This window comes from Agrobacterium sp. LR_9, from assembly GCF_041954855.1.
GTDB classification, from domain to species: Bacteria; Pseudomonadota; Alphaproteobacteria; order Rhizobiales; family Rhizobiaceae; genus Agrobacterium; species Agrobacterium leguminum.
The window spans coordinates 56,650-111,853 of the sequence record NZ_JAVAYA010000009.1; the positions used below are offsets into that span (position 1 = coordinate 56,650).

Sequence of the window (55,204 nt, forward strand, 5' to 3'; positions counted from 1 at the left end):
ATGAAGCCCAGCGGTCCTTCCGTCGCAATATGCACGAAGGAAGGCTGGCTTTTTTCGATCTCCGCCGCCACACGGCGATAACCGGCAACCGAAAGGCGGATTTCCGGATAGGTGGGGCAGGGAATGCTGTAAAAACTCTGCGGCGTGACCATGCGCACATCGACGCCGAGCCGCGCGAGTTCGGTATTGGTGTTTTCTATGGAGCGAACCACGCCGTTGACCTGCGGGTGCCAGGCATCTGTGACAATCGTGATTCTCGTCATGAAACACTGATCCTGCTCATCTGCGCGCGGGCGAATCCCCATTGCCCGGCTTCTGCCCGTATATGCGGCGTGCGTGTTACAGGATCATGTCAGGGTGTGTGACAGCGAGGAAGCGTGGTTTGCGCGCGGAAGTTTGCGCGCTTCCCCGGTGCGACGGAGCCTTATCCCACCAGCGGCAGCAGCTCGGGGCTGATCAGCGCGCCGTGGTGGCCGATGACGGTTGCCGCCGCCCTTGCCGCGAAGGTGGCCGCTTCCTCCGGCGAACTGCCGGTCACATAACGGGCGAGGAAAGCGCCGTTGAAGCTGTCGCCGGCGCTTGTCGTGTCCACCACGTCTACGGCCTTCACCGCCGGGGCGTGAGTGCGGCTGCCGCCGAAATCGAGCGTCGCGCCCTTGGCGCCGTCCTTCACGACGATGTTTTCGACGCCAAGCGAACGGTAGCGGTCGATGGTCGCTTCCACGGAGACATCGCCGAAATGGCTCGCCTCGTCATCGAAGCTTGGCATGACAAGCGTTGCGGCGCGTGCGCCGTTGGAGATGGTCTCGAGCATCGTATCCTTATCCGCCCACAGGCGCGGGCGGATGTTGGGGTCGAAGACCACCAGCTTGCCCGCCGCCCTGGCGCGGCGCAGTTCGGCGAGGAACGTATCGACATCATGGGCGGAGGCGAGAATGGCGAGCGTGATGCCGGAGAAATAGACGACATCGGCGCTTTCCACCGTCCTGCGCAGGTGGTCCGCATCGGCGGCCAGCTGCCTTGCGGCGGCGGCGTTGCGCCAGTAGCTGAAGGTGCGCTCGCCATCCTTCAGATTGATGAGGTAGAGGCCGGGCGTGCCGCCCTTGATGCGGCGGATTTTTTCCGTGCCGATGCCGGCGTCCGCGATGAAGGTGAGCATGTCTTCAGAAAGAGGATCGTCGCCAAGCGCGGTGAAATAATCGACCGACCAGTCGCCCGGCAGGCAGGCCCGGGCATACCATGCGGTATTGAATGTATCGCCGGCAAAACCCTTGCGCAGCAGCCCGTTGCCGGCCTGCGACAGTTCCACCATGCATTCGCCAATCGACAGAAACCGTCCGCCCACGCCGTCATCCTCCCTTTTTTCCAGCCATGCGGCTTACGACGAGTGCGCGCCTCTGACAAGGGCGGTTGTAGCCGTTTGTGCATGTGCGAAGTTCCGGTTTACGCGGAGGCAACGGCTTTATATTCTCTGGCAAGACGCCCACAGGAGATCGCCGATGACGCTGCCCTATGCCCCGGTCCACAAACCTCAAGCACAATCGGACTGGTGGAAGGGAGCGGTGATCTATCAGGTCTATCCGCGCTCGTTTCAGGATACGACCGGCGACGGTTTCGGCGATCTTGCCGGGGTGACGAAACGCCTGCCCTATATCGCCTCGCTCGGTGTCGACGGCATCTGGCTTTCGCCCTTCTTCACCTCGCCCATGGCCGATATGGGGTATGACGTTTCCGATTATTGCAATGTCGATCCGATGTTCGGCACGCTTGCCGATTTCGACGCACTGATGGCCGAGGCGCACCGTTTGGGATTGAAGGTCATCATCGACCAGGTCATCTCGCACACGTCGGACCAGCATCCCTGGTTCGTGGACAGCCGGGCGAGCCGCACCAACAGCAAGGCTGACTGGTATGTCTGGGCCAATCCCAAGCCGGATGGCACGGCACCCACCAACTGGCTTTCCGTGTTCGGCGGACCGGCATGGGAATGGGACGGCGTGCGCAAGCAATATTACATGCACAGCTTCCTCGCCTCGCAGCCGGATCTCAATTTCCATAATCCGGATGTGCAGGATGCGCTTCTGGAAACCGTGCGGTTCTGGCTGGATCGCGGTGTGGACGGTTTCCGGCTCGATACCGTGAACCACTATTTCCACGACAAGCTTTTGCGCGACAACCCGCCGCTTTTCGACGAGGAAAGTTTCGGTCTCGATGCTTCCGACGTCAATCCCTATGGCATGCAGGACCATCTCTACGACAAGACGCGGCCGGAAAACGTGGCTTTCCTGAAGCGTTTTCGCGCGCTGCTCGACGAGTATGAGGGGCGCGCCACGGTGGGTGAAGTGGGAGACGGGGCGCGGTCGCTGAAGACGGTGGCGGCTTATACGTCCGGCAATGACAAGCTCAACATGTGCTACACTTTCGACCTGCTGGGGCCGGATTTCAGCGCGAAGCATCTGCGCGCCTCGGTCGAGACCTTCGGCAAGGTGGTGACGGATGGCTGGGTGTGCTGGGCCTTTTCCAACCACGATGTGGTTCGCCACCTCAGCCGTTTTTCCGAAAGTGTAGAGGAGCAGGTGCGGGTGGCGAAGCTTGCCATCTGCGTTCTCGCCAGCCTGCGCGGTTCCATATGTCTCTATCAGGGCGAGGAGCTGGGTCTGATCGAGGCGGAACTCGCCTTCGAGGATCTGCGCGATCCCTACGGCATCCGCTTCTGGCCCGCCTTCAAGGGGCGGGACGGATGCCGCACGCCGATGGTGTGGGAGACAGGCAAGCCGAATGCCGGTTTTTCCAGCGCTGAAAAGCCCTGGCTGCCGGTGCCCTATGTTCATGCCATGCAGGCTGTGGATGCGCAGGAGCGCAAGCCGGACTCGGTTCTGAACCATTACCGCGCCGTCTTGTCATTCCGAAAAGGTCACGGCGCGCTGCGCGATGGCGATATGCATTTCATCAAGACCAATCTCGATGTGCTGGCCTTCACGCGCCAGAAGGGGGATGAAAAATTGCTCTTCGTTTTCAACCTCACCCGTGAGGCGGTGGAATTCCCGATACCGAAGGCCATGCGGGTCACCGATATACTGCCGATGCCGGGTTTCGCACCGTTATTCGATGCGGGTATCGTGAAGCTCGAGGGGCTGGATGTGTTTTGCGGGGTCGTTGCATGAGCGGGCAATTTGCCATCGAGACGGCCGGCGAAGCATCGCTCGATGAGTGGTCGCTTCTGCGGCACCGTTTGTGGCCGGATGCTTCACCCGCCGAACACCGGGCGGAGTTGCAGGACGTCTCCGACAACGAGGTTGGATTTATCGCCTATGATCCGGCGGGCATGGCCATCGGTTTTGCCGAAGCCAGCCTGCGGCACGATTATGTCAACGGATGCGACGCCTCGCCCGTGGCCTTTCTGGAAGGCGTTTATGTGGAGGAGGCCTTTCGCAAGCAGGGCGTTGCGGCGGCATTGATTGCCGAAGTAACCCGTTGGGCGACCAGCAAGGGTGTGAGCGAACTTGCTTCCGATGCCGATATTTCCAATGTCGATTCACACCGCATGCATGCGGCGCTGGGATTTGAGGAAACGCAGCGGGTGGTTTATTTTCGCAAGTCTCTGCCCTTGGGTTCATGACCTCCCGGCGCTGTTCGGCCAGCGGATGATGTCAGTCTTCGCGGGCGCCTTTCCCCGATCAAATGCGGCGCCATGATCGCGTCTTGGATGGTTAATAGTAATATTTAAGTATTTAGTGATTTATGACGGTTTAAATTCGAATTAATTCAATATTAAAACATGAATGTATTCGTATTAATGAAAATTTTCAAGTAAATTTTTCATATTTACTTCGATTTTGGCGAGCCTTGGGCAAGTTTCCAGTATTAATTATTGAAACCTACAGATTTTTCGGTCTCCACCCATAAAGTGAGCAGGGATTGTCATGTCCGTTTCAATCAAGAATTTCAATCAGCCCAATACCGCGAATTCCACATCGTCAAGCGCCAAAGCTAAGGCTGCCCTTCCATCCATCCGAGAGGTCTTCCTTTCCGGACAATCGGCAGCCCGGGCATCCACACCGAAATCAGCCCCCAAAACCTCGTCAGCCGATTATATCGCATCGCCCGCCTTCATGTGGAATCTGAGGGCCAAGCTTTCCCTGGCGGGGGACGATCCGGCGCAATATCTGCGCGCTCGGTCGATGATGAGCGCTCTCGAGCGTGGGGCCTTGCAGGTTTCGAACCCCACTCAGGGCAAAACGATCAATGCGTGGGACCCGAACCAGAAAAACGCCAAGCCGACGACAGCCACTGACATTGCCAAGACCAACTGGGTGGATTTCCTCAACACGCAGCTGAAGCGCAGCGAAGACGGCGAGCTTTCCAAGGATGGAAGCGGAAGCTATGTCGACAAGGCGACAGGAAAACACGCCTATTTTGGCAGGGTCGCGGGCAAATATTATTACGTCACCTGGCCTTCGGAGACGAAAGCATGAGGCCGCTTTCGCGGCCTCGAAATGCGGATTGAGCGTTTTCCGCTGCCCCGGTCGGCAAGCCACCGTCAGATCAGCGCAAACCGGTCCACATCCACCATACCCATATCGGAAATCTTCAGATGCGGGATGACGGGCAGGGGCAGGAAGGCGACCTGCAGGAAGGGTTCTTCCAGCGTCGTGCCGAGTGCATAGGCTGCTTTTCTGAGCGTGTGCAGCGTATCGCGAACGGTCTCATAGGGTTCGAGGCTCATCAGCCCGGCGACGGGCAAAGCGATCTCACCCGTCACCCTGCCGTCTTCCACCACCACGAAGCCGCCCTTGATTTCGCCGAGCCGGTTGGCGGCCAGCGCCATGTCGTCTTCGCTCACGCCGACGACACAGATATTGTGGCTGTCATGGCCGACGGTTGAGGCGATGGCGCCTTTTTTCAGGCCGAAGCCCTGAACGAAACCGTTGGCATGGTTGCCGTTCTTGCCGTGGCGTTCGATGACGGCGACCTTGATGATGTCGTTTTCAAGATCGACGGTGGTCTGGTTGCCATCCGTCGGCAGCCTGTAGCGGCGGTGCTCGGTAATGATCTTGCCGGGAAGCACACCCATGACAGGGCTTTCGCCCTCCGTGACCGGCACGCCGAAATGCGAGGCGAGCACGGGTCTTGCCTTGATGCTGTCGAGGCCGACGGGTGCGACCGGTTTGCGCGTGGCAAAAAGGGCGTCATCGACGAGCCGGCCGCCGGAAAGCACCATGCTCGCCTTGCAGTTCTGCAGGCTGTCGATGACCACAAGATCGGCCCGCCAGCCCGGTGCGACAAGGCCGCGATCCCGCAGACCGAAGGCTTTTGCGGCGGAAATGGAGGCGGCGCGGTAGATGGCGAGCGGTTCCACGCCGCTGGCGATTGCGGTGCGGATCATATAGTCGAGATGACCCTGTTCGGCGATGTCGAGCGGGTTGCGATCATCCGTGCAGAGGGCCAGATAGGGCGACAGGCGTTCGGTGATGATCGGCATCAGGGCGTGCAGGTCCTTCGAGACCGAGCCTTCGCGCACCAGAATATGCATGCCCTTGCGGATTTTCTCCAGCGCCTCAGTCGCGCTCGTGCATTCATGTTCGGTGCGGATGCCGGCGGCGAGATAGCCGTTCAGCGCCGTGCCGGAAAGAAGCGGTGCATGGCCGTCGATATGCTGGCCCCGAAAGGCCTCTAGCTTCGCCATGCACACCGGATCCTTGTGGATGACGCCCGGAAAATTCATGAATTCGGCAAGGCCGATGACCTTCGGGTGCCCCCGGAACGGCAGCAGTTTTTCGATGGGCAGATCGGCGCCGGCGGTTTCCAGATGGGTGGCGGGCACGCAGGAGGAGAGCTGCACGCGGATGTCCATGATGGTTTCCATGGCGCTGTCGAGGAAGAACTGAAGCCCTTCCACGCCCAGAACATTGGCGATCTCGTGCGGGTCGCAAATGGCCGTGGTAACGCCATAGGGCAAAACGCAGCGGTCGAATTCGTGCGGTGTCACCAGCGACGATTCGATATGGAGATGCGTATCGATGAAACCCGGAACGACGATCTTTCCGGAAATGTCGATTTCCTGTCGCCCCTTGTAGTTATCGCAGGTGCCGACGATGGTGTCGCCACAGATGGCGATATCCGAAGCGACGAGTTCTCCGGTGACGAGGTCGAAGAAGCGTCCGCCCTTTAGAACCATGTCCGCCGGTTCACGGCCCGTACCCTGATCGATGCGCGTTTCAAGTCTGGAATTCATGCGGGTTTCTTCGGCTCCTGATTTACGTCGTATGCGAGAATTTTCACTATTTACATTCTGTGGTTGTTTCTTGGTCTATTCCGATTGATTCTTTGAGTTTTAAATATATCCAGAGTAAAAAATTTTCATATTTGTGTTATCTAATCTTCCGAGGTGCAAGTTTAGGCAGGGTTGGGAAGACTGGACTTCACCTTTATAGTTTAGCCGGTTGCGCGCCGACATTTTTACGAATTACGGTTTCAGGTTATCATTCCCGGGAAGGAAAATAAAAGCATCTGATGCTCAAACGAATTTCCACCCAGCAACTGACGATTGGCATGTTTATCGAAGCGGTCGAAGGAACGCTTTCGAACCAGGGATTTTTAAAACGACACCGCTTTCTTTTGCGGCACGAGGAATTAATGCGTCAATTGAAATCAAGCGGCGCCGAAAGCATCGTCATCAACACCGCCAGGGGATATGATACCGAAGGCAGCGCGCGTTCTGCGGCTCCTTCGCCGCAACCGGGCAATTGCCCGGAAACCGTCGCCGCCGTTACCCATGCCGTGCGCTCGGCCGCCGATACGATTGCCGAGACATTTGCTTCCGCAGAAGCCGGCGGCGTTGTTTCGCTGAAAGGTATGGCTGCGGCGGCGGGCAAGATTTCCGATGCCGTGCAGTCGAACCCGGCGATTTTCATCGGCGTCACCCGCCTGAAATCGAAAGACGAAACGACCTTCGTGCACTCGGTCTCCGTCAGCGGACTGATGATCCTCTTCGGTAATTATCTCGGACTCGACAGGGGAACGGTCAATCTGCTCGGCATCAGCGGGTTGCTGCATGATATCGGCAAGGTGGAAATCCCTTCATCGATCCTCAACAAGGCGGAAGGGTTGAGCGCCAGCGAGCGGGAAATCATCAATCTCCATCCCGCATTCGGCCGGGATATATTGTCGCGCAACGCGCAGATGCCGGAGATGGTGCTCGATGTCTGCTTCAATCATCATGAGCGGATGGATGGCGGCGGTTATCCGAGCGGCCGTGCGGGCAGCCAGATCAGCCTCTATGCGCGTATCGCGGCGATTTGCGACGTCTATGACGCCATCACCTCGGTCAGGCCCTACAAGAAGCCGTGGACGGCGAATGAGGCGCTGACCTGGATGCTGCGGCGGGAAGGGCACTTCGACACGCAGCTGCTGAAGAAATTCGCGCTGTGCATTTCCGCCTCGCTGCCGAGGGGTTAGTTGCCCAAGATGATCGCCATGTTCAGGCTGTCGATGTAACGCCCGTCGATCAGAACGGCATCACGGCCCCGGCCTTCATGCACAAAACCGATCTTTTCATAAAGCGCGATTGCTCTCGCATTGTCGGCATGCACGCTCAGTTCCACACGGTGGAGCCCGCATTGACGGGCGGCATCGAGCGTCTGCCGCATCAGCCGTCCACCCAGCCCCTTGTCGCGATAGGCCGGCAGGATGCCCATGCCGAGGGTGCCGCAATGGACGCGGGTGTCTCTGCTCTGGCGGCGGATATCGCACCAGCCGACAACGGTGTTATCGGCAATCGCCACGAATTGCGGATGGTCGTTTTCGATCATGTCGAGAACGAAGGCGCGGACCGAATCGAGCGGCGGCGCCTTCAGGAAGCTCAGATATTTCCGCTCACGCGACACCGCATCGAGAGCACGGTGAAAGCTCTCAACGTGTTCCGCCCGGATGGGTTCGATGCTGATGGCGTCGGCAGCAGCCATCATGCCGCCTTCGTCTTCGCCTTGCGGGTCAGATGCACCACGACGTTTTCGATCATGCGCATGCCGGCGTCCTGGCCGAGCGTCATGATCGATTCCGGGTGGAACTGAACGGCGGCCACCGGTTCTTTGGCGTGTTCGATGCCCATGATCGTGCCGTCCTCGCTTTCCGCGGTGATGATGAAATCACGCGGAAGGGTGGAGGGGTCGGCGAAGATCGAGTGGTAACGGCCGACGGTTACTTCCTTGCCGAGGCCGGAGAAGACGAGACCCGGTTCCAGCACGCGGATGCGTGAGGGCTTGCCGTGCATCGGCACCGCAAGCTGGCGAAGCTCGCCGCCATACGCTTCCGCCAGCGCCTGAAGGCCGAGGCAAACGCCGAAGATCGGCAATTCGCGGGCGCGGGCGGCCTTGATCGTCGCCTTGCAGTCGAAATCCGTCGGGCTGCCCGGTCCGGGAGAGAGCACGACGAGATCGGGCTGGAAGCGATCGAACACCTCTGCCGCAACCGGCGTTCTGACGGTGGAGACGGTCGCGCCCGTCTGGCGGAAATAATTCGCCAGCGTGTGCACGAAGCTGTCTTCGTGGTCGACGAGCAGGATCTTCACACCGGTGCCCACCTTGGCGGCGTCGCGCTTGGTGGAAGCGGCGTTGGTGGCTTTCGCATCGCGAATGGCGGCGATCATGGCGGATGCCTTCAGCTCGGTTTCGGCTTCTTCTTCCTGCGGATTGGAATCGTTGAGCAGCGTTGCACCCGCACGCACCTCGGCAATGCCGTCCTTGATGCGGATGGTGCGCAGCGTCAGGCCGGTATTCATGTCGCCATTGAAGCCGACCATGCCGATGGCGCCGCCATACCAGGCGCGCGGGCTCTTTTCATGGCCCTCGATGAAGCGCATGGCCCAGAGTTTCGGCGCACCGGTGACGGTGACGGCCCAGGCGTGGCTGAGGAAGCCGTCAAAGGCGTCCATGTCATCGCGCAGGCGGCCTTCGATGTGGTCCACCGTGTGGATGAGGCGCGAATACATCTCGATCTGGCGGCGGCCGATGACCTTTACCGAACCCGGTACGCAGACGCGGCTCTTGTCGTTACGGTCCACATCCGAGCACATGGTGAGTTCGGATTCGTCCTTCTTCGAATTGAGCAGTTTCAGGATCTGCTCGCTATCGGCAATCGGATCGTCGCCGCGCTTGATGGTGCCGGAAATCGGGCAGGTCTCGATGCGGCGGCCGGAGACACGCACGAACATTTCCGGCGAGGCGCCGACCAGATATTCCTGATGGCCGAGATTGATGAAGAAGGAATAGGGCGAGGGATTGATCGCCTTCAGGCGGCGCGAAATCGCCGATGGATTGCTTTCGCAACGCTCCATGAATTTCTGGCCGGGAACGACCTCGAACAGATCGCCACGGCGGAAGCTTTCCTTGGCCTTCACCACCAGTTCGGAATATTCACCGGGACGGTGATCGCCCTTGGGCGGGATCGTATCGGTGGTCTTGAAGGGATCGGGCGTAATGTCGGAGGACTTGCCGTCCGTCGTCACGCCGCCCTTTTCGAAATCGTAACGGTCGATCCAGGCCTTGGCGGAGTAGTGGTCGACGACGAGGATTTCGTCCGGCAGAAACAGCACCATGTCGCGCTGGTCTTCCGGGCGCGCCAGCGACAGCTTGATCGCGTCGAACTGGAAGGCGAGATCGTAACCGAAGGCGCCGAAGAGGCCGATGGCCGAATCCGCATTCGAATAAAAGAGGTCGACGATGGCGCGCAACGCCGTGAAGACGGTCGGGATTTTCGAACGCTCTTCTTCGGTAAAGACGCGGTCCGGCTCGTTGACGGTGAGATCGAGACGGCGCGTGGTGGAAGCGCCAAGCGTGAGATCGGGCGTTGCCTTCAGCTTTTCGGTGATGAAGGAAAGCAGCACTTCGCCACGGCCATTATAGGCCTCGATCCACATCTTGCGGCCGAAACAGGAAATGCCGAGCGGCGGGTCAACGATGGCCGTATCCCAGCGGGTGTAACGGCCCGGATATTCGTAGTTGGACGAAAAAACCGCGCCGCGATGGGAATCGAGCTTTTCGATATAATTATCGATGGCGCTGGCGTAATCGGCGGGCCGACGCTTTCGGCTGACCTTGATGCCGCCTTTCGTCTCGTAGGTTTCCGCTCCGTCATCCTGAATGATCGTTACCATTTCTCTCATACTTCCCGTTGTTCAGGCCCGATGACAGGCGGCACAATAACAAAAAAGCCGCCTGAAAATTCGGGCGGCTTGGACTTTGTCTGAAGACATGACTGGTCAAGGCCGCGAAAAGCTGCCCCACCACCAGTTAGCAATGTTCTTAGACACGATGTTCATGGGAAAATTGTTAGCGCGCACGATCCGCCTTGGCAAGCGGATTTCGGTGAGGGAATGAACCTTACGGGCCGTGGCGGCGTTGCACTCCTGCCGAAACGGTCAGGAGTGCCCCGAAAAATGCTTCATCGCCTGTGTCTTCTGGTAACCACCCTCGCATTGATTTCCGCCTCTGAACCGCCGGCGCAGGTGCCGGTGCCGCAACCGAAACCGGGTGAGGGGCAATCCGCCACCCCTGCGGAAAAGCCATCGGACGAGCCGCCGCAAAGCCCGGTGGAAGCGCCGAAACCAGCCCCGAAACCGCAGGTCCCGGAAGAGGGGAAACCGGATGACGGCAAGACGCCGGCAGACAAGGGGTCCGATGACAGCAGGAAAGGCGTCGAAGGCAAGGCGGGGGAGGGCAAAGAGGATGGTGAACAACGCAAGCCGGATGTTGACGCTGCAAAACCGGAAGAGAAGCCGCCGGAGCCGGTGAGGCCGGAAGACCCGGCCGCGCTTCAGGCATGCCTTGGCGCGTTGAAGGATATCGGCGCGGAATTCAAACAGCTCGAACCGATCCGCGATGCGGAGCAGGGCTGCGGCATCGAAGCGCCTGTCGAGCTTTCCGTGGTTCTGCCCGGCATCAAGCTGGAACCTTCGGGGACCATGCGCTGCGAAACCGCGCTCGCGCTTTCCCGCTGGACAAAGGAAATGATGCTGCCGGCTGCGGCTCTGGCTATGCCGGAGAAAAAGGTGACGGCCATCGCCAATGCCTCGACCTATATCTGCCGCAACCGCAACAGCGCGGAAAACGGCAAGATTTCCGAACATGCCAAGGGCAATGCCGTCGATATTTCCACGATCGCCTTCGATAAGGGCGAGCCGCTGGTGATGAAGCCGCGCGGTGAGGACGGAACGCCGGAAGGCGCTTTCCAGCGCACGATTACCGCCGCAGCCTGCCTGTTCTTCCGCACGGTTCTTTCCCCCGGCAGCGACGCCACCCATCAGGACCACCTGCATCTCGACGTGCTGGAGCGAAAAGGCGGTTATCTCTATTGCCGCTGATAAAAAAGGGGCGACCCGAAGGCCGCCCCGACTGGAGATGATGTTTCTGCCCGGTTTTAGAATTTCTGGGTCAGAGAGATTTTGAAGGTGCGACCCGGCTCTGAGTAATATTCGTTGGCCTGCGAGCCGGCGGTGCGTGCCGTGGCGTAATCGTAATAGGTCTTATCGAAGACGTTGTAGATGCCCGCGTTGAGGCGAAGGCCCTTGATCTGATCCGGTTCGTACCACGCCGTCAGATCGACGAGGCCGTAACCCGGCGCGGCGAAATAGGTTCTCTGACCGTTGGCGACCACATCCCTGCCACGTCCGCCATTGGCGGCGATCCAGTCGATGCCGACGCCCCATGTTTCGGTGTCGTAGGCGGCGCTGATGACGCCTTTCAGCGGCGAGACCGACTGCAGGAAGCTGCCGTCGTCCAGGTTCTTGCCGTTGGCGTAAGCCAGACCGGCACGCAGGCTGAAGCCGTTGTCGAAGCGTGCATGCGCCGACAGTTCCGCACCGTAGATGCGGGCACGGTCGAGGTTGACGCCGCGCGTGATGCCGCCCTGGCGATAGTTGTTCAGGTTATAACCGAGCGCCGCCGCCTGCGCCGGCGTCAGGCTGACCGTATCGATGAAGTTCCTGTAGCGGTTATAAAACAGGTTGATACGTCCGCCGAGATCCTCGTCACCGAGATTGGCGCCGATTTCGATGCCGTTGCTGGTTTCCGATTCGAGGGCGGGATTGCCGAGGCGGAGATAGGTGCCCGGACCGCCGAACACGCTATACAGCTCGCCGGCATTCGGCGGCCGGAAGCCCATGGCCCACTGGGCGTAGAGTTCCACCTTGTCGGCAACGTCGTAACCGGCGCGCAGCTTCGGTGAAACGGCCACGTCGTCGAATTCGCCCGGAAGGGCGGGGCGGTTGGTGTTGCGGGCATATTCCGCCGTCATTTCCGGCGTATGCTGCACCCAGTCGAAACGCAGGCCCGGGGTCAGCGAGAAGCCGGTCTGACCGAAACCGATCTCGTCATCGACGTAAAAGCCCACGCGGCTGGTTTCCACCTTCGGCGTGTCCGCCTGGTTGGTGTGAAGGTTTGCGCAGGCCGAGAAGGCGCCCGTATAGGGCAGCCGGCAATTATCGCGGCCGGAGGAATATTGTTCGGACGTTGCGCGCGAAAGGTCGAAGCCGAAGGTGACGTTGTGGTCAAACTGGCCGGTTTCCAACTTCTTCTGCACGGCGCCGACGAGGCCGAAGCTGTTTTCCTCATAATCGTTCAGACGGCTGATGTTGCCAACAACTGTCGTCGAGCGGAAGCCGTTGTAACCGGTCTCGCGGGACTGCTTCTGCCAGTAAAGCGATGCCCAGGCGCTGTCGAGCGGACCATCCGTGCTGGGCGAGTCATAGGAATAGTCAAGCGAGATGCGGTCGCGCGCAGTGGCGTTTCTGGTGAAATAAGCGCCCGGCAGGTAGTTGTCGCGCGGACCGAGCACGGCCGCCTGGTTGATCTTGGAATCGGTGTCCCGGTCGCGACGGAAGCTTTCGGCGGTGAGGCCGATGCGATGCCCGTCTTCCAGCTCCTGGCGCAGCTTGAACAGCAGGTTGTGCTGATCGTAGTCCGAAGGATCGGCCTTGGTGCGGGTCGGACCGTAGGTGTCGACGCTGCCGTTGGTCTTGCGCTCCTTGCCCTTTTTATAACCGCCTTGGAACATGATCGAGGTGTTCTCGATCTTCTTGGCCACGGCGACGGAGGGTTCATAGCTGGTGTCGGCGCTGTCGAAGGTAAATTTGGCAACCCCGCCCCAATCCCGGCCGTCCTGAATGAGGTCTTCAGGCTCGAGCGTCCTCAATCCGAGAACGCCGCCCAGCGCGCCGGAACCCGCGCGGCTGGAATCCGCACCCCGCAGCACGTCCACCGCCGAAAGCGATGAGAAGTTGAAGCTGTCCAGACCGCCAGTCGCGCCGCGCGTTGCGTCGGACAGATAGCGTACCGGAATACCGTCGATGGTAGTGAGAACACGGTCGCCTTCAAGGCCGCGAATATTGACGGCGCCGGTGCTGCGGTTGAACGACACACCGGGCTGTGCGACGCGGCCAAGGTCCTCGATGCTGGTGATCTGCTTGTTTTCTATCGTCGCGGCGGTCGTCTGCGTCGCAAGCGGGGTATCCGCTGTGGCGCTGCCGCCCTTGACGCGCTTGCCCTTGACGACGATCCTTTCAAGCGTGGTGGCCTCGTCCGCTTGCGCCGCGGCGTCCTGGGCCCGCGCGGGGCCGGCAAGCGGCAGAAGAGAGATGGCAGTGCACAGAAGCAGCGCGGAATGCGTGCGCGAAATGGACATTAATTACCCCCAGGTAGGCGCGCGAATGGGCCACGGCGTGCAAAAGCACGCCGCGCTTGCCGCCGCGGCTGAAACTGTTTTGATTGTTACGGGCGAGCCGATAAGCGAGGACTAAAAAACATGACGATAACTGTCAACATATTATATATGACTTTTTGCATCATGTTTTAAAGCATAACAGTATGTTGCAAAAATATGACGCTTATCCGCTCTCGACCCTCATTGGTGAATGGGGTGTGAAAACGCCACGGTACGGTCAAAGTCCCGACATTGCCGCTTGCTAGGATATTCGCAGCCAGTTTACATGGCGAAACAAACCATGCCCCAACAATAAACAGATTATTAATCGGATACGGAAATGAAGTCTCTTGAACTGCTCGTCGAGCGGATCATCCTCTCCAGCCGCTGGCTGCTCGTCGTTTTTTATCTCGGGCTCGTCGCGGCACTGGCGGTTTATGCGTTTTCCTTCGCGCTGAAGTTTCTGAAAGTTGCGAAGAACGTTTTCACCTACGACGAAGCGGACATGATCCTCGCCATGCTGGGTCTGATCGATGCGGCGCTGGTCGCCAGCCTGATCGTCATGGTGATGATTTCCGGTTACGAGAACTTCGTCAGCCGCTTCGACGATGCCGATGCCGAGGTTTCCTTTCTGGGCAAGCTCGATTCCGGCAGTCTGAAAATCAAGGTCGCATCGTCGATCGTGGCGATCTCGTCGATCCACCTGCTGCAAATCTTCCTCAACGCCAGTCAATATTCGGACAGCAAGCTGATGTGGTTCACCATCATCCATCTGGCTTTTGTCGTCTCGGCGGTCATGCTTGGTTTTCTGGAAAAACTGATGGCCAAGCCGAAGGACAAATCCGAAAAGCCGGTGCTTTGATCAGGATGGTCCAGCCGATATGAAGGTCGTAACCCCGTTCTGGCCAAGCCGCATGTTTTACGCTCCGGGCGCTGCGTCCCGGCGTGTCGAGGGTGCGTGAATGGTGAAGACGGAGCGTCAGGCCAGACTTTGCGACGATCTGTCGGCTGCGGCCGACAAATCCCAATGGCTGGAGGCCCTGCGGGAAGTGATGCGCGCCTTCGGTTACGCCTATGTGACCCTTTTGCGCTTGCCCGGCGGCCAGAATGCCTATGCCTTGCCAACGGTTGTCGAAAGCAGCCTGCCCATCTGGGTCGTGAATGCGATGACCCGGGACGGCGCGCTTGGGGAGTGTCCCGTCATCAAGCGCGGCGCGTCATCGATGATGCCGCAATATTGGTCGCTGCAGGATCCGGATATTGCCTGCGGACCGCTGGTGGATGCGGCGGCCTCGCTGAGCAGCATGGGCATAACGTCCGGTCTGATGGTGCCGGTGCATGGCATGTACGGCAACCGGCATCTGATGAATTTCGCGGGCGATCGCGATATCCTGCCGCAAGCCGCGCTCAACGAGCTGGGCATGATCGTGCTGCATGCGCTGGAAGTCTATGACCGGCTTTGCCGCACCAACTCAAAAGGTCCATCGCCTTTGACGAAGCGGGAACTAGACGTCGTGCGCTGGACGGCGCAGGGAAAGACCTCCGTGGAGATCGCCGAGCTTCTGTCCATCTCGGAACATACCGTCAATGCCTATATGAACAACGCCATCCGCAAGCTCGACTGCGTCAACCGCACCCAGCTGGTGGCCAAGACCATACGCCTTGGCCTGATAGACTGATCGACCCTGTCGTTCCCGGCAGATCTCGCCTTACCGGTCGAGAACCGAGCGAAGCTCGACGAGATTCGAGCGGACCCGCAAAACGTAAAATCCCATGGTGGCGAGGTGCGAGGGCATGATCCAGCCGCTTTCCTCACCATTGGAAATGATCGCCGGCTGGATGCGCAGGGCTGCGCGGGTCTGCAACAGCGTGTCGTTCCACAGGTTGGTCAGGTTACGCTCGCGGATGACCTGCGCGAAGTCCGATCCGGCGGCGGAAAGCACGCCGTAATAACCGTAGAGCTGGCCATAGGCGAACCAGAAGCGGTCGTCGGCACGGGTATCGAACCAGCCGCCGTTATAATTTTCCGAGCGTTCGCGCAGAATTGCCGACGTGGAGCCGATATCGCCGGCGATACGGTCGATGAACTGGATGAGGTTGTCGGCGCGGGTATCGAAGACGGCCTTGCAGGCGGCGAGTTCGCCATTGAAGGCCTGGAAGCTGCGGATGGCGGCGCGGTAATAGCTGGGGGTCGGGGTCTTCGGGCCGAAGGGATCGAGACCGAAATACCAGGAATACTCGCTGAACTGCATGTTGCCGCGCGCTTCCTGGAGATTGTTGTTGATGCCGGAGGTTCCGCGCACGCGGCCGAGCGTATCCACAAGTTCCACCGAGGTGCGGCGCACGGCCTGGTTTACACCACGCTGGAAAGACGCCTTGTTGTCCAGAAACGGCGTGCTGTCCCAGTCCATGCCGAAAAGGCCGAGACGATAGAGCAGCATGGAGGAAATCCACGCGTTCTGGTTGACGTTGAAATCGGTGAGATCGGCGGCTGCGTCGACGATGGCCGAACGCTGGCAGACCGGCGCGGATGTGTTTGCGGCGGCGCCCGTTGCGCCACCCGCCGGGGCGGCGGCCGGCAATTCCTGCCCGGCAGGCACGGTGCGCTCTTCAAGCTTGTAGCGCGCGACGTAATCCGGGTCGAAATTCGTCCAGACCTGGGTTTGCCAGATGAAATATCCGTAGAAGCCGGCAAGAAGAATGACGATGAGGGCGATCGGGCCCTTGATGAGCCAGTTGCGGCCGCTGTACCAGCCGTGGGCGGCCATGAAGGGCCACAGAAGCCAGGCGACGAGAAGACCGGCGGCCCTGCCGATGGCGCTGAAGGCTGCCTGAATCAAAGCGGTGATCCGGTCGATCATGTCGTCATAGTCTCCTCTGCCCGTGGGGCTGGACGCCGGAAGAAAAACACGCGGGCCATCCGCGCCCTTCGGCGCTTCGTACAAACCGCGGTCATTTACTGTCTTCCAGATATGTCCCGGTCAACCGGGATACAACATGATTGCGAAACTTTTCTCAACCTGCGGTCCGCGCCGGCCATTATGGCTTTCCACACCGATTGTGGAGGAACAGCCGCCGCGGAACCGAAGGGATATGTCCTCAAAGGCCGAGCTTGGCGATCTCGTCGTTCAGCCGGTCGCGCGCCTTTTTCGGCAGTTTGCCGTTCTTGACGGCGTCCAGATTGGCCGGCGCGGCATCGCCGACGACAACGAGCGCGATCATGCCCATGCCCAGATGCGGTGTGCATTTGACGACGTAGGCGCCTTCCTTCTCGACCGTCAACTTCACCGTCTCGTTCATCTTGCCCTTGAAGTCTGCGACACCCTCGGGGATCATGTCCTTCACGGCTGCCGCATCATGGCCCTTGTCGACCGGGACGAAGGTAATGACGTCGCCGACGGCGGCCTTGACGGTTGCGGGCTCGAAGACCATCGCCTGACCGTCGCTGCCCTTGTTGAGCATCTTCACTTCGATTTCGGCAGCAAGGGCGGGAAAGGCGAAAAGACCTGCGAGAATGGCGAGGCCGGCGAATTTGGCAGTTCTGTTCTGCATCGTTTTGCTCCTGAGAGAAAGCACATCCACGCGAATGTGTCGCCGTCGTCTTAGCCCAGGAGCGGGGGAGTCATCTTTGCGGAAAATCAAATGCGGCAACCGGACGCAGATGTTCACTCGCCCTTGAACGTCTCCACCCAGTGGCGGCGGCAGAAGGAAACATATTTCTCGTTGCCGCCGACATCGATCTGCGCGCCTTCCGTCACGACCTTTCCTTCATTGTCGAAGCGGGCCACCATCGTCGCCTTGCGGCCGCAATGGCATATGGTGCGGATTTCGCGAAGCTCGTCGGCAATGGCCAGCAGTTCTTTCGAGGCGGGGAAAAGCTTTCCCTGAAAATCCGTGCGCAGGCCATAGGTCATGACCGGGATGTTCAGCCTGTCGACAATGTCGGCAAGCTGCCAGACATGGTGCTCGGAGAGAAAATTGGCTTCATCGATGAAAACGCAGGCGACCGGCGCTTCGGCAGTGAGGGCCGATACCTCGGCGAACAGGTCGGTATTCTCATCGAAGGTCAGGGCGTCGGAAGAGAGGCCAATTCGCGAGGCGACACGGCCGACGCCGGCCCGGTCGTCAAAGGCGGCCGTGAAGATCAGTGTGCGCATGCCGCGCTCCTGATAATTGTAGGATGCCTGCAGCAGCATGGTCGATTTGCCGGCATTCATCGTCGAATAATTGAAATAGAGTTTTGCCATTATCCACTCCCGGAGCACCGTTGCATCATTCCGACGTGCGTTTGAATGCTCCAACCTCTTCAATCGGCACACCGTGCCTTCACAAACCTGTCCCGGTTTTCCAGCCGATGCTGCATCCAGCGTCTTTTGACGGCGAAGACGCGGATTGAAAAGTATGGCCGTTGGAAAAACACAGATTTCTAAGGTCTGCCCTTTTTCGACATTGCACCGCTGAATACCGACATTTTCACCATTTTGTCGCAAACGGTGCGCCAAAGCACGCAAATGCGCGCGAGTTGATTGTGTCCGGCAGATATTGATAATGGCAAGGGAACGAAAAAACAGGGAGCAAGCCATATGTTTGCAAATAGAAGCCGCTGTCTGGCCCTGGCCGCAGCAATCTCCTCCATGACGTTCAGTGCGGCCGGTGCTGCGGAACCGGCAAGCTGTGGCACAGTGCGCTTTTCCGATGTGGGCTGGACCGACATCACCGCCACGACGGCGACCGCCACAGTGCTTCTGAAAAGCCTTGGCTATGAAACCGACGTCAAGCTTCTCTCCGTACCCGTTACCTACACATCCCTGAAAAACAAGGACATCGACGTCTTCCTCGGCAACTGGATGCCGACCATGGAAGGCGATATCGCGCCTTATCGCGAAGACAAATCCGTGGAAACGCTGCGGGAAAACCTGACCGGCGCGAAATACACGCTGGCGACCAACGCCAAGGGCGCCGAACTCGGCATCAAGGATTTCAAGGACATCGCTGCCCACAGCGCCGATCTCGGCGGCAAGATCTATGGTATCGAGCCGGGCAACGACGGCAACCGACTGATTCTCGACATGGTGGCCAAGGACAGTTTCGGTCTGAAGTCATTCGAGGTGGTCGAGTCGTCCGAACAGGGTATGCTCTCCCAGGTGGCCCGCGCCGAAAAATCCGGCGAGCCCATCGTCTTCCTCGGCTGGGAACCGCATCCCATGAATGCGAATTTCAAGCTGACCTATCTGACCGGCGGCGACGAGGTGTTCGGCCCCAATCTCGGCGGCGCGACGATCCATACCAATGTCCGCAAGGGTTACGTCGAGGAGTGCCCGAATGTCGGCGCCTTCCTCAAGAACCTGCAATTTTCCCTGCCCATGGAAAACGAGATCATGGGCAAGATCCTGAATGACGGCCTTGAGGGCGAGGCGGCTGCAACCGCCTGGCTGAAGGCCAATCCGACGGCGATCGAGCCCTGGCTCGCCAACGTCAAGACCAAGGACGGCAGCGCTGACGCCCTGCCTGCCGCCAAGAAGGCTCTCGGCCTCTAAGCCGCAAGACGATGCATGACTGCATCCGGCCTGCGCGGCAGGCCGGATCAGCGGGAAATAACGATGCCCATGCATGACCTTGCCTGTGAATTTTCAGACATTGAAGGTCATGCGCCAGCACCGCGTCCGGCAGTTCCGCTGCCGGCCGTCATTTCTGCATTGGAGCAATCCCGGTGAAACGGGATGACGATGCTCTATTTCTTTGTTGTCTGCGCAATTCCGGACGCAAAACCGCTCTGCACTTTTGCCGGAATTGTTTTAGTTCACGAAAGGTCTTTTCTTACCGTGGAATGGCTCAGCGCTCCTGAAAACCGCCTGCCCGTCGGCCGATATGCCAAGGAGGCCATTGACTGGCTGACCGGCAATCTCGCTTTTTTCTTCGATTGGCTTTCCTTCATTTTCCAAAGCGTCATCAACGCCCTGCTTTATGTGCTGCAGGCGCCGCATCCGCTTGTCATCGTCGCGATCCTGACGGCGCTTTCCGCCTGGACGCGCCGCTCCGTCGGCATGCCGGTCTTCACGGCGCTCGGCCTGCTGCTCATCATCAATCTGGGCTACTGGAAGGCGACGACGGAAACGCTGGCGCTCGTCATCGCCGCCAGCGCCGTGTGCATGATCATCGGCATACCGCTCGGCATATTGGCGGCGCGGCGCAAGTGGATCTATGCCGGCATGCGCCCGGTGCTGGACCTGATGCAGACCATCCCCACCTTCGTTTATCTGATCCCGGCGCTGGTGCTGTTCGGTCTCGGCATGGTTCCGGGGCTCATCGCCACCGTCATCTTCGCCATTCCGGCCCCGGTGCGGCTCACCCGTCTCGGCATCGTTTCGACGCCGCCGGCGCTGGTGGAGGCGGCCGTCGCTTTTGGCGCCACGCCTTCGCAAGTATTGCGCAAGGTGGAGCTTCCCTTCGCCGCGCCGCAGATCATGGCCGGCCTTACCCAGACGATCATGCTGTCGCTGTCGATGGTGGTCATTTCCGCCCTCGTCGGCGCCAATGGCCTCGGCGTACCCGTGGTGCGCGCGCTCAATACCGTCAATATCGCCATGGGCTTCGAAGCGGGACTGTGCATCGTCGTACTGGCGATCGTTCTCGACCGGCTTTTCCGCCTTCCCGGCGCGGAGGATGATCTATGAGTGACGCCATCATCTTCGGAAATGTCGATATCGTTTTCGGCGACCGGCCCGATGCGGCGCTGCCGCTGATCGACAAGGGCAGCACGCGTGACGAGATCAATGCCGAAACGGGACTGGTTCTCGGCGTCGCCAATGCCTCGCTCTCGGTCAGCGAGGGCGAGATACTCGTGCTCATGGGGCTTTCCGGTTCGGGCAAGTCGACCCTGCTGAGGGCCGTCAACGGGCTTGCGCCCGTGGTGCGCGGCAATGTCGGCGTGAAGACCAAGTCCGGCTATGTAGATCCCTATCGCTCGACGGCGAAATCGCTGCGCGATCTGCGCATGCACACGGTCTCCATGGTCTTCCAGCAATTCGGCCTTCTGCCCTGGCGCAATGTGGCCGACAATGTCGGCTTCGGGCTTGAGCTTTCCGGCGTGCCGGAAGCCGAGCGCAAGCGCATGGTGGCTGAGCAGCTGGAGCTGGTCAATCTCTCCGCCTGGGCCGACCGCAAGGTAGGAGAGCTTTCCGGCGGCATGCAGCAGCGTGTGGGGCTGGCGAGAGCCTTTGCCACCGGCGCGCCGATCCTGTTGATGGACGAGCCGTTCTCGGCGCTCGACCCTCTCATCAGAAGCCGCCTGCAGGACGAGCTTCTGGAATTCCAGAGCCGGCTGAAGAAAACTATCCTCTTCGTCAGCCACGATCTGGATGAGGCCTTCCGCATCGGCAACCGTATCGCCATGATGGAGGGCGGACGCATCATCCAGTGCGGAACGCCGCAGCAGATCGTCAAGCAGCCGGCCACGCCCTATGTCGCGGATTTCGTGCAGAACATGAACCCGATCTCCATGCTGACCGCCGCCGATGTGATGAAGCGTGGGGTGGACGAACGCAACGGGCAGATGACAGTCGCCGCCACCGCCCGCCCGTCATCGCCGCTCATCGATATTCTCGATGCGCTGTCAAAACATTCCGGCGCGATCGGCGTCGTCGACAACGGTGCGATCGTCGGCACGATTTCCGCCGATGAAGTTGTCGCGGGGCTGACGCGTCACCGCAAAAAATAGTGATTCGCCTGTCTGAAAAAGAAAGGGCCCTCCATGGAGGGCCCTTTTTCTGTTTCCAGAAGATCTTTACGGCGCAAGTTATACCTTCCCACGGTAGCAAAGAATATTTTTGATATCACAAGTTATGCATGAAAATAATTACTAATAAAAATCATATTGCAAACTTAGAGAAAATTGCGCAAAGTTAATCTAGATTCTTTAGCTCGCTGCTAAATTTAAGGTGGTAATAGATTGTCACCCCAAAATCCGGCGTCGGGTGTTAAGATTGAGGTGCTCAACTTTTTATCGTTTATTGCTTATAAATACTGCCGCTAATACATGGGTTTATCATCAAATTGACAAAAAACAGGCAAAAAGCTGATAATTTGGTCACAATATTTTAAGTAAATAATCGGTGAAGAATAGTCTTTGAAGGGGACACGATATAAGCAAGATTTAGGTATATACAACGTATCGACTGAATTATAAAAACACCTTTTGGAACACCTATAATAGCCACCATGACCGTCTTTTTCGACTGTCATCAGGAGACTTGAGCGTATGGATAATCAATCTCTGTCGGAACATAGCATCGCCGCTGCAGACTTGCTCTCAGCCATGGCGAATCCCAAGCGCCTGATGATCTTGTGCACGCTGGTGGATACGGAAGTGCCGGTCGGTGTTCTCGCTTCACAGGTTGGTCTCAGCCAGTCCGCTCTCTCGCAGCATCTTTCGAAATTGCGTGCCCAGCGGCTGGTGAAGACACGACGGGATGCGCAGACCATCTATTATTCCAGCAATTCCGAATCCGTGAAAAAAATCCTCGCATCCCTCGAGGAAATTTACTGCCAGGCGCAGAAGAGCAGCAAGACCGCTGCATGAGCCCACGGCCCTGTTAAGGCCCGGCAGCATCACTCGATTGAAACCGGCGTACGACGCCGGTTTTTCTTTTCATTGGCCTTTGCTGCGGGCGCATCCGGCACAAGAATCGGGGGCTGCGTATTGGAGCGCTTTTCAGGCCGGCGCGGCAAGCTGTATCTGCTGCTTGAGGCGGCTTGCCGCAGCCGCATATCCGCCGTCGGCACCATCCACGAAATGCATATGGTCTCGCGAAAGCGGAGACGGAACGATACAGGTCATCAATGCGGCATCCTGTTCGTGCAGGCCGTAATAACAGCTTCCCGAGAGGCGGCCCTGTTCCAGCCGCGCGCGGATTTTTTCGAGCCGTGCGGCGTCGATATCCACCGTCATCTTCAGGCCGTCGTCGAATTTCCTGAAATCGGTGTTGCTCGCGACCGAACGCCGGTAGCGTATCGCATTGAACGGTCCGAACGAGAGCCCCGTCACGCTCAAGAGATTGACGAGCAGGGACTCGCCGAGAACGCGAAACGAGCGGCGCGTCTTGCCCCAGACATCGCGATAGGCAGCGCCGGCACGGGCTTCGAGGCCGAGACCCTCGCGCACGAAACCGAGTTTCGGCCCATCCTCCGGCACGGGGTGGCCGTGTCTTGCGTCCTGTTCGGCGAGATCGACAAGATCGACGACCAGTTGGCGAAATGCCGGCATGTCCCGCGACGGCCCCGGCACGGCGATGATCGACACCACCTTGCCATGGGTGGCAGGAATGGGGTTCCAGCGGCATGAAAGGCCGGTGAGATCGGGGCGTTCGCCCTTTTCGGCTGCCGGCAGGGCATATTGCCCCTCCTTCATTCGCGCTTCCGCCCAACTGTTGCCGCCGCCCGAAAACATGGCGTAGGAAACGTCCTCGCTCGCCTGAAAGCGCGCGACACGAATGTCGAAGCCATTTTCACGAATATCCTCGACGGGAACCAGCGCCACGCGCATGGCAAGATCGAGATCGTCTTTCACCCAGCGCTGTACATTCGAAAGCGCGGTGCGTGCGACAGACAGCCCGTGCGGCGGCACCGCGACGGCAGCGCCATCGCCGCCGAAAACGAAGGGCAGGTCGTGACGGCCGAGACTGTTCGATACGCCCGATATGACCGCCGCACCCGCCATGTTGACGGCCTTGTAGCGGCCGGTGCCGATTGCCGAGGTCGAATCGATGATATCGGCGATAGCCAGCCCCCATCCCGGCGGCAGGGCGCGATAAAGCGCCGGGTCGGCCACGTCTTCAAAATGCCGGAAGACGGGCAGGCCCGTCAGAAATTCTTCATCTGCTGCGATCATGGCGTATTATCCTCCAGCGGCGGCCAAACGCCAAGCGTTTACGGAAGGTCGATGCGTCCATTCACACGGCGCAATCGTAGCCGATCCGGCGAATGATTTACCGCTAATAGAGCTAATCCAGCAAAGTGACTTGCATAAATCATCAAACCTTCCGTATGAGTTGAGTGGAAGGCTCGGAATTCAAAAATGGAACGAGTTTTCGCCGGGAGGCGTCCGATAGTTTCATTCGGTCGGCGCCCCATGGCGCTCACCGGGTCCCGCGACCCCCTTTAAGGAGACACCAGGATGAAACTGAAGACATTGACCAGCGTGACGCTTGCAGCGTCCTTCGCATTCGCACCCCTTGCTCATGCCGAAATCGTCATCGGCCTGATTGCGCCGCTCACCGGTCCTGTCGCCGCCTATGGCGACCAGGTGAAGAACGGCGCCCAGACGGCAGTCAATGAAATCAACAAGAAGGGCGGCATCCTCGGCGAACAGGTCGTGCTGAAGCTTGCCGATGACGGCGGTGAGCCGAAGCAGGGCGTTTCCGCAGCCAACCAGCTGGTTGCCGAAGGCATCCACTTCGTCGTCGGTCCGGTGACGTCCGGCGTCGCCATTCCGGCATCGGATGTCTTTGCCGAAAACGGCGTGCTGATGGTAACGCCGACGGCGACCGCGCCGGGCCTGACCAACCGGGGCCTTGCCAACGTTTTCCGCACCTGCGGTCGTGACGACCAGCAGGCCGAGGTTGCGGCGAAATATGTTCTCGCCAACCTCAAGGACAAGAAGATCGCCATCATTCACGACAAGGGCGCTTACGGCAAAGGTCTGGCGGACGCCTTCAAGACCACGCTGAATGCCGGTGGCGTGACCGAAGTTCTCTACGATGCGCTGACACCTGGCGAAAAGGATCTCGGTGCGCTGACGGCCCGTCTGAAGTCCGACAATGCCGACATCGTCTATTTCGGCGGTTACCATCCGGAAGCGGGTCTTCTGGTGCGCCAGTTGAAGGATATCGGTTCCAAGGCTGCCGTCATCGGCGGTGACGGCCTGTCGAACAGCGAGTTCTGGAACATCGGTTCGCAGGCTGGCGAAGGCACGATCTTCACTAACGCTTCCGACGCGCTGAAGAACGACGATTCCAAGGCCGCTGCCGAAGCGCTGAAGGCCGCTAACATTCCGGCGGAAGCCTTCACGCTCAATGCTTACGCTGCCGTGGAAGTGCTGAAGGCCGGCATCGAGAAGGCTGGAAGCGCCAAGGATTCCGAAGCGGTTGCCACGGCCCTGAAAAGCGGTGACGCTTTCCCGACCGCAATCGGCAAGGTGACCTACGGCGAAAACGGCGACCTGACCTCGCAGGCCTTCTCGCTGTTCAAGTGGCAGGACGGCAAGATCGTCGCAGCCGAATAAGCTGATCCTACCGGCCGCACCCTGTGCGGCCGGTATCGTTTTACGGCCGGAAAAGGGTTGGGGCAGCATGGGCGATGCCGGGAAGCGGACTGTTGGAGACATCGGCTTCGGGCGGATATTCCCGATCGTCAGAATTTTCGACGAGGCCAAGGCGCGGGAGTTTTATGTCGATTTTCTCGGTTTCGAGGTCGACTGGGAACATCGCTTCGGCGATAATTTCCCGCTTTACATGCAGGTTTCACGGGCCGGAATGGGGCTTCATCTCAGCGGCCATCACGGCGATGCGACGCCGGGCTCCAACATCTTCGCCACCATGCACGGCGTTCACGCCTATCAACAGGAACTGGCGGCGAAAGACTATCGCTTCATGAAGCCGGGCGTTGAAGAACTGCCATGGGGTGATGTGATGGAAGTGACCGATCCGTTCGGCAACCGCATTCGTTTCTGTGAGCAGAAAAGCGGAGAGTGATGTTTTGGGCCTGAGCGCAAGGCCCTTGACCTTGTTCTCCGTTTGAACGATAGAACGCGCAAATAGCGAACCGCGCGCACGGAGACCCCGTGCGCGCGGTTCGTGCGTTTTGGCAATCGGTCATGCAATTCGTTCGCATCCGCACGGGGGCAAAAATGAACAGTGAAGGCAATACGCTGGTCCGGAAGCTCGCATTCTGGAGCATTCCGCTTTCTTTCGGCGTGCTGGGCCTCAAGCTCGTGGCCTGGTGGGTCACGGGCTCGGTCGCGCTTTTATCGGACGGTCTGGAATCGACCGTCAACGTGGTCGCGGCCTTCATCGCCTATTTTGTCATTCGTTATGCGCAGAAGCCCGCCGATGACGACCACCAGTTCGGCCACCACAAGGCGGAATATATTTCCGCCGTCGTGGAGGGCGTGCTGATCGTCGTTGCCGCGCTTCTGATCGTGCAGGAAGCCTGGGGCGGTCTTTTCAACCCGAGGCTGCCGGAAGCACCGGCCCTTGGTCTTGCCATCAATGCGGCGGCGGGTGTCATCAACGCCATATGGGCGACGATCCTGATTCGTGTCGGCAAAAGACACGCCTCACCGGCACTGGCCGCCGACGGCCATCACATCATGTCCGATGTCGTGACCTCGGCAGGCGTTCTCGTCGGCCTCGTTCTGGCGCTGCTGACGGGTTATGCCATTCTCGATCCGCTGCTCGCCATTCTGGTGGCCATCAACATCCTGTTCCAGGGATCCAAGGTCATTCTGCATTCGCTTGGCGGGCTGATGGACCGGGCCGTGGAGCCGGAAGAGGACGAGGCGATCAAGAAGGCCATCGCCGAACATTGCGGCGGCGTCATTGGCGTCCATGATCTGAGGACACGCCGGGCCGGCTCGGCCGCCTTCATCGATTTTCACGTCGTGGTCCCTGCTGTCATGACGGTGCGCGAGGCGCATGATATTTGCGACCGCCTTGAAGATGCCATAAGGGACGTCATACCGGGCGCCAGCCTTGCCATTCACGTCGAGCCGGAAGGCGAAAAGGCGCATGGCGTCAAAGTGATTGTTTGAAAAACAGGAGTTTTCCATGTCCGTGACGGATGTTTCCGGCCTGTCGCAGCTGGGCACGAAGGTCGATACGCCAGAGAGCCCGGAAAAGGCCGTTCTCGAAAAGGTGCCGAACGGCAATGCCGGCACCGATTACGTGGTGCGCTTCACCGCACCCGAATTCACCTCGCTTTGCCCGATGACCGGCCAGCCGGATTTCGCCCATATCGTCATCGACTATATCGCCGGCGACTTTCTGGTGGAATCCAAGTCGCTGAAGCTGTTCCTGCAATCCTTCCGCAACCACGGTGCATTCCACGAGGATTGCTCGGTCTATATCGCCAGGCGGCTGGTGGACCTGTTACAGCCGAAATGGCTGCGTATCGGCGCTTACTGGTATCCGCGCGGCGGCATTCCGATCGACGTCTTCTGGCAGACCGGACCGGTGCCCGAGGGCGTGTGGCTGCCGGATCAGGGCGTTCCCACCTATCGCGGTCGCGGCTGATCCGGCTTCTACGAGATTAAAGGTTCAGGCGAACGAACCGTCGTCGCCTGAATCGAAATCCGCGTCGTCGGCGCTGTCGTCATCGGCCTGCTGGATGTCGTCGTCGTCGTTGTTCTGGGGGCTGGTGTTGTCGCCGTAATAATTATTGATGACGGTTTCCTCGACAGGCGCGTTACCCGCGGCATTGCCACCGCCGAAGGGCGAGCCAAGGCCGAGCGACGACATGTGGCTGCCGAAAATACCGCTCAGCGAATTGGCGAGCAGCATGCCGCCGGCGACACCTGCGGCCGTTCCGAGCGCCCCCTGCAAAAAACCACCGCCGGAAGAACGCCCGAATGCGGCGGGCTGCTGGCTCCAGGGACCGCCGGGTTGCTGGCCGGCTGGCGATCCCCAGGGACCCGCCGTCTGGCCGGCGGTATCGTTGCGCCATGAGGTTTGCGGGGCAGGGGCGGGTGTCGGCGCTGGCGGCTGTGACTGGCCGGTTCCGAAGATGGAACTCAGAAAGCCGCCCTGCGCTGCGGCCTGCGGGGCGCTATTGCCGCTTTCCAGCGCGTGGATACGGTCTTCGAGCTGCTTGATATGGGCTGCTGCCGCCTCCAGACCCTTTTCCTGAACGATCACCGCCTGGGCGAGATAATAAGGAGCTGCGGGCTGATCGCGCACGGCGTCTGCGATCAATGTTTCCGCCTCGCGGTCACGCGGGGTGGCGGATGCGGTTCTGGTCCTGTCGAACAGGGCCTTGAGAAGCTGGCTTTCTTCCGGTGACATATGATGCCTCCTTACCGTGAAGCGAAAATCCACGATAAGGAGGTAGGCCTCAATTCCGGCTTTTCAAAGCAGCCCGAATTTTAAATTTCGGTAATGATCGTCAACCGCCGAAGGCGAGCGAGAGACCCGCAATCGCCGTCAACGCGCCGACCGTGCGGCTTGCGACCGAGCCGAAACGGGCAATGCCGAGGCCGAGCGCGATGCCGGCCGCATGCAGGATGGCGGTGGCGATCATGAAGCCGATGCCGAATTGAAGCGCGCCGGCGCTGCCGAGTTCACCGCCATGGGCGTGGCCGTGGAAAAGCGCGAAAGCACCGACAACGGCCGCCGCCGCTGCCGTCGGAAGCCTTGCCGCCATGGCAACGAGCAGGCCGAGACCGATGACGGAGGCGAGAATGGCCGGTTCGACGAAGGGAAGCCCGATGCCATAAACAGCCATCAGGAAGCCGGCGGCCATGGTTCCGACGAAGGCGGAAGGCACGATCCACAGCGCCTTGCGGTCGCCCTGCGCCACGGCGATCTGCGAGGCCCAGATGCCGACGGCCACCATCGCCAGAATGTGATCCGCACCGAAGAACGGGTGGGAGACACCGGCCATGAAGGAGCCGTGTTCTTCCGGGTTCAAATGCGCGAAAGCGGGCAGGGCGGTAACGCCCAGTGCGGCGGCAGTGAGGCTTAGTCTTTTCAGCATGGTTCCCTCTTGAAATTATGGCCGTCCGCAACGGAATCTTGGGGCTTCCCGCAGCAGGCGGCGCTGCAATGAGGCGTCAAAGATATCGCGAAGGCAGACAGGCTGTCCATGCGTCATCTGCCGGGGGTGCTGTTTATTGTTGGCGGGCAAACCTTGCCTTTTTCTCTCATTGCCTTACGTAACAAGTCGCACTATGTCCGAAGGGCATGCACGAATTTTGCTGGAGAGAGCCGTTGATGAACGAAGACGAAGACGACAAGAGCAAGGAACTGCCGATCGGCAAGGAAACGGAAGCGAATCTTTTCAAGTCGCGTTCGATCTTCATCTATGGTGGCATCACGCAGGAACTGGCGCAGAAGGTCTGCACGCAGCTCGTGGCTCTCGCCGCCGCCAGCGACGACGACATTCGCGTTTACGTCAATTCGCCGGGCGGCCATGTCGAATCGGGTGATTCCATCCATGACATGATCAAGTTCATCAAGCCGAAGGTCTATATCATCGGCACGGGCTGGGTCGCTTCCGCCGGCGCGCTGATTTACGTTTCGGTGCCGAAGGAACGTCGCCTCTGCCTGCCGAACACCCGCTTCCTGCTGCACCAACCCTCCGGCGGTACGCGCGGCATGGCGTCCGACATCGAAATCCAGGCCCGCGAAATCATCAAGATGAACCAGCGCCTGATCAAGATCTTCTCCAAGGCCACCGGCCAGAGCGAAGAAAAGATCGCCAAGGATATCGATCGCGATTACTGGCTCGGTGCGGAAGAGGCCAAGGACTACGGCCTCGTCGGCAAGATCGTCGAAAGCCAGTCGGAACTCTGAGTTTTCGATTTTTCAGTTGAGAAAGCCCGTATCGGTGAAAACCGGTGCGGGCTTTTTCCTTTCAGGCCGGTGTTATTTCATCATGTCGCAGGCCTTCATCATGTCGGCCTTTTTCATCTTGTCCATTTCCATGCCGGCCTTGTGCATGCAGTCCTTGTTGCTGGCCTTCTTGCCGGTCATGGACATGCCATCCTTTTTCATCGTCTCCGTCTTCATGGTGTCGTTATGCATGGTATCCTTCTTCATCGTATCGGTTTTCATGCTGTCGGCATGGGCGATGCCTGCGAAGGAAAGAGCGGACAGAAGGGAAGCGGCGGCAATGGCGGTGAAAATGCGGGTCATGAAGGGTCTCCTCTGGACGTCGTTGAATGTCCGCCGGCATCGTGCCGGGGCTCACGATTGTCCATTCGGCCGGGAACGGCCGGCCGTTACATCTTCACGCGCTTGTGACGACAAGTTCGGGCGAGATTTTTTTAAAGCCACTATGTAACACTATCCTGCCGATTGCGAATAACCCGATAGTGACGATGACAGGCAGCCCTTCGGAAGAAACACTGAAAATGCTGATGCTGCGTTCCCTCGATGGGGACGAAGGCGCCTACAGGCATTTGCTTCATGCCCTGAGACGGCTGCTGATCGCCTATTACGGCCGGCGCATGGGAGCAGCTGCCAGAGGCGATGTCGAAGATCTTGTGCAGGAAACCCTGTTTTCGCTTCACGCCAAGCGGGAGACCTATGACCGTGCGCGACCCTTTACGGCCTGGTTCTTTTCGATAGCGCGCTACAAGCTCATTGATCACTATCGGGGCCGGGGTGCGCGCGTGCTGGCGGAAGTGGAACTCGATGAAACGCTGGAGGCGGAACCGTCCGTCGATGCGGTCACGGCCCGCATGGATGTGGAGCGGCTGCTTGATGAGTTACCGGAACGGCAGCGGGATCTCATTCGAAGGGTGAAGCTCGAAGGTCACTCAATTGCCGAAGCGGCGCAAAAATCCGGCCAGACCGAGCTTGCGGCGAGGGTCGGTATTCACAGAACGCTGAAAGTCCTGGCGGCAAAGTTGCGGGGGGACACGTGAGGAAGACGGAAGACATCATCGACCAACTGGCGGGCGATCTGAAACCCGTACGAGCTTTTGCGCTGGAGCGGAGGCTGGCGCTCGCCGCCTTGCCCGCGCTCGGCGTTTCGCTGCTGCTGATGGTCGTCATTCTGGGGCTGCGCAGCGATATGAATGACGCCATGACCGAACCGGGTTTCTGGGTCAAATCCGCCTATAATGTCCTGCTGGCCGTGACCGCATTTTTCGCCGTCATGCGTCTTGCGCGGCCGGACGGCGACAGGGGTGGCCTGTTTGCGTGGCTTGCGGTGATTTTCGTGGCCATGGCGGTCATCGCGCTCGTCCAGCTTGGATTTGCCGTGCCCGGCACCTACAGGACCCTCATTCTCGGATCGTCGGCGCTGCATTGCCCGTTTTTGATCGTTGCTTTCGCGCTGCCGCTGTTTATCGCGAATTTCTCGGTTCTCAGGCGTTCGGCTCCCGCTGATCCCAGGCTTGCGGGTTTTGCCTCGGGCATCGCAGCAGGTGCGGCCGGGGCATGGGTTTATTCGTGGTTCTGCACCGAAAACGGCATGGCTTTCGTGTTGATCTGGTATTCGCTGGGCATCCTGTTGACCGGCATCATCGGCGCTTTTGCCGGTTCACGTCTGCTCCGCTGGTGAAGGCATGATTGCCGATGCCGGCCCGGACATGGTCCAGAACCGGCATTCTGCTTCATGTGGATTTCACTGACCCAGATTGGCGGGAATTGCGAAAGCTGCAAACTGGGTGAACTGCTTGCCGGTGTTGAAATTGTCATCGGAAGCGATGACGAAGAGCTGCTTGCCATCCACCACCGGGCCGAAAGCGAAGCTTTCGATATTGTCGATATCGAGGCCGAAATCGCCTTCGTTGATTTCGAACCAGGCCGATTTGGATACGGCGGCCACGGATGCGGGATCGATCTTGTCCTTGCCGAGAATATTGTCGGCGCGGGACATGTCGGCGATGAAGAAGCGGATGTGATTGCCGACGCCGGAAGCGAAATTGCGCTCGACAGCGACGAAACGGCCATCCGGCAGGGCCGCGATGGCGGAAAGGCCGTTGTCGTTATATTTCGGCTCGGCGGCTGTCGGCGTCTTAGAGATAGGCTCGGTTACATAGACGTGCTCGGCGACCGGTTTCAGCGTCGCTGTGTCGATGACGAGGATGCGGGCCGGGCTGCCCGCCTGCGGGGTCGCCTTGGGGCCGTCCTGGGTGAGCGCATTTTCGGTGGCGGCGATCAGCCGGCCGGGCATCAGCGTCAGGCCTTCGAGAGCGAGGTTGTTCTGTACGCCCCTGGTCTTGGCGTCATCGACGAGATAGGCGTTTGGCAGTTCCAGCCGCTTCACATTGCTGCCGTCGAGGCCCGAGACGTAGAGCGCCGGCTGGTTCTTCAGGTCGCGTTCGGAGGACCAGTAGAGCTTGCCGCCCTTGCGGTCGAGCGCGATGCCTTCCGCATCGATGCCCTTCGGCGCAAAAGCAGCGCCGGTCTCGTCCTTCAATTCGCGCGTGGCGGCGATGTTGAGCGTGGCGGCGCCTTCCGCGACAGTCAGCTCCAGCTCGTAATAACGGGCCGGTCCTTTTTCCACGCGGTCATCGGAAATTGCGAGATAACGCCCGGTTTCGCTGTCAAAGGCGAGATCGGAAATGCCGCCGAAGGTGACGCCATCGATGGAGAGGCCTGATGGAACGACGATCTGGCCGAGAAAGGCCGGCGGCGGCGGGGTCTGGGCCGCGGCGGGCAAAGCCGCAAAACAGCAGGCGACGGTGGTGACGATGCGGAGCATGGCGAGGGTCCCTCTTGTGGCGGATGACCGGTTGTGGTGCAGCGAGGATTAGCGCCGTGCCGCTAAACTTTGATGACGTTTTCCATGCTGCCGTACCTGAAGTCTGGCGGCTCATCTTGCCAAGCGGCGTCTTTTTTGATCCTGAATATAATCACGCTTCATCCAAAGCGTGTCGCCATCCCCGGATTCGCGCGTCACGCTTCAGTTTTGTTTCTGCCTGTCGCCAATGCGGACCGCTGCGGTTGTTTGCGACAGACAGCAGGCCGCAGAGTGCTTCATGCTGAAAGATTTTTCCGTTCAGAGCCTGTTCATGGGCTGCCTCACCGCCTTTGTCGGTTTCGCCAGCTCCTTCGCCGTCGTGCTGCAGGGCCTGAAAGCTGTCGGCGCGACGGATTTCGAGGCGGCGTCGGGGCTGATGGCGCTTTCGGTGGCGATGGGGCTTTGCGCCATTATTCTCTCCGCCGCCACGCGGCTACCCATCAGCATCGCCTGGTCGACACCGGGTGCGGCGCTGCTTGCGACCACCGGCGTCATTGAGGGCGGCTTTCCGGCGGCCGTCGGCGGGTTCATCATCTGCGCCATCCTGATTATCATCGCCGGCCTGTTCCGGCCCCTGGGAAAGGCGGTCGCCTCCATTCCAGCGCCCCTTGCCAATGCCATGCTCTCTGGCGTCATCATCGGCCTGTGTTTTGCGCCCATCAAGGCCATCGGCTTCAACCCGGCGCTGGGATTGCCCATCATCCTCGCCTGGATCGTGGTGGGAGCATTCAAACGGCTGTTCGCCGTGCCCGCCGCCCTTGCCGCCTTCGTGCTGGTGATGATTTTTGGCGTCGAAATTCCGGCGGGTGCGCTGGACAGCGTAGCGCAATCGCTGACACCGCCGATGGAGTGGGTAACGCCCGTCTTCAGTCTCCACGCGGTTGTCTCCATCGCGCTGCCGCTCTTCATCGTCACCATGGCCTCGCAGAATATTCCCGGCATCGCGGTGCTGAAGGTCAATCATTACGATCCGCAGCCCGGACCGCTTTTCGCCTCGACCGGCTTTTTCTCGCTGCTTTCCGCACCTTTTGGCGGCCATGCCGTCAATCTTGCGGCGATTACGGCTGCCATGTGTGCTGGCGAGGACGCCCATCCCGATCCAAAGCGGCGTTACTGGGCGGCGATCATCGGCGGTGTCGGCTATATTATTTTTGGCCTTTTGGCGGGCGTGGTCACCGCCTTCGTGGCGCTGGCGCCGCCCATCCTCATTCAGGCGGTGGCGGGGCTGGCACTGGTCGGCGCCTTTTCCGGCTCCGCTGTCGCAGCCTTCAGGGAGCCGGAAACCCGCGAGGCGGCGGCCATCACTTTCCTCATCACGGCCTCCGGCCTTTCCTTTGGCGGCATTTCCGGGGCCTTCTGGGGCTTGATCGGCGGCGGGCTGATGATGGCGTTGCAGCGAATGGTGAAGCGTGGTTAGATAGGGAGCTTATTGTTTTAAAGAAATACTATTTATGGATTTCGAATTCGATCCTGCCAAAAGTGAAAGTAACAAAGACAAACACGGAATAGATTTCGTCGAGGCAAGAGCGCTTTGGCTGGACGAGAAAAGACTCGTCGTTCCTCTCGAAACCACGTCGGAAGAGCGGTATATTATGGTCGCCCAATTACGCGGAAAGTGCTGGAGCGCCATTTACACTTACAGAAATGACCGGTTGCGTATCATCTCCGTCAGGCGTTCCAGAGACAAGGAAAGGCAGCGTTATGAAGACGATCAGCGCTGAAGAATTTGACAGGAAATTCGACGATGGCGAAGACATCGACGATTATCTCGACTGGTCCAAGGCAAGCCGTCCGGGACTGGAAATGGTGCATGTCGATATCGATCTGCCTGAAAAGCTTTTGCGGAAAGTAGATGCGGAAGCGGTGCGCCTTGGCAGGACACGACAATCCCTGATGGCCGAATGGATTGCCGAAAGGCTGGAGAGCGGCAGGCAGGGAAAATAACCGGCGCACGGCACAAGATCACTTGTCAGACCGCCAGCCGCTGTTTATACACATCGCCATGAGCAACAGCATCGCAACCATTTTTGGCATGAGCGCGCAGATTTCTGCGAAGGCCTCGCCGTGCGGTGCACTCTCGCTTCTTAGCCTCGACCTTACACGCGGTTGCCGGGTCCAGTGAGGAGCGCCCGGCGGCCGAAAGCCCGCTGGCGCTAACGCTCCTCATCTCGAAATCTCATTTTATACTGGATTTAGGCCCTGAAGGGCCGCGCATCCGCCGATGGCGAAAGACGCCCGCGGACCGCGCATGGAGGAAGCGAAATGGACGGCAAGATCACCAATATTTCCAAGGGCATGGCTGACGCGAGCGTGAAGTATCGCCCTTATCCCACCATCAATATCCCCGACCGTAAATGGCCGGGCAAGACCATCGATAAGGCCCCTATCTGGTGTTCGGTGGACCTGCGCGACGGCAACCAGTCGCTGGTCAACCCTATGGGTCACGACCGCAAGGCCCGCATGTTCAAGCTGCTCTTGGAAATGGGCTTCAAGGAAATCGAGATCGGTTTTCCTTCCGCCTCGCAGACGGATTTCGATTTCGCCCGCTGGTGCGTGGAAGAGGGCAATGTGCCTGACGATGTCTCCCTGCAGGTGCTGGTGCAATGCCGCCCGGAGCTGATCACCCGCACCTTCGAGGCGCTGGAGGGCGCCAACAAGCCGATCATCCACTTCTACAATTCCACTTCGGAATTGCAGCGCCGCGTGGTGTTCGGCAAGGATGTGCACGGCATCAAGCAGATTGCCGTCGATGCAGCCAAGATGATCACCGATATGGCGGCGAAGGCTGGCGGCGGTTACCGCTTCGAATATTCGCCCGAGAGCTTTACCGGCACCGAGCTGGAAGTGGCGCTGGAAATCTGCAACGCCGTGGTCGAGGTGGTGAAGCCGACGGCCGACAACAAGCTGATCCTGAACCTGCCCTCGACGGTGGAAATGGCGACGCCGAACATCTATGCCGACCAGATCGAATGGATGTGCCGCAATATCGACAATCGCGAAAACGTCATCATCTCCCTGCATCCGCATAATGACCGTGGCACCGGAATCGCCGCGACCGAGCTGGGCCTGATGGCCGGTGCGGACCGTGTCGAAGGAACGCTGTTCGGCAATGGCGAACGCACGGGTAACGTCGATGTCGTGACGCTGGCGCTGAACATGTATACGCAGGGTGTCGATCCGGAGCTGGATTGCCGCGATATCGAGCGCATCAAGGCGGTCTATGAATATTCCAACGAGATGACGATCCCTGAGCGCCACCCCTATGTCGGCGAGCTGGTTTACACCGCCTTTTCCGGCTCGCATCAGGATGCGATCAACAAGGGCATGAAGGCGATCAAGGTCGCCAACCATCCGGTCTGGGAAGTGCCCTATCTGCCGATCGATCCGAAGGATGTAGGCCGCTCCTATGAGGCGATCATCCGCATCAACTCGCAATCCGGCAAGGGCGGCATCGCCTATATTCTCCAGCAGGATTACGGCATCAACCTGCCGCGCAACCTGCAGGTGGAATTCCGCGAGGATATTCAGCGCATCACCGATGAAGAGGGTGTCGAACTGCCGGCCAAGCGCATCTACGAGCGCTTTATCGAGCGTTACGTGACGCAGCCGAATGCGCGCATCAAATTCGTCGATCACCACACCTATCCGGCCGGCGATTTCAAGGGCGTGCGCATCGTTGCTGCCGAAATCACCGATAATGGCGAGGTGAAGCGCATCGAGGGCAAGGGCACCGGCCCGATCGACGGGTTCATCAATGCGCTGTCGGTTTATCTCGGCATTGACCTGTCGGTAAATGATTATTCCGAGCATTCGCTGCAGCATGGCTCGAACGCTTCGGCCATCGCTTATGTCGAGATGGAGCATCCGGGCGGTAAGCTGTTCGGGGCAGGCGTCAATACGAATATCGTAGCGGCGTCGCTGGAGGCGATTGTTTCGGCGGCCAATCGGGTGCTGGAAGAGCGGGCGAGGTAAGTGGGCCTTGAGGGTGGGGCAGGGCACCCCCCTCTGTCCTGCCGGACATCTCCCCCTCAAGGGGGGAGATCAGCAGGAGGCGCTACCGCCACTTCATTCGCAAACGTTGAGATGGGCGAGACCTAACCACGAGTCGATCTCCCCCCTTGAGGGGGAGATGCCCGGCAGGGCAGAGGGGGGTGAAGCCACACGCTCCAACCTCACGGTAGCGAACGCTATTCCACCCGCAATGAAAACCCCAGCGGCCGCCCGTTTTCATAAAACACCCGCACATCCTCCAGCGCCACGCCCGTACCCGTCTCATTGAGGCTGTGACGCTCACAGGCGACGTTCCATGTGCCGGGGCCACCGGAGATATGGAAGAGATTATAGGCCGCGCGCGGTTTTTCACCGCCGGGTCCCTGGCTGGCGGAGGAAATGCCGACGACCGGGATGTGGTCTTCCCCATGATGCGTATTCAGCCAGTAGACCGTGTTGAGATGGGTATGGCCATGCAGCACGAGTTCCGCGCCGCCGACGCCCAGCGCCGCTGCGAAACGGCGGATGCCGATCATGCGCTTGTGGGTGGGGGAAGCGCCCCGAATCGGCGGGTGATGGATCATCACCACCCGGAACAGCCCCTGTTCACCGGCTTTTTTCAAGAGCTCCGCCGTGGCGCGGGCCTGCCGGTTGCCGAAATAACCGGTTGCCGAAAAGGGCGGTGTCGCAATCGAGGTGGAGCAGCCAATGAGTGCGACGGGACCGCGCACGCGCATATAGGGGAAAATCTTGCGGTCGTCGTCCCATTCCGGCGGATCGCCATCGCCACGAACATAGGGATACCAGGCCTGCATGGCCTTGTCGTGCGCGCCGGAAACATAGGCGTCGTGATTGCCGGGAACGACGGAGGTTTTTTCGGGATCGCCCACCTCCTCCAGCCAGTCGGCGGCGGCGCGGATTTCAATCCCGGTCGCAAGATTGACGAGATCGCCGGTAATAGCCAGATGGTCCGGTGACTTTGTCTCCAGATCGTCGAGCAGTTTTTCCAGCGTATCGGTGAAGAGATGCTTGCGGCGGTTGCGGTGCCAGTTGACAAAACCGGTGATACGCTTGGATGCAAGTTCGCGGAAAGTGAGTTTTGGCAGTGGCCCCAAATGGACGTCTGAAATATGCGCAAGTTTGAACATGGCGGCAGAGATAACCTATGATATGCCGCGCGTCCAATGAAAGCCGGCAGGCGGGGAGAAACAAGGGTGAATGACGAAACAACCGGGCGGCAGGCCCGTCCGTTCCATATGCGTGTCTTCATCCGTTTTCTGCATTTCGTTTTTCTGTTCACGCGCGGCGCCACCCTTGGCGTGCGTGCGGCCTGTTTCGATGAAAAGGGCAGAATTTTTCTGGTGCGGCACACCTATCTGCCGGGCTGGTATCTGCCGGGCGGCGGGGTGGAACGTGGTGAAACGCTGCTCGTGGCGCTGCACAAGGAAATCCGCGAGGAAGGCAATCTCGAAGCAGCTTCCAGGCCGGAGCTTTTCCATGTCTATCTCAATCTGGAAGGCAGCAATCGCGATCATGTTGCGCTCTACCGGCTTGACGTCACCCAGACCAAACCGAAAAAGCCGGATCATGAAATTGCCGAAAGCGGCTTTTTCGACCTGTCGGAGCTGCCGGAAGGGGTGACGGCCGCCACCCGTCGCCGCCTCGCCGAGCTTGCCGGCGAAGCGGCGATCGCCGATCACTGGTAGCGGCGGCGGCTCTCCGTCAGGAGAGCGCCTCGCGGCCATGGGCCATGGTCAGGTCCAGTTCCGGGCCGACGGGCACGATGCCGGTCGGGTTGATGGTGCGGTGGCTGCGGTAATAATGCTCCTTGATGTGGCGCATATCCACCGTCTCCGGCACGCCCGGCGTCTGGTAAAGATCGCGCAGGTAATCCGTCAGGTGCGGATAGTCGTGGATGCGGCGGATATTGCATTTGAAATGGCCGACATAGACGGGGTCAAACCGCACCATCGTCGTGAACAGGCGCCAGTCCGCTTCCGTCTGTTCCGCACCGAACAGGAAACGCCGGTCCTTCAGGCGATCCTCCAGCATATCCAGCGTTTCGAACACTTTTACGGCATTCTGCTGATAGGCATCCTGAGTGGTGGCGAAGCCGGCCTTGTAGACGCCGTTATTGACTGTGTCGTAGATCACGTCGTTCAGTGCGTCGATCTCGCTGCGTAGCGCTTCGGGATAATAATCGGCCTGCGAGCCGGTGAGATCGTTGAAGGCGGAATTGAACATGCGGATGATTTCCGCCGATTCATTGGAGACGATGGTGCCGCGCTTTTTGTCCCAGAGCACCGGCACGGTGACGCGCCCCGAATATTTGGGGTCCGCCTTTGTGTAGACCTGCCAGAGTGCGGAGGAGCCGAAGAGGCGATCCTCGGTCGCGCCCGGCGTGCGCTCGCCCTCAGGCTTGAATTCCCAGCCGTTTTCCAGCATCAGCGGATCGACGACGGAGACGGAAATCAGGTCTTCCAGCTTTTTGAGCTTGCGGAAAATCAGGGTGCGGTGCGCCCAGGGGCAGGCGAAGGAGACATAGAGGTGGTAACGGTCCTTCTCGGCCTCGAACCCGCCTTCTCCGGAAGGGCCGGGTGCGCCATCCGCTGTGATCCAGTTGCGGAATTGCGAGGCGCTACGCTTGAAGTGCCCCTTGGTTTCCTTGGTGTCATACCAGACGTCTTTCCATACGCCTTCCACCAGCATGCCCATGACGATCTCCTTAATTGTTTCCTTTTGAGCGATCCTAACCGTTCTGCACTCTTCCGCGAACCCGCAAGGCGTTGAACAATGCGTTTCCGGTCCTGTGGAAACTGAATGGGATAGCGCAGAGATTTGTTCTGGACGGGTGAGAATTTTCCTGATAACTGCAATTTTCACAAATCTGAGGAAATTGCTGACTATGATCGAACCACGGATGCTCCGACGACGCTGACGCTCCTGAACGCCCTTACCGGCGCAGCCGTCATCTATTGTCGCATCCGCATTCTGGAAGTTTCGGTCTCTTCATGTCCAAGCACGATCTTGTCTACCTCACCGAGGACGCGTCGCACGACGACATCATCGACGTCATCAACGAAGAAGCATTCGGTCCCGGCAGGCATACCCGTGCCGCAGCGCGCATTCGTGAGCAGGGGCCGCATGACCGGTCGCTGTCCTTCGTCTGCGCCGATGATGGCGAAACCATTGCCTCGGTGCGCATGACGCCGGTTCTGGCGGGCGGGGTGAAGGGCCATATGCTCGGGCCCCTTGCGGTTCGGCCCTCGCACAAGAACAAGGGCATCGGCCGGGAACTCGTCCGGATCGCCATTGCCGCCGCCCGGCGAAAGGGCTCCGAAGCGGTGATCCTGATCGGCGATCCGCCCTATTACATGCCGCTCGGTTTCGAGAAGGTCGCTTATGCGGCGCTCGATTTTCCCGGCCCGGTGGACCCGAACCGCGTGCTCGTCGTGCCGATTGGCGACGACGTGCACCAGCGGCTGAAGGGCAAGATCGGCTGGCGCAAATGCGAGGCCGTGATGCCGGCCGCCACGGCGGAAGATGAGGGTTTTGAGGAGCCGCTCAGGGTTTACGGGTGAAGATTTTTCTTCTCACCATGAGACTATCCCTTCCGTCATTCCGGCCTTGAGCCGGAATCCAGCCGACGCGCGTCGGCGCGGCGAAAGAATCTTTTTTCAGCCCAAGGACTTGGGCTGGCTGGACCCCGGATCTAATCCGGGGTGACGGAAGGGATGTTGCGAATTACGGGAACCATCGAGACTGCCGTGCCAATCCTCGTGTGGTAAAATCTATCGTCCGGTAGTCTGTCTCGAAACAGCGCGTCTCCCTCCACAGAATTCAATTCCGTTTCCTTCCCCCATGCGATAGCTAGGGAAAGTCGATTTCTGCAAGGGGGCGGACATGACGGCAATCACCATGAATGATGCGCTGGAGCGCGCGGGCGCAGGCGCCTATCAACGGCGTCTGATGGGCATATTTGGCCTTGTCTGGGCGGCGGATGCCATGCAGGTTCTTGCGGTTGGCTTCACCGCCGCCTCGATTGCCGCAACCTTCGGGCTGACGGTGCCGCAGGCGTTGCAGACTGGCACGGCGTTCTTTTTCGGCATGCTGCTGGGTGCTGCCGGTTTCGGGCGGCTGGCGGATCGTTACGGGCGTCGCCGCGTGCTGATCGTCACCGTGGCCTGCGATGCGCTGTTCGGTGTGCTTTCGGTATTCGCGCCTGATTTCACTATTCTGCTCGTTCTGCGCTTTCTCACCGGTGCTGCCGTGGGCGGCACGCTGCCGGTGGATTATGCGATGATGGCCGAATTCCTGCCCGCCAAGAATCGCGGCCGCTGGCTGGTCTTTCTGGAGGGTTTCTGGGCTGTCGGCACGCTGATCGTGGCGCTGGCGGCCTGGGGCGCCAGCCTTGCCGGCGTCGCAGATTCGTGGCGGTATATATTCGCGGTGACGGCTTTTCCGGCGCTTCTCGGCCTTGGCCTTCGTTTTCTGGTGCCGGAATCGCCGCTTTACCTGCTGCGCAGCGGGCGGTTGGAGGAGGCCAAGGCCGTCGTCAACCGCATGCTGGTGACGAATGGGCGCCCGCCGCTCGATGCCGGGACCGGGCTTTTCCAGCCTGACGTTGGCAAAGGGCAGGGGATATTTTCGCCGGCGCTCCGGCAGCGCAGCATCATGATCCTCGCCATCTGGTTCCTCGTTTCCGTTTCCTATTACGGCGTCTTCACCTGGATGCCGGCGAAACTGGCCGGAGACGGGTTCGGTTTCGTGCGCGGTTACGGGTTTCTGGTGCTGGTGGCATTGGCGCAGATCCCGGGTTATGCGCTTGCCGCCTATGGCGTTGAAAAATGGGGCCGCAAGCCGACGCTGATCGGCTTCTGCCTGCTGTCTGCGCTCGGTTGCCTGCTGTTCACGCTCGCGGCCGGGGGCGTCATGATTGCGGCTTCACTGCTGATAATGAGTTTTGCCCTTCTCGGCACTTGGGGCGCGCTCTATGCCTTTACGCCGGAGCTTTATCCGACCGAATCGCGCGCAACCGGCATGGGAGCAGCGGGCGCCATGGCACGGCTTGGCGGCCTGCTAGCGCCGTCTCTTCTCGGTTATGCGATTGCGCAGGGTTTTGGCGTCGCAATCGGCATTTTTGCCGGGCTGCTGGTTCTTGCCGCCATTGCGGCGACGATGATCAATGCGGAAACCCGGCAGGTGGCGCTGACCTGACGCGTCGTTTCCGCGCAATGGCCTGACCCGTTGAGGATCAGGCCGCACTGTTTTGCACCTTACAGCGCCGTGTAGTTGACCGGCAGCCAATCGTAATTGGTGCTGTCGGTGCGCACATGGCCGATGCCGGGGAAGGCGATATGCGCGCCGGCCACCAGATATTTGCCCTCTACCGCCTGTTTGAATGCCAAATCACGCGCCACGACGGCGGCCTTCTGGTCGACGTCGAATTCGATTGCCACGTCAGGCTCATCGAACTGGAGGATATCGCCATGGGTGATATCGCCCCAGAAGACGATTTTCTGGCCTTCGCTTTCCAGAACGACGGCGCTGTGGCCTGGTGTGTGGCCGGCATAGAGGATCGACCCAAGACCGGGAACCGGCGCGGCGTTGTCGGTAAAGCTCTCAAATTTGCCGGCATCGATATAGGGCTGGATGCTCTCTCTCGCTTCGGCATAATATTTTTTCATCGCTTCGGGCGCTGCCTTCGCCTTTGCCTCATCCAGCCAGAAAGCGGCTTCGCGCTTGTTGACGTGCAGGGTCGCGTTGGCAAAAACGCGTTTGCCATTCGCCGACAGTCCGCCGGAATGGTCGGTGTGGATGTGTGTGAGGATGACGTCGTCAATCTCACTGGCCTTGTAGCCCGAAGCTTCGATATTGGCGACAAGCTTGCCAAGGCTCGCGCCAAGATAGGTGCCGGTGCCGGCATCGATCAGCACCAGCCTGTCGCCGGTATTGACCAGAAACGCATTCACGGAGGTCGGCGTCTCGTCCGGCAGGAAGGCTTTCTGCAAAACCTTGGATGCGTGTTCCGGTGTCGTGTTGCTGTAAAGTTTTGCAAGCGGCAGCGCGACGACGCCATCCGACAGCGCGGTGACTTCCACCTTGCCGACCATCAGCCTGTAGAAGCCGGTTGCCTGTGTGGCAGCGAGCGGCGCTTTGGCAAAGGCGAGGGAGGGCGCAATGAAAGGGGCTGCAAAGATGGCGCTGGCGGCGCCTTTGAGAAGTGAGCGACGTGATGGCATTAAAGGCTCCTGAGTTAGGGAACGTCTTGAAACTTTCCGCACTCCAGCTAAGTGTAGGGACGTCAGCAATCAAATCGATGTGACTTATGCAAACTATCGATCATTTCAATCTCCGTTCCTTCGACCTCAATCTTCTCATCGCTTTCGATGCGATGATGGAGGAAATGAACGTGACGCGTGCTGCGCGGCGGCTGAAAATCCAGCAGCCGGCCATGAGCCATAATATCTCGACTTTGCGGACCCTGTTTCAGGATGAGCTTTTCATCCGCGTGGGGCAGGAGATGAAGCCGACGGCGCGGGCGCTCCATCTGGCCGGCCCGGTGCGGCAGGCGCTCAGGCAGGCGCAGGCGGCGGTTTTGACGGCGGATGTGTTCGATCCGGCGACGGAGCGCCGCACATTCCGGCTGGGCATGTCGAGCGAGGTGGAGCTGTTGCTTTTGCCGGATCTGACGGCGCGACTGCGGGAGATCGCGCCCGGTATTCGCATTCTGGCCCGCAGCGGGCAGGAGCAGGAAATTACCGCGATGCTGGATACGGGTGTGATCGACATGGCGGTCGGATGCACCTACTCGAAAGAGCAGCGCCACCATTGCGAGCCGCTTTATTCCTCCAGCGTGCTCTGCTGTTTCAACCCGGCTTTGCTCGATCTGCCCAATCCCGTCGGACTGGACGCCTATATGGAGGCGAAACACGCGGTCATATCGCAGACGGACAGCCTGCATGGCTGCATCAAGGATGCGCTGGAACTGAGCGGCTTGGAAATCGATGTCGTTGCGGCCGCGCCGGATTTCCTCTCGGTGCTGGCAACGGCGCGATCCTCGGCGGTGCTGGCGACCGTGTCCTCGCGCATCGCGCTGCGTTATGCGCCAATGCTGGGGCTGGAAATAAGCCCGGTGCCGGTGACGCTGAGTTTCCCGCCCGTCGCCATGGTCTGGACATTGCAAACTGACGCGGATGCCGGAGCCGTATGGCTTCGCCAGCAAATCCGTGAGGCCATGGGCCGAACGGTCGACGGTGGGGTATCGGGGATTGCGGCCTAGAACCGCTTCTCCAGCCAGGTGATCGACTGGCCGCTGGAAAGGGGGCCAAGCGAGCCTATCTTCGTGAAACCGTAGCGCTCATAGGTTCTCAGGGCATCCGGGTTCATCGTGTCGATATAGGCGCCCATGCAGCCGCGTTTTCTGGCTTCTTCCTCCGCCATGGCAAGCAGCTTCGGGCCTGTGCCCTGACCGCGCATGGCCTCCGGCACGAAAAGAAGCTGCACGTAAAGCCAGCCGCGAGCGGTGTGGCCCACCAGACCGCCGGTGACGGTATTGTCGTCATCGCGGATGGTGATGTTGAGTTCGCGTTTGTCGCTTTCGCCGAAACGGGCGAGATTATAGGCCACCAGCGGATCGCGAATGGCCTTTTCGGCCTCTGCATCCGCGACGTCGCTCAAAACGAAATTCATGTTCATCTTCCCGGGCCGCCGGGCGGCGGCCGTTTCCCGTTTTCCGTTCCGAGACTTGAAGCGCCTTAAGCTCTTCGCTGGAAACGCCCTTACCGGCCCTCACGCCACCACAGCGCGGAGAAGGCGAGCAGCAGGGCGGCAAGCCCGGCAAAACCGGCAAAGAGCGGCAGGGTGTTGACGCCTTTCAGCACCGTCTCGTCGGTCATGCGTATCAGCATGCGATCCTCATCGGCAACCCTGATATCTCCGCGCACGGGCAATATATCGGGCAGCGCGATACGGCCGGAATTGTCGGCGACACGGTGCACGCTGCCCTTGGTGGCATCGGCCAGCGGCTTCAGCGTTTCGGTGGTCGAGATCATCGCCTTGAATTCCGGCGCATCCACCGCGCCGACATGGACGAGGGTGGTGAAATCGCCGTTTTTGATCTCGAACAGCCCGGTTTCGTCCATGCGGCGCTCGATCCTGTAAAGACCAGGCTCCGTGCTGGTGAAGGCCATGTTTTCCGTCTTGCCGGAAGGGAAACGCACGCTGGCCTGACCGGGATCGTCGCCGATGGTCTGGCGGGTGATCTGCAGGGTGCGGCCATTGGCGCGCGCCGTCAGCGCCTCTTCCTCAAGCTCGGGTTCCTTCATCAGCCAGTGGGCGATGCGGCGGTAAAGCGCCACATGTGGGCCGCCGCCTTCGAAACCGCGCGCCCACAGCCAGCCTTGATCCGACAGCAGCATGGCGACACGGCCTTCGCCCTGACGGTTGAGCACCAGAAGCGGGTCCTGCCCGTCGCCCAGCATCACGGTCTGGCCCTGCGGCGGGTCGACGCTGATGGTGCGGAACCAGCGGCCCCATTGCGGCGGCTCGTTGCCCGAACCTTCCAGCCCGCGGGTGACGGGGTGTTTCTTGCCCGCTTCCGAAAGGCGCGGATAAAAGGCGGCCTGATGCACCTGACCCGTCGGCTGCGCCGGCAGCACGGAGGCGAGCGGCGTCATGGCGATCGAATCCTGACCGGCATGTTCCGGCCCGGCGGCGATCAAGAGCGCGCCGCCCTTTTCGACATATTGGGCGATGTAATCGTAATAGAGGATCGGCAGCACGCCGCGATGCTGATAGCGGTCGAAGATGATGAGGTCGAAATCCTCGATCTTTTCGACGAACAATTCTCGGGTCGGGAAGGCGATCAGCGAGAGTTCGTTGATCGGCGTGCCATCCTGTTTTTCCGGCGGGCGCAGAATGGTGAAATGTACCAGATCGACCGAGGCGTCGGATTTCAGGAGGTTACGCCACGCCCGTTCGCCGGCATGGGGTTCACCGGAGACGAGCAGCACGCGCAGGTTCTGGCGAATGCCTTCGATCAGGTGAACGGCGCGGTTATTGGCAGCCGTCACTTCGCCGGGAAGCTCGGCGACGGAAAATTCCATGACATTGTTGCCGCCGCGCGGAACCTTGAAATTGAACGGCGTCGGCTGGCCGGGTGTCGCCTGCAGCGTGGCGATTTCTTCGCCATTCATCTTCACCGTCACTTCCGCCGCACCGCCGCCTGCCGGACGTCCATCATCGAAGACGCGCAGCGTCAGTTGCTGTTCCTCGTTGACGATGCCGAAGCGCGGGGCGCGGATGATTTCGATACGGCGGTCGAACTCATCGGCCTTGCCGGTGATCAGCCCATGCACGGGTGCGCGAAAGCCGAGCGCCTGTTCGGCGTTGGGCAGGGCATTGGGGATATCATGAATCTGGCCGTCGCTGAGGAAGATCGCGCCCCCGACGCGGGAAGGCGAGACATCAGAAACGGCAGAGGACAAGGCGGAGAAAAGCTGCGTCGAGGGTGAATCGCTTTCGCCATCATCGCGCACCTCCACGATGCGCGGCTCGATGCGCGGGAAGCGGGAGAGCCGGTCTTTCAGCGCATTCAGCGCCGTGTCCGTCATCTGCGGCCGGTCCTGCACGTCCTGGCTCTGCGAACGGTCGACGATGACGGGCACGATGGTGGAGAGCGGCTCGCGCTCCTCCTGCGTCAAAAGCGGATTGGCGATGGCCGCAAGCAGGGCAGCGAGCGCCAGTCCGCGCAGCCATGCGCCGCGCACGCCGCGCCACAGGCCTATGAAGGAGAGGGCAAGGGCGGCGACGGCCAGAACGGCGATCACGATCCACGGCAGGAAGGGAGCGAAGGTCAATGTCATGTCACTGCCCCAACCGTTCGAGAAGTGCGGGAACGTGGACCTGATCGGCCTTGTAGTTGCCGGTCAGCATATACATCATGATGTTGACGCCGGAGCGGAAGGCATGCTCGCGCTGCATCTCGTCCGGCGGCACGGTGGGCAGAACCGGTGCGCCCTGCGGATCGACGGCCCATGCGCCGGCGAAATCATTGCCGGTTATCATGATCGGCGTCACGCCATCACCGGAGGAGGAAAGGCCGGAGGTGGTCTTGGCGGCACCCTGCCGTGATTCCACCCAGAGCGGGGAGCCGTTGTAACGGCCGGGGAAATTGGTGAGCAGGTAGAAGGAGCGCGTCAGAACGTGGTCTTCCGGCACGGGCTCCAGCGGCGGAATATCGATATTGGCGAGGATCGCCTGCAAACGCTCGCCGTTAGGGCTGGTCGCGCCGGTATCGAGCGAAGAGAACTGGTCACGCGTATCGAACAGAACGGTGCCACCGGCACGCATATACGCATCGATGCGCGAGATGGCGGCGCTGGACGGCATCGGCGCGGAGGCCGAAACAGGCCAGTAGATGATCGGATAGAAGGACAATTCGTCCTTGGAAATATCGAGGCCGACAGGCTGTCCGGGCTCTAGTGTCGTGCGCCAGGTCAGGAATTCGCTCAAACCCTGCAGGCCCTGTTCTGAAATGCGGTCGACATCGTCTTCGCCGGTGCGGACATAAGCGAGATGGGTGGTGTCCAGCCGCTCGAAAATCTGCGCGTCGCCGGGTTTCGGATCGTCGGCGCGGGCATCGGTTGGCGACATGGCGGCAAAGGCGCCGAGCGCCAGAAGCACGGTGGCGGCGGTGGCGCTGCGGGCTTTCGGCAGGCGTGCGAAGGCACCGTTCATGAAGAGCACGATCAGGCTATCGGCAATCAACATCAGGAAGGCGGCGATGAAGAGTGCAGGGCGCAGCGATTTCGCCGTTTCTCCGATCAGGGCTTCGCTGGTGGTGCTGACACCGGCGGCGGAGGTGTCGAGCGGGCGAAGTGTGGCACCTGCGGGTAAGAGATTGAGAGCCACGAAACCATCCTCTGTGCCATAGAGGCCGGGGGGATTGTCGAAACCGGTGCGCGGCGGCTGGCCGGCGCGCATTTCCAGCGGCCGGGCAGTGCCGATTTCGGCTGAAAGCGCGCCTTCCGCCGTCAGCAGCCGGAAGGGCGGAAGGGCCGCGGCCGGGGCATTGGCGTTGGCGGAAGCGCCGCCTGCCTTCGACAATTGAACGATACGGCGCAGCATATCGACGAAATGGCCAGAGATCGGCAGGTCAGACCAGCTTGCTTCCGCGCTGACATGGAACAGCACGATACGGCCAGCCTCGACATTTCGGGTGGTGACGAGCGGCGTGCCATCGGCAAGGCTTGCCCAGGTGCGTTCAGCCAGATCCGGTGTCGGTTCGGCCAGAACCTGCCGCTTGACGAGGACACCGTCGGCCTTCGGCATGCCGGCAAAGGCGCCGAAATTCGGGAAATCGGCAAGCGGCTGCGGCTCGGCCCAGGAGAGCGCGCCGCCAAGCGCGCGTTCGCCCTGTCTGAGTGTTACGGGCACGAGCGGATCGTCGGCCGGGGCTGCGGCAAGGCGCGGCCCGGCGAAGCGGATCAACGTGCCACCACCCGCAAGCCATTTCTGCATCGGCTCATAGGTTTCCTGCGGCAGACGGCCGATATCGGCCATGACGATGACCGAAGGATTGGATTGCAGGATTTCCGGGATTGCCTGCGCCAGATCGGCCTGCCGCTGCGAGATGAGATCGGCAAATGGCTGGAGCGCGCGGCTGATATAATAAAGCGGCTGCAGCAGCGGCTGGAAATCATTGCCGGTTTCGCCGGCCAGCAGCGCCACGCGGCGGCGGCGGAAGCCGTCGTCGAGAAGATGCACCGCACCCGCCGTCGACACGCCTTCGAGCGATAGTCGGGCGAAATCGTTGCGCAGCTCGAAGGGTGCTTCCACCGTTGCCGTGGTTTCGGCCGCGCCGGGCGCGAAGCTTGCGACGCCGTTGGCGAGGATGCGGCCCTGGCTGTCCTGCGCGTTGACGGTTATCCGGGCGGCTTCGGCGGTATCGAGCCGTGACAGTGTGACGCTCATGGCATCGGCATTGTTGGTGGCGCCGGTAATGGCGGCGATCGCCTTGCCGTCGCCCTTCACGATGCGGAATTCGGCGGGGGAGAGGCTGGCGAGCGTTCTCATCGCGCTTTCATCCTGTGCGGTTTGAACACCATCGGCAATATAGGCGATCGTGCCGGGAGCCGTGCCGTTCAGCGCCTCGGTGATGGCTTCCGCCGTGCGGACACGATCTGGAACGAGCGGCTTCGGCTTTGCTGCGGCGAGTTTTTCCAGTGCAACGGCCGTCGTTCCCGGTACGGCGTCATGTTCCGCATCGGCGGTGAAGCTGATGGAGACGGGGCGGTCGGCCCGTTCCGCATCGCCGATCAGCGCCTGAGCGGTCGCCACGCGCCTTTCCCAGTCGGGCGCGGAGGCCCAGCTATTGTCGACCACCAGCACCAACGGGCCGCTGCCGGCAATGCTGTTGTTGCGCGGGTTCACCACCGGGTCGGCCAACGCGAAAATCACGGCGGCGGCAAGCACCATGCGCAGCAGGGTCAGCCACCACGGACTTTTCGAGGGCGTTTCCTCGCGTTTCAGCACCGTCGCCAATATCTTCAGCGGCGGAAAAACTTCCGCCTTGGGGCGCGGCGGGGTGAGCCGCAGCAGCCACCAGATGGCGGGCAGCGCCAAGAGGCCGAGGAGGATATAGGGGCTGGTGAAGACGAAAGGCAATGCGCTCATCTTTGCCCACCGCCCTGTGCTGGCGCGCCGGAAAGATACATGTGCATGGCCACAAGCGCCTCGGAGGCCAGATGATCGGTGCGGTGGAACACGAAGTTCCAGCCGAGACGGCGCAGCGACGAGGACAGCGCCTCGCGCCTTGCGAGATAGGCGCGGGTGTAATCCTCGCGAATGGTTTCGGCACGGCCGGACACCAGTTTTTCGCCGGTTTCCGGGTCGGTGAATTCGGTGCGGCCGGAATAGGGGAAGGTCTCTTCGGCCGGATCGGCGATTTCCACCACATGGCCGCGCAGGCCGCGCCGCGCGAGCGGCGAAATCCGCTCCATCACGGCTTTGGCATCATCGAGAAAATCGCCGATGAGGACGATGTCGCTCGCGCCGCGGATCATGCCCGTTTCCGGCATGCCCGTTGTCAGCGGTGCATGCATGATGGCGGCGGCCAGCCGTTCGGCGGCATTTCTGGCCGAAACCGGCTCCATGATGCCGGGGCAGCCGATGCGCTCGCCCGAGCGTGCGAGAATTTCCGCCAGCGCCAGCATCAGCACCAGCGCCCGGCTTTCCTTGGAGACGGAGCCGAGGGTGGATTTGAACATCATCGACGGCGACATGTCGGCCCAGAGCCAGATGGTGTGGGCGGCTTCCCATTCCCGGTCGCGCACATAGGTATGATCGTCGCGGGCGGAGCGCCGCCAGTCGATGCGCGACAGGCTCTCGCCTTCGGCATAGGGGCGGAACTGCCAGAAATTTTCACCGATGCCGCGTTTGCGGCGGCCGTGCCAGCCGGCGGTGACGGTGTTGGCGATGCGCTTTGCCTCGACCATGCAGTCCGGCACCAGGGCTGCGCGCTGGCGCGCGCGCGCCAGAACTTCGCTACCCGGCGTCTTGTCTACGATCTGGCCGATGGATGCCACATGCAGTCCTTTCGCGAACGTGCTTTCAGTTCTTCGCCTGCTCCACGAGCGCTGCGATGACATCGCGCACCGACATGCCTTCGGCGCGGGCCGCAAAGGTCAGCGCCATGCGGTGTTCCAGCACCGGTTCGGCGAGCGCATGAACATCGTCCAGCGACGGGGCGAGCCGGCCTTCGTAAAGCGCACGGGCACGGGCCGTCAGCATCAGCGACTGACCGGCACGCGGGCCCGGACCCCAGACAACGTGTTTGTCGGTCAATTTGTTGCCATGGCCGGGGCGGGCGGAGCGGACGAGCGACAGGATTGCGTCCACCACCTTGTCGCTAACCGGCATCTGGCGGATGAGGGCCTGGATTTCCATCAGGCGCCCGGCATCGATCACGCCGCGCGCTTCGCCCGAGGCGGTGCCCGTGGTGTCGAGCAGGATCTGGCGTTCTGCGGCAAGCTCGGGATAACCGACATCGACCTGAAGCAGGAAGCGGTCGAGCTGGGCTTCAGGCAGCGGATAGGTGCCTTCCTGCTCCAGCGGGTTCTGGGTGGCGAGAACGTGGAACGGCTTCGGCAGCTCATAGGTCTGGCCGGCCATGGTGATGTGATATTCCTGCATGGCCTGCAAAAGTGCGGACTGCGTGCGCGGGCTGGCGCGGTTGATTTCATCGGCCATCAGCAGCTGGCCGAAAATCGGACCCTTGATGAAACGGAAGGAACGGCGGCCGTTTTCATCCTGATCCATGACTTCGGAACCGAGGATGTCCGACGGCATCAGGTCCGGCGTGAACTGGATGCGGTTGGCATCGAGGCCGAGCACGGTGCCGAGCGTGGTGACGAGCTTGGTCTTGGCAAGGCCGGGAACGCCGACCAGCAGCGCATGGCCGCCGGAAAGGATGGCGAGCAGCGTGTTCTGTACCACTTTCTCCTGACCGAAAATGACCTTGGAGACTTCCGTGCGGATGGCCGCGATATCGGAAAGCGCCTTTTCGGCCGAGGCGACGATGGCCTTTTCATCGAGGGTTTCGCCGGTATTCATCACGCCCATGTCGCTCTCCTCATACCTTCGCCGCTGTCACAGTCACATCCCGGTTTTGCTGGCAGTCGGCCGGGACGGATTTTGCGCTGCATATAGCTTATTGCTCTCTTGGCCGCTGACAAGCGCCATTCGAATGACTATGTCGTGACTTAGTATTTCCTTATCGGCAAAGCGAGACTCGAATATGGCAGCGGAGACGATAAATTCGGCGGGCGATGCGGCCGGGCTGGCGGCGATGATTTCCCGCGCCGCCGAACAGACCGGCGACGCCAAACGCGGGCCGGCCCCGGTGGAGCGCTGGAATCCGCCTTTTTGCGGCGATCTCGACATGGAAATCCGCGCCGACGGCACCTGGTTCTACCTCGGCACCCCTATCGGCAGGGCGCCGCTGGTGCGGCTGTTTTCCACCGTTCTGCGCAAGGATGAGGATGGCAAAACCTACCTCGTAACTCCTGTGGAAAAAGTCGGCATCCGCGTCGTGGACGCGCCTTTCGTCGCCGTGGAAATGAAGCTGACGGCGGGTGAGGATGATGGCGAGCCGCTGCTGACCTTCCGCACCAATGTCGGCGATGTGGTGGAGGCGGGGCCGGAGCATCCGCTGCGATTCGAGGTTTTCGGTGAGAACCGCGAATTGAAGCCCTATCTTCTGGTGCGCGGTAGGCTGGAAGCGCTCGTCTCGCGAGCCGTGATGTACGACCTCGTCGCACTTGGCGAGGTGATCAAAGTGGAGGGCGTCGACATGTTCGCCGTGCGCTCAGGCGGGGTCGTTTTCCCGGTGATGCCCGCCAAGGAACTGGAACGGCTTTCGCAATGACGACAACGGCATTCAAGACTTTTACCGCCGCCGATTTCCGCCGCCGGGTACTGCAGGAAGGTGAGGGCGTGGCCGAGCGTGAAAATGGCGACCATGTCCTCAATCCGGGTGTGGTGCTTTCCGGGAACGGCATCAAGCTGAAGGACGCCGCCGTGCTGGTGCCTGTCATTGACGATGGTAACGATGCGCGGGTGATCTTCACTCAGCGCACTTCGACGTTGCGCAAGCATTCCGGCCAGATTTCATTTCCAGGCGGCGGCATCGATGCCGAGGACCGGACGCCGGAAGAGGCGGCGCTGCGCGAGACGGAAGAGGAAATCGGCCTTTCCAGGTCTTTCGTGGAAACGGTCGGGCGTCTGCCGGATTATATTTCCGGGACGGGTTTCCGCATCAAGCCGGTGCTGTCCATCGTTCGGCCCGGCTTCGACCTGACGCTCAATCCAACGGAAGTGGATGAGGTTTTCGAGGTGCCGCTGTCCTTTCTGATGGACCCGGCCAACCACGGGCGCGGCAGCCGTATCTTTCAGGGGAAGGAGCGGTTTTTCTACGAAATGCCCTATGGCGAACGCTACATTTGGGGCATTACGGCGGGCATCGTCAGGACGATTTACGAGAGGTTTTATTCATGAGCAGCCTTGCCGGGCGGGACTGGTTTGAAAAACCGGCGCTGAAGCGCATCTTTACGCTTCTGAATGCCGATGGCGGCGAGGTGCGGATCGTTGGCGGCGCGGTGCGCAATGCGCTGATGGACCTGCCGGTGGTCGATGTCGACATGGCGACGACGCTCACCCCTGACGTGGTTGTTGCGCGGGCCAGGGCGGCAGGCATCAAGGCGGTGCCGACCGGCATCGAACACGGCACGGTAACGCTGGTGATCGATGGCGAAGGTTTCGAGGTGACAACGTTGCGCCGCGATGTCGAAACCAATGGCCGCCACGCACAGGTAGCCTTCGGCACCGACTGGCAGACCGATGCCGAGCGACGCGACCTCACCATCAATGCCCTCTATGCCGACGAAAAGGGCGAGATTATCGACCTTATCGATGGTCTTCCCGATATCGAGACCGGCACTGTGCGTTTCATCGGCGATGCGGCGATGCGGATTTCGGAAGATTATCTACGGATTCTCCGGTTTTTCCGCTTTTTCGCCCATTATGGTTCCGGCCGCCCGGATGCGGACGGCTTGCGGGCAAGCGCGCGGGCCAAGGACAAGCTGGGCACGCTTTCAGCCGAGCGGGTGTGGAGCGAGCTGAAAAAGCTGCTTTCCGCCCGCGATCCTTCCCGCGCCCTTTTGTGGATGCGGCAATCGGGCGTTCTGGCGGAAATTCTTCCCGAAACGGAAAAATGGGGCATCGATGCCATTCACGGGCTGGTGGCGACGGAGCAGGCTCTCGGCTGGACGGTGGACCCGATGCTGCGGCTTTCCGCCATCGTGCCGCCGGACAGGGACAGGCTGGCCGCCCTTGCCGCGCGTCTCCGGCTGTCGAAGGCCGAAGCGGCTTATCTTGCGCATTGGGCTTCGGCGCCGGCGGCTGACCCGGAGATGAAGGAGACCGCGCTCGACCGGTTGCTTTATCGTCAGGGCGTCGAGGGCGTGAAGACGCGGCTGAAACTGGCGCTTGCTTCGGCCCGTGCCGATCTTTCGGCTGGCGACACGGCCATGCAGAAAGTGGCGCGGCTTTCTACTTTGCTGACGCGGGCGGAAAAATTTCACAAACCGGGCTTTCCGCTGAGCGGCGCTGATGTGATGGCCGCGGGCGTCGAGGCGGGCCCGAAGGTGGGCGAAGTGCTGAAAAGCCTCGAGGAAAAGTGGGTCGACGTCAATTTCTCACTCGACCGGGCAGCGTTAACCGCCCGGCTGAAGGATATGCTGGAAAATTGAGGTCAGCGACGATGGCGTTGCGGGTCAGGCCGCATTTGCCTCGTCGCGAATGCGGGATTTGATGTTTTCGATCATGTTCTCGCGGATGACGGTTTCGCCGTGTGCTGATCGCATATGTTCCACGGTGCGACGCACAACTTCGGCGTCGTCATCTGCGCGCGTGTGCCAGGCACAGCCGGGCACGAGCGTTCCACATTCAAACAGTCTCATGGTCTTGCCTCCCTGTTTTAGAGCGCCATGCGTCCGTTCGGACGCATAAAGGACGCTCTAACATCTTGAGTCTGCACATTCTCCCTGTCGAAAAGCGGAATCGATTTTCGACAGGGAGAATGTGCGAGAGTGAGGGACAGCAATTCGATTGCCTGCTGTCCCTCCGACAAGAAACGAATGTTCACCGCTTATGTTCCAGAGCGGCGTCCTTCGACCTTATTCAGGCCCCTATTCGGGCATCGCCCAGCACTGAAAAACAGAGGATGTGCCGGCTGCCGGAATTTTTGTACGAGGCATTTCGTCATTGGCCGCCCGCCGTGCCGTTTTTTGTCCGGCAAGGGAGCGTTTTACCTGCTCGACATAAAAGGAATGCGGCAGTTCGCGATCACCCGTGGCGCGCATTTCCGCTGCCAGGCGGTCGATCAAATCAGGGGTATCGATGGATTGTGGCGCTCCCTCGGGGGAAGCAGAGATAGGCATGCTGTTCGAAGTAATCATGACGATAGCTCCTCCAGTACGTCTGCGGGGAGGAGACTATCATTGCCTTGATTTTTCCATAAGTCCTAATTTGCGCTATTTGCGACAAATTGGCTGATGAGCGTCAAATTTGCGTGAGGTTTTTTAAGGCCAGCGCACCACCGGCGGCAGCGAGGAGAGAATCGATTCGACGTTGCCGCCGGTCTTGAGGCCGAAGATCGTGCCGCGATCGTAAAGCAGGTTGAATTCCACATAGCGGCCGCGGCGGATGAGCTGTTCGTCGCGGTCCTCTTCCGTCCAGTTCTGGTTGAAATTGGCGCGGACGATTTTCGGATAGACCAGATTAAAGGCGCGGCCGACATCCTGCACGAAGGCGAAATTGGCGTCCCAGCCGCCATTTTCCTCCTGCGGGTGCAGCCAGTCGAAAAAGATGCCGCCGATGCCGCGGGCTTCGTTACGGTGCTTGAGGAAGAAATACTCGTCGCACCACGTCTTGTAGCGCGGATAATCGGCAACCGGATGGCGGTTGCAGGTGATTTCGAAGGCACGATGGAAAAGCTGGCTGTCCGGGTCTTCCTGCGTCCGTCTGCGCCCCAGCACCGGCGTCAGATCCGCGCCGCCGCCGAACCAGTGGCTGGTGGTGACGACCATGCGGGTATTCATGTGCACCGCCGGCACATTGGGGTTGACGGGATGGGCGATGAGCGAGAGGCCCGACGCCCAGAAATGCGGGTCTTCTTCCGCGCCCGGTATCTGCTTGCGGAATTCCGGTGAGAATTCGCCATAGACGGTGGAGGTGTGGACGCCAACCTTTTCGAAGACGCGGCCTTCCATCATCGACATCTTGCCGCCGCCGCCCTCGCCATCGTCGCGCAGCCAGTCTTTCTGGACAAAACGGCCGGGCTCCTGGTCGGAAAGAGGGCCGGTCAGGTCGTTTTCGAGGGTCTCGAAGGAGTTAACGATGGTGTCGCGCAGATGCTGGAACCAGGCTTGGGCAAGGGCCTTCTTGTCCTCGATGTCGTCGGGCAAGCCCTTCGGCAAGATTGGCCGTTCCA

At 60.3% G+C, this 55,204-nt stretch carries 54 protein-coding genes (2 of these 54 running past the window's edge); 29 read left to right on the plus strand and 25 right to left on the minus strand.

From position 1 onward, the window contains the following. Together RAC79_RS12615 and RAC79_RS12620 are read right to left on the minus strand one after the other, a co-directional pair. Positions 1–263, minus strand: partial view of a bifunctional monoglucosyl/glucuronosyl diacylglycerol synthase gene (locus RAC79_RS12615; protein ID WP_035240305.1) — the 5' end (the start) only. Its footprint begins 787 nt before the window's first position; the window shows 263 of its 1,050 coding nt (coding positions 1–263); its start codon is at positions 261–263; its stop codon lies off the left edge, out of view. Positions 264–424: 161 nt separating this feature from the next. Further along, positions 425–1,345 (minus strand): sugar kinase, encoded by a 921-nt coding sequence (locus RAC79_RS12620; RefSeq protein WP_174036299.1) that lies wholly within the window; start codon positions 1,343–1,345, stop codon positions 425–427. 154 nt (positions 1,346–1,499) lie between these two features. Between RAC79_RS12620 and RAC79_RS12625 the strand changes: the two genes are divergently transcribed. The 3 genes from RAC79_RS12625 (at position 1,500) to RAC79_RS12635 (ending at position 4,475) form a co-directional block, all read left to right on the plus strand. Further along, complete coding sequence (locus tag RAC79_RS12625) at positions 1,500–3,164, plus strand: alpha-glucosidase family protein (RefSeq protein WP_078051749.1); 1,665 nt, start codon at positions 1,500–1,502, stop codon at positions 3,162–3,164. Continuing rightward, the gene (gene aac(6') / locus RAC79_RS12630; RefSeq protein ID WP_078051750.1) at positions 3,161–3,619 is read left to right on the plus strand and encodes an aminoglycoside 6'-N-acetyltransferase; all 459 of its coding nucleotides are present in this window, start codon (positions 3,161–3,163) and stop codon (positions 3,617–3,619) included. The genes RAC79_RS12625 and aac(6') overlap by 4 nt, the downstream gene beginning before the upstream one ends. Positions 3,620–3,923: 304 nt before the next feature. Further along, positions 3,924–4,475, plus strand: coding sequence for a hypothetical protein (locus tag RAC79_RS12635; RefSeq protein ID WP_078051751.1), 552 nt, complete (start codon positions 3,924–3,926; stop codon positions 4,473–4,475). Positions 4,476–4,540: 65 nt separating this feature from the next. Here the strand turns inward: RAC79_RS12635 and ade are convergent, their stop codons facing one another. Then, positions 4,541–6,235 (minus strand): adenine deaminase, encoded by a 1,695-nt coding sequence (gene ade / locus RAC79_RS12640; RefSeq protein ID WP_078051752.1) that lies wholly within the window; start codon positions 6,233–6,235, stop codon positions 4,541–4,543. Positions 6,236–6,513: 278 nt separating this feature from the next. Between ade and RAC79_RS12645 the strand changes: the two genes are divergently transcribed. Beyond that, a complete protein-coding gene (locus RAC79_RS12645; protein WP_065655669.1) occupies positions 6,514–7,458 on the plus strand; it encodes an HD-GYP domain-containing protein in 945 nt (314 codons plus the stop codon). Here RAC79_RS12645 and RAC79_RS12650 read toward each other — a convergent pair. Together RAC79_RS12650 and RAC79_RS12655 are read right to left on the minus strand one after the other, a co-directional pair. Beyond that, on the minus strand, positions 7,455–7,967 hold the full coding sequence (locus tag RAC79_RS12650) for a GNAT family N-acetyltransferase (protein WP_174039540.1): 513 nt from the start codon (positions 7,965–7,967) through the stop codon (positions 7,455–7,457). The two genes, RAC79_RS12645 and RAC79_RS12650, sit on opposite strands and share 4 nt — an antisense overlap. Then, positions 7,964–10,153, minus strand: coding sequence for an anthranilate synthase (locus RAC79_RS12655; RefSeq protein ID WP_174039539.1), 2,190 nt, complete (start codon positions 10,151–10,153; stop codon positions 7,964–7,966). The genes RAC79_RS12650 and RAC79_RS12655 overlap by 4 nt, the downstream gene beginning before the upstream one ends. 282 nt (positions 10,154–10,435) lie before the next feature. On the opposite strand from RAC79_RS12655, the gene RAC79_RS12660 reads away from it, so the two are divergent. Then, entirely contained in the window at positions 10,436–11,359 is a 924-nt protein-coding gene (locus RAC79_RS12660; RefSeq protein WP_174039538.1) for an extensin family protein, read from the plus strand. Positions 11,360–11,415: 56 nt separating this feature from the next. Here RAC79_RS12660 and RAC79_RS12665 read toward each other — a convergent pair whose 3' ends face one another. Beyond that, positions 11,416–13,677, minus strand: coding sequence for a TonB-dependent hemoglobin/transferrin/lactoferrin family receptor (locus RAC79_RS12665; RefSeq protein WP_174039537.1), 2,262 nt, complete (start codon positions 13,675–13,677; stop codon positions 11,416–11,418). A 358-nt stretch (positions 13,678–14,035) separates the two neighbouring features. Here RAC79_RS12665 and RAC79_RS12670 point away from each other — a divergent pair, with 358 nt between their 5' ends. Then, positions 14,036–14,557, plus strand: a complete 522-nt coding sequence (locus RAC79_RS12670; protein ID WP_003524933.1) for a TIGR00645 family protein — start codon at positions 14,036–14,038, stop codon at positions 14,555–14,557. 100 nt (positions 14,558–14,657) lie between these two features. Continuing rightward, on the plus strand, positions 14,658–15,374 hold the full coding sequence (locus RAC79_RS12675) for a helix-turn-helix transcriptional regulator (RefSeq protein WP_065655674.1): 717 nt from the start codon (positions 14,658–14,660) through the stop codon (positions 15,372–15,374). Between the two features lie 30 nt (positions 15,375–15,404). On the opposite strand, the gene RAC79_RS12680 is transcribed toward RAC79_RS12675, so the two are convergent. From RAC79_RS12680 to RAC79_RS12690, 3 genes are all read right to left on the minus strand, one after another. Beyond that, on the minus strand, positions 15,405–16,556 hold the full coding sequence (locus RAC79_RS12680; RefSeq protein WP_078051758.1) for a DUF2333 family protein: 1,152 nt from the start codon (positions 16,554–16,556) through the stop codon (positions 15,405–15,407). Between the two features lie 238 nt (positions 16,557–16,794). After that, the gene (locus RAC79_RS12685) at positions 16,795–17,247 is read right to left on the minus strand and encodes a pseudoazurin (RefSeq protein WP_003524080.1); all 453 of its coding nucleotides are present in this window, start codon (positions 17,245–17,247) and stop codon (positions 16,795–16,797) included. Positions 17,248–17,360: 113 nt separating this feature from the next. Next, positions 17,361–17,942 carry a thymidine kinase gene (locus tag RAC79_RS12690; RefSeq protein ID WP_003524079.1) on the minus strand — a complete coding sequence of 194 codons (582 nt, stop codon included), beginning with the start codon at positions 17,940–17,942 and terminating at the stop codon, positions 17,361–17,363. Positions 17,943–18,329: 387 nt separating this feature from the next. Here RAC79_RS12690 and RAC79_RS12695 point away from each other — a divergent pair, with 387 nt between their 5' ends. The 4 genes from RAC79_RS12695 (at position 18,330) to RAC79_RS12710 (ending at position 22,273) form a co-directional block, all read left to right on the plus strand. Continuing rightward, a complete protein-coding gene (locus RAC79_RS12695) occupies positions 18,330–19,232 on the plus strand; it encodes a choline ABC transporter substrate-binding protein (RefSeq protein WP_371259706.1) in 903 nt (300 codons plus the stop codon). A 285-nt stretch (positions 19,233–19,517) separates the two neighbouring features. Then, positions 19,518–20,369, plus strand: coding sequence for a choline ABC transporter permease subunit (gene choW, locus RAC79_RS12700; RefSeq protein WP_035240066.1), 852 nt, complete (start codon positions 19,518–19,520; stop codon positions 20,367–20,369). After that, positions 20,366–21,412 carry a choline ABC transporter ATP-binding protein gene (choV, locus tag RAC79_RS12705; RefSeq protein ID WP_003524070.1) on the plus strand — a complete coding sequence of 349 codons (1,047 nt, stop codon included), beginning with the start codon at positions 20,366–20,368 and terminating at the stop codon, positions 21,410–21,412. The genes choW and choV overlap by 4 nt, the downstream gene beginning before the upstream one ends. Before the next feature lie 540 nt (positions 21,413–21,952). After that, a complete protein-coding gene (locus tag RAC79_RS12710; RefSeq protein WP_003524068.1) occupies positions 21,953–22,273 on the plus strand; it encodes a helix-turn-helix transcriptional regulator in 321 nt (106 codons plus the stop codon). Positions 22,274–22,405: 132 nt separating this feature from the next. Here the strand turns inward: RAC79_RS12710 and RAC79_RS12715 are convergent, their stop codons facing one another. Further along, a complete protein-coding gene (locus RAC79_RS12715; RefSeq protein ID WP_125146617.1) occupies positions 22,406–23,581 on the minus strand; it encodes a DUF3095 domain-containing protein in 1,176 nt (391 codons plus the stop codon). A 285-nt stretch (positions 23,582–23,866) separates the two neighbouring features. On the opposite strand from RAC79_RS12715, the gene RAC79_RS12720 reads away from it, so the two are divergent. The 4 genes from RAC79_RS12720 to queF all read left to right on the plus strand — a co-directional run bounded on the left by RAC79_RS12720 (position 23,867) and on the right by queF (position 26,981). Beyond that, the gene (locus RAC79_RS12720; RefSeq protein WP_065655678.1) at positions 23,867–24,973 is read left to right on the plus strand and encodes a branched-chain amino acid ABC transporter substrate-binding protein; all 1,107 of its coding nucleotides are present in this window, start codon (positions 23,867–23,869) and stop codon (positions 24,971–24,973) included. A 67-nt stretch (positions 24,974–25,040) separates the two neighbouring features. Continuing rightward, positions 25,041–25,442: a glyoxalase superfamily protein gene (locus RAC79_RS12725; protein WP_078051762.1), complete on the plus strand. Its 402-nt coding sequence runs from the start codon at positions 25,041–25,043 to the stop codon at positions 25,440–25,442. A 155-nt stretch (positions 25,443–25,597) separates the two neighbouring features. Beyond that, positions 25,598–26,500: a cation diffusion facilitator family transporter gene (locus tag RAC79_RS12730; RefSeq protein WP_080857066.1), complete on the plus strand. Its 903-nt coding sequence runs from the start codon at positions 25,598–25,600 to the stop codon at positions 26,498–26,500. Between the two features lie 16 nt (positions 26,501–26,516). After that, positions 26,517–26,981 carry a preQ(1) synthase gene (gene queF / locus RAC79_RS12735; protein ID WP_142845426.1) on the plus strand — a complete coding sequence of 155 codons (465 nt, stop codon included), beginning with the start codon at positions 26,517–26,519 and terminating at the stop codon, positions 26,979–26,981. Positions 26,982–27,005: 24 nt separating this feature from the next. Here the strand turns inward: queF and RAC79_RS12740 are convergent, their stop codons facing one another. Next, the gene (locus RAC79_RS12740; protein WP_142845427.1) at positions 27,006–27,749 is read right to left on the minus strand and encodes a DUF2076 domain-containing protein; all 744 of its coding nucleotides are present in this window, start codon (positions 27,747–27,749) and stop codon (positions 27,006–27,008) included. 100 nt (positions 27,750–27,849) lie between these two features. Then, positions 27,850–28,440, minus strand: a complete 591-nt coding sequence (locus RAC79_RS12745) for a HupE/UreJ family protein (RefSeq protein ID WP_065655682.1) — start codon at positions 28,438–28,440, stop codon at positions 27,850–27,852. Positions 28,441–28,676: 236 nt separating this feature from the next. On the opposite strand from RAC79_RS12745, the gene RAC79_RS12750 reads away from it, so the two are divergent. Next, positions 28,677–29,258, plus strand: a complete 582-nt coding sequence (locus tag RAC79_RS12750; protein ID WP_003523060.1) for an ATP-dependent Clp protease proteolytic subunit — start codon at positions 28,677–28,679, stop codon at positions 29,256–29,258. 72 nt (positions 29,259–29,330) lie between these two features. Here RAC79_RS12750 and RAC79_RS12755 read toward each other — a convergent pair whose 3' ends face one another. Beyond that, a complete protein-coding gene (locus RAC79_RS12755; RefSeq protein WP_374997076.1) occupies positions 29,331–29,600 on the minus strand; it encodes a pentapeptide MXKDX repeat protein in 270 nt (89 codons plus the stop codon). A 185-nt stretch (positions 29,601–29,785) separates the two neighbouring features. Here RAC79_RS12755 and RAC79_RS12760 point away from each other — a divergent pair, with 185 nt between their 5' ends. Together RAC79_RS12760 and RAC79_RS12765 are read left to right on the plus strand one after the other, a co-directional pair. Further along, a complete protein-coding gene (locus RAC79_RS12760) occupies positions 29,786–30,334 on the plus strand; it encodes a sigma-70 family RNA polymerase sigma factor (RefSeq protein ID WP_142845475.1) in 549 nt (182 codons plus the stop codon). After that, entirely contained in the window at positions 30,331–30,975 is a 645-nt protein-coding gene (locus tag RAC79_RS12765) for an NrsF family protein (protein ID WP_142845428.1), read from the plus strand. The genes RAC79_RS12760 and RAC79_RS12765 overlap by 4 nt, the downstream gene beginning before the upstream one ends. Positions 30,976–31,038: 63 nt before the next feature. On the opposite strand, the gene RAC79_RS12770 is transcribed toward RAC79_RS12765, so the two are convergent. Beyond that, on the minus strand, positions 31,039–32,121 hold the full coding sequence (locus RAC79_RS12770) for an esterase-like activity of phytase family protein (RefSeq protein ID WP_142845429.1): 1,083 nt from the start codon (positions 32,119–32,121) through the stop codon (positions 31,039–31,041). A 277-nt stretch (positions 32,122–32,398) separates the two neighbouring features. Here RAC79_RS12770 and RAC79_RS12775 point away from each other — a divergent pair, with 277 nt between their 5' ends. The 4 genes from RAC79_RS12775 to leuA all read left to right on the plus strand — a co-directional run bounded on the left by RAC79_RS12775 (position 32,399) and on the right by leuA (position 36,132). Beyond that, a complete protein-coding gene (locus RAC79_RS12775; protein WP_078051769.1) occupies positions 32,399–33,577 on the plus strand; it encodes a benzoate/H(+) symporter BenE family transporter in 1,179 nt (392 codons plus the stop codon). A 34-nt stretch (positions 33,578–33,611) separates the two neighbouring features. Beyond that, complete coding sequence (locus RAC79_RS12780; RefSeq protein WP_137003859.1) at positions 33,612–33,881, plus strand: BrnT family toxin; 270 nt, start codon at positions 33,612–33,614, stop codon at positions 33,879–33,881. Then, positions 33,862–34,104, plus strand: coding sequence for a type II toxin-antitoxin system BrnA family antitoxin (gene brnA / locus RAC79_RS12785; RefSeq protein ID WP_170985846.1), 243 nt, complete (start codon positions 33,862–33,864; stop codon positions 34,102–34,104). The genes RAC79_RS12780 and brnA overlap by 20 nt, the downstream gene beginning before the upstream one ends. Before the next feature lie 318 nt (positions 34,105–34,422). Continuing rightward, entirely contained in the window at positions 34,423–36,132 is a 1,710-nt protein-coding gene (leuA, locus tag RAC79_RS12790; RefSeq protein ID WP_142845430.1) for a 2-isopropylmalate synthase, read from the plus strand. A 215-nt stretch (positions 36,133–36,347) separates the two neighbouring features. On the opposite strand, the gene RAC79_RS12795 is transcribed toward leuA, so the two are convergent. Then, positions 36,348–37,298 (minus strand): metallophosphoesterase, encoded by a 951-nt coding sequence (locus RAC79_RS12795; protein WP_142845431.1) that lies wholly within the window; start codon positions 37,296–37,298, stop codon positions 36,348–36,350. Positions 37,299–37,364: 66 nt separating this feature from the next. On the opposite strand from RAC79_RS12795, the gene RAC79_RS12800 reads away from it, so the two are divergent. Further along, positions 37,365–37,856, plus strand: coding sequence for an NUDIX domain-containing protein (locus RAC79_RS12800; protein WP_104679564.1), 492 nt, complete (start codon positions 37,365–37,367; stop codon positions 37,854–37,856). 16 nt (positions 37,857–37,872) lie between these two features. Here RAC79_RS12800 and RAC79_RS12805 read toward each other — a convergent pair whose 3' ends face one another. Further along, positions 37,873–38,865, minus strand: coding sequence for a glutathione S-transferase family protein (locus tag RAC79_RS12805; protein WP_125146623.1), 993 nt, complete (start codon positions 38,863–38,865; stop codon positions 37,873–37,875). A gap of 296 nt (positions 38,866–39,161) precedes the next feature. Here RAC79_RS12805 and RAC79_RS12810 point away from each other — a divergent pair, with 296 nt between their 5' ends. Together RAC79_RS12810 and RAC79_RS12815 are read left to right on the plus strand one after the other, a co-directional pair. After that, the gene (locus tag RAC79_RS12810) at positions 39,162–39,731 is read left to right on the plus strand and encodes a GNAT family N-acetyltransferase (protein ID WP_142845432.1); all 570 of its coding nucleotides are present in this window, start codon (positions 39,162–39,164) and stop codon (positions 39,729–39,731) included. A 322-nt stretch (positions 39,732–40,053) separates the two neighbouring features. Then, positions 40,054–41,367, plus strand: a complete 1,314-nt coding sequence (locus RAC79_RS12815; RefSeq protein ID WP_142845433.1) for an MFS transporter — start codon at positions 40,054–40,056, stop codon at positions 41,365–41,367. 59 nt (positions 41,368–41,426) lie between these two features. Here the strand turns inward: RAC79_RS12815 and RAC79_RS12820 are convergent, their stop codons facing one another. Further along, on the minus strand, positions 41,427–42,392 hold the full coding sequence (locus RAC79_RS12820; RefSeq protein ID WP_174039536.1) for an MBL fold metallo-hydrolase: 966 nt from the start codon (positions 42,390–42,392) through the stop codon (positions 41,427–41,429). Between the two features lie 86 nt (positions 42,393–42,478). On the opposite strand from RAC79_RS12820, the gene RAC79_RS12825 reads away from it, so the two are divergent. Further along, positions 42,479–43,432, plus strand: coding sequence for a LysR substrate-binding domain-containing protein (locus tag RAC79_RS12825; RefSeq protein ID WP_142845435.1), 954 nt, complete (start codon positions 42,479–42,481; stop codon positions 43,430–43,432). Here the strand turns inward: RAC79_RS12825 and RAC79_RS12830 are convergent. The 5 genes from RAC79_RS12830 to RAC79_RS12850 all read right to left on the minus strand — a co-directional run bounded on the left by RAC79_RS12830 (position 43,429) and on the right by RAC79_RS12850 (position 50,775). Beyond that, positions 43,429–43,842 (minus strand): GNAT family N-acetyltransferase, encoded by a 414-nt coding sequence (locus RAC79_RS12830; RefSeq protein WP_065655940.1) that lies wholly within the window; start codon positions 43,840–43,842, stop codon positions 43,429–43,431. The genes RAC79_RS12825 and RAC79_RS12830 overlap by 4 nt on opposite strands. Positions 43,843–43,931: 89 nt before the next feature. Then, a complete protein-coding gene (locus tag RAC79_RS12835) occupies positions 43,932–46,016 on the minus strand; it encodes a hypothetical protein (RefSeq protein WP_174039535.1) in 2,085 nt (694 codons plus the stop codon). Between the two features lies 1 nt (position 46,017). Continuing rightward, positions 46,018–48,828, minus strand: a complete 2,811-nt coding sequence (locus RAC79_RS12840; RefSeq protein WP_174039534.1) for a DUF4159 domain-containing protein — start codon at positions 48,826–48,828, stop codon at positions 46,018–46,020. Beyond that, the gene (locus tag RAC79_RS12845; RefSeq protein WP_142845437.1) at positions 48,825–49,739 is read right to left on the minus strand and encodes a DUF58 domain-containing protein; all 915 of its coding nucleotides are present in this window, start codon (positions 49,737–49,739) and stop codon (positions 48,825–48,827) included. The genes RAC79_RS12840 and RAC79_RS12845 overlap by 4 nt, the downstream gene beginning before the upstream one ends. A 25-nt stretch (positions 49,740–49,764) precedes the next feature. After that, on the minus strand, positions 49,765–50,775 hold the full coding sequence (locus RAC79_RS12850; protein WP_065655696.1) for a MoxR family ATPase: 1,011 nt from the start codon (positions 50,773–50,775) through the stop codon (positions 49,765–49,767). Positions 50,776–50,950: 175 nt separating this feature from the next. Between RAC79_RS12850 and RAC79_RS12855 the strand changes: the two genes are divergently transcribed. From RAC79_RS12855 to RAC79_RS12865, 3 genes are read left to right on the plus strand one after another with little or no spacing between them, the layout of a single operon-like run. Next, on the plus strand, positions 50,951–51,580 hold the full coding sequence (locus RAC79_RS12855; RefSeq protein WP_142845438.1) for a DUF1285 domain-containing protein: 630 nt from the start codon (positions 50,951–50,953) through the stop codon (positions 51,578–51,580). Then, positions 51,577–52,209 carry a CoA pyrophosphatase gene (locus tag RAC79_RS12860; protein ID WP_142845439.1) on the plus strand — a complete coding sequence of 211 codons (633 nt, stop codon included), beginning with the start codon at positions 51,577–51,579 and terminating at the stop codon, positions 52,207–52,209. Before RAC79_RS12855 ends, RAC79_RS12860 begins: the two co-directional genes overlap by 4 nt. Continuing rightward, complete coding sequence (locus RAC79_RS12865; RefSeq protein ID WP_174039533.1) at positions 52,206–53,462, plus strand: CCA tRNA nucleotidyltransferase; 1,257 nt, start codon at positions 52,206–52,208, stop codon at positions 53,460–53,462. The genes RAC79_RS12860 and RAC79_RS12865 overlap by 4 nt, the downstream gene beginning before the upstream one ends. A gap of 24 nt (positions 53,463–53,486) precedes the next feature. Here RAC79_RS12865 and RAC79_RS12870 read toward each other — a convergent pair whose 3' ends face one another. The 3 genes from RAC79_RS12870 to hemF form a co-directional block, all read right to left on the minus strand. After that, positions 53,487–53,672, minus strand: a complete 186-nt coding sequence (locus RAC79_RS12870; protein WP_003523091.1) for a DUF1059 domain-containing protein — start codon at positions 53,670–53,672, stop codon at positions 53,487–53,489. Positions 53,673–53,900: 228 nt separating this feature from the next. Next, on the minus strand, positions 53,901–54,170 hold the full coding sequence (locus tag RAC79_RS12875) for a hypothetical protein (RefSeq protein ID WP_125146632.1): 270 nt from the start codon (positions 54,168–54,170) through the stop codon (positions 53,901–53,903). A 123-nt stretch (positions 54,171–54,293) separates the two neighbouring features. Beyond that, positions 54,294–55,204 carry the 3' portion of an oxygen-dependent coproporphyrinogen oxidase gene (gene hemF, locus RAC79_RS12880; protein ID WP_174039532.1) on the minus strand. Its footprint extends 1 nt past the window's final position, so only the last 911 of its 912 coding nucleotides appear in the window; the start codon is cut by the window's right edge — 2 of its three bases fall inside, at positions 55,203–55,204; its stop codon occupies positions 54,294–54,296.

What these genes read in the sequence shown, in the direction of transcription:
- RAC79_RS12775 (WP_078051769.1), top strand. Translation starts at nt 32,399, where the DNA reads ATGCTGAAAGATTTTTCCGTTCAGAGCCTGTTCATGGGCTGCCTCACC.
- RAC79_RS12690 (WP_003524079.1), bottom strand. Translation starts at nt 17,942, where the DNA reads ATGGCAAAACTCTATTTCAATTATTCGACGATGAATGCCGGCAAATCG.
- RAC79_RS12655 (WP_174039539.1), bottom strand. Translation starts at nt 10,153, where the DNA reads ATGGTAACGATCATTCAGGATGACGGAGCGGAAACCTACGAGACGAAA.
- RAC79_RS12625 (WP_078051749.1), top strand. Translation starts at nt 1,500, where the DNA reads ATGACGCTGCCCTATGCCCCGGTCCACAAACCTCAAGCACAATCGGAC.
- RAC79_RS12810 (WP_142845432.1), top strand. Translation starts at nt 39,162, where the DNA reads ATGTCCAAGCACGATCTTGTCTACCTCACCGAGGACGCGTCGCACGAC.
- RAC79_RS12820 (WP_174039536.1), bottom strand. Translation starts at nt 42,392, where the DNA reads ATGCCATCACGTCGCTCACTTCTCAAAGGCGCCGCCAGCGCCATCTTT.
- RAC79_RS12695 (WP_371259706.1), top strand. Translation starts at nt 18,330, where the DNA reads ATGACGTTCAGTGCGGCCGGTGCTGCGGAACCGGCAAGCTGTGGCACA.
- RAC79_RS12780 (WP_137003859.1), top strand. Translation starts at nt 33,612, where the DNA reads ATGGATTTCGAATTCGATCCTGCCAAAAGTGAAAGTAACAAAGACAAA.
- RAC79_RS12725 (WP_078051762.1), top strand. Translation starts at nt 25,041, where the DNA reads ATGGGCGATGCCGGGAAGCGGACTGTTGGAGACATCGGCTTCGGGCGG.
- RAC79_RS12795 (WP_142845431.1), bottom strand. Translation starts at nt 37,298, where the DNA reads ATGTTCAAACTTGCGCATATTTCAGACGTCCATTTGGGGCCACTGCCA.
- RAC79_RS12650 (WP_174039540.1), bottom strand. Translation starts at nt 7,967, where the DNA reads ATGATGGCTGCTGCCGACGCCATCAGCATCGAACCCATCCGGGCGGAA.
- RAC79_RS12870 (WP_003523091.1), bottom strand. Translation starts at nt 53,672, where the DNA reads ATGAGACTGTTTGAATGTGGAACGCTCGTGCCCGGCTGTGCCTGGCAC.
- RAC79_RS12770 (WP_142845429.1), bottom strand. Translation starts at nt 32,121, where the DNA reads ATGCTCCGCATCGTCACCACCGTCGCCTGCTGTTTTGCGGCTTTGCCC.
- RAC79_RS12665 (WP_174039537.1), bottom strand. Translation starts at nt 13,677, where the DNA reads ATGTCCATTTCGCGCACGCATTCCGCGCTGCTTCTGTGCACTGCCATC.
- RAC79_RS12680 (WP_078051758.1), bottom strand. Translation starts at nt 16,556, where the DNA reads ATGATCGACCGGATCACCGCTTTGATTCAGGCAGCCTTCAGCGCCATC.
- RAC79_RS12635 (WP_078051751.1), top strand. Translation starts at nt 3,924, where the DNA reads ATGTCCGTTTCAATCAAGAATTTCAATCAGCCCAATACCGCGAATTCC.
- RAC79_RS12835 (WP_174039535.1), bottom strand. Translation starts at nt 46,016, where the DNA reads ATGACATTGACCTTCGCTCCCTTCCTGCCGTGGATCGTGATCGCCGTT.
- RAC79_RS12825 (WP_142845435.1), top strand. Translation starts at nt 42,479, where the DNA reads ATGCAAACTATCGATCATTTCAATCTCCGTTCCTTCGACCTCAATCTT.
- RAC79_RS12660 (WP_174039538.1), top strand. Translation starts at nt 10,436, where the DNA reads ATGCTTCATCGCCTGTGTCTTCTGGTAACCACCCTCGCATTGATTTCC.
- brnA (WP_170985846.1), top strand. Translation starts at nt 33,862, where the DNA reads ATGAAGACGATCAGCGCTGAAGAATTTGACAGGAAATTCGACGATGGC.
- RAC79_RS12855 (WP_142845438.1), top strand. Translation starts at nt 50,951, where the DNA reads ATGGCAGCGGAGACGATAAATTCGGCGGGCGATGCGGCCGGGCTGGCG.
- RAC79_RS12730 (WP_080857066.1), top strand. Translation starts at nt 25,598, where the DNA reads ATGAACAGTGAAGGCAATACGCTGGTCCGGAAGCTCGCATTCTGGAGC.
- leuA (WP_142845430.1), top strand. Translation starts at nt 34,423, where the DNA reads ATGGACGGCAAGATCACCAATATTTCCAAGGGCATGGCTGACGCGAGC.
- RAC79_RS12685 (WP_003524080.1), bottom strand. Translation starts at nt 17,247, where the DNA reads ATGCAGAACAGAACTGCCAAATTCGCCGGCCTCGCCATTCTCGCAGGT.
- RAC79_RS12710 (WP_003524068.1), top strand. Translation starts at nt 21,953, where the DNA reads ATGGATAATCAATCTCTGTCGGAACATAGCATCGCCGCTGCAGACTTG.
- RAC79_RS12850 (WP_065655696.1), bottom strand. Translation starts at nt 50,775, where the DNA reads ATGGGCGTGATGAATACCGGCGAAACCCTCGATGAAAAGGCCATCGTC.
- RAC79_RS12805 (WP_125146623.1), bottom strand. Translation starts at nt 38,865, where the DNA reads ATGGGCATGCTGGTGGAAGGCGTATGGAAAGACGTCTGGTATGACACC.
- RAC79_RS12865 (WP_174039533.1), top strand. Translation starts at nt 52,206, where the DNA reads ATGAGCAGCCTTGCCGGGCGGGACTGGTTTGAAAAACCGGCGCTGAAG.
- choV (WP_003524070.1), top strand. Translation starts at nt 20,366, where the DNA reads ATGAGTGACGCCATCATCTTCGGAAATGTCGATATCGTTTTCGGCGAC.
- RAC79_RS12675 (WP_065655674.1), top strand. Translation starts at nt 14,658, where the DNA reads ATGGTGAAGACGGAGCGTCAGGCCAGACTTTGCGACGATCTGTCGGCT.
- RAC79_RS12860 (WP_142845439.1), top strand. Translation starts at nt 51,577, where the DNA reads ATGACGACAACGGCATTCAAGACTTTTACCGCCGCCGATTTCCGCCGC.
- RAC79_RS12760 (WP_142845475.1), top strand. Translation starts at nt 29,786, where the DNA reads ATGACAGGCAGCCCTTCGGAAGAAACACTGAAAATGCTGATGCTGCGT.
- RAC79_RS12645 (WP_065655669.1), top strand. Translation starts at nt 6,514, where the DNA reads ATGCTCAAACGAATTTCCACCCAGCAACTGACGATTGGCATGTTTATC.
- RAC79_RS12670 (WP_003524933.1), top strand. Translation starts at nt 14,036, where the DNA reads ATGAAGTCTCTTGAACTGCTCGTCGAGCGGATCATCCTCTCCAGCCGC.
- RAC79_RS12815 (WP_142845433.1), top strand. Translation starts at nt 40,054, where the DNA reads ATGACGGCAATCACCATGAATGATGCGCTGGAGCGCGCGGGCGCAGGC.
- RAC79_RS12745 (WP_065655682.1), bottom strand. Translation starts at nt 28,440, where the DNA reads ATGCTGAAAAGACTAAGCCTCACTGCCGCCGCACTGGGCGTTACCGCC.
- RAC79_RS12720 (WP_065655678.1), top strand. Translation starts at nt 23,867, where the DNA reads ATGAAACTGAAGACATTGACCAGCGTGACGCTTGCAGCGTCCTTCGCA.
- RAC79_RS12840 (WP_174039534.1), bottom strand. Translation starts at nt 48,828, where the DNA reads ATGAGCGCATTGCCTTTCGTCTTCACCAGCCCCTATATCCTCCTCGGC.
- RAC79_RS12875 (WP_125146632.1), bottom strand. Translation starts at nt 54,170, where the DNA reads ATGATTACTTCGAACAGCATGCCTATCTCTGCTTCCCCCGAGGGAGCG.
- RAC79_RS12755 (WP_374997076.1), bottom strand. Translation starts at nt 29,600, where the DNA reads ATGACCCGCATTTTCACCGCCATTGCCGCCGCTTCCCTTCTGTCCGCT.
- RAC79_RS12830 (WP_065655940.1), bottom strand. Translation starts at nt 43,842, where the DNA reads ATGAATTTCGTTTTGAGCGACGTCGCGGATGCAGAGGCCGAAAAGGCC.
- RAC79_RS12750 (WP_003523060.1), top strand. Translation starts at nt 28,677, where the DNA reads ATGAACGAAGACGAAGACGACAAGAGCAAGGAACTGCCGATCGGCAAG.
- queF (WP_142845426.1), top strand. Translation starts at nt 26,517, where the DNA reads ATGTCCGTGACGGATGTTTCCGGCCTGTCGCAGCTGGGCACGAAGGTC.
- RAC79_RS12740 (WP_142845427.1), bottom strand. Translation starts at nt 27,749, where the DNA reads ATGTCACCGGAAGAAAGCCAGCTTCTCAAGGCCCTGTTCGACAGGACC.
- RAC79_RS12715 (WP_125146617.1), bottom strand. Translation starts at nt 23,581, where the DNA reads ATGATCGCAGCAGATGAAGAATTTCTGACGGGCCTGCCCGTCTTCCGG.
- ade (WP_078051752.1), bottom strand. Translation starts at nt 6,235, where the DNA reads ATGAATTCCAGACTTGAAACGCGCATCGATCAGGGTACGGGCCGTGAA.